Origin of the sequence: Tenacibaculum amylolyticum (assembly GCF_964511145.1) — a bacterium.
Lineage (GTDB): Bacteria > Bacteroidota > Bacteroidia > Flavobacteriales > Flavobacteriaceae > Polaribacter > Polaribacter amylolyticum.
Genome location: NZ_CAZEFZ010000018.1, coordinates 1 through 57,671, shown reverse-complemented (window position 1 = coordinate 57,671; position 57,671 = coordinate 1). Strand labels below are relative to the sequence as shown.

The following is a 57,671-nucleotide window of genomic DNA, read 5'->3' as shown; positions in this document are numbered from 1 at the left end:
ATAGCCAATTTACATGCTTCAGCTAAACTTTCAACATAAGTTGGCATTCTATATTGATCATTAACTATGGTAATTTCTTTTTGATTTTCTAATGATTCTTTCACCCATAACACAATATTGCTTCTACTCATGTCATACACTTGTCCATATACTAAAATGGTTCTTAAAATAGTGTAATTATTATAAGAGGTTGTCAGTAATTCTTCTGCTTTTAGTTTAGATTGCCCATAGTAACTTAATGGGTTAGCAATATCATCTTCTTTATAATATCCTTTCTTTCCATCAAAGATAAAATCTGTAGATAATTGTATAATATGTGTATTAAATTCTTTAGAAGCTATTATTAAATCGTCAACTAAAGTTACATTTATAGCATCGCATTCTTTTTGCGCATCCTCACACATATCTACTTGTGTCATTGCAGCCGTATTTACAATAACATCTGGTTTGTATATTGCTAATTTTTCAAATAAATCTTCTCGATTTGTAATATCAATAGAAACGTACTCAAAATCATTTCGTCCACTTCTATTCTCTCCTCTTGAAAAACCTATTACTTCATAATTTTCTTTTTCTTTAACTAATAAATTTACTAATGTTTGTCCTAGCAATCCATTACTTCCAGTAATTACAATTTTCTTCATTAAAATAATTCTCTCAGTTTATTGATCTGTTCTGGTCTACCTAATACAATTAAGTTTCCTCCAGCTTTGAGTTTTAAATCTGCTTCAGGGTTTATAATATATTCTTGATTTGTTTTCTTATATCCAATAACTGTACATCCAGTTTTTTTTCTCAGATCTAAATCTAAAATTGTTTTATTAATATATTCTTTTGGCAAGTCATTAATAGCAATTTCTTCAAGATTAGCTGTTGTATCTCCTTCAATAGTTAATCTATCTACAAATTCAATTACGTCTGGAGTTACCACTAAAGACGCCATATGAGCCCCACCTAGTTTATCTGGCATTATTACATTATCTGCACCTGCAATTTTTAATTTGCTGTAAGAACTTTCTTGTGATGCTCTACTAATAATTTTACAATCTTTATTCAATTGATTGGCTGTTAATACCACAAATAAATTATCTGCATCTGATGGTAACGCTGTAATAAGAAATTTTGCATTTTTAATTCCAGCTCTTAATAACACTTCATCTGTAGTAGCATCACCTTCTACGTTCAATATTTTGTCTGTATCTAGTAATTGTATTAATTCTTTATCTTTCTCTACAACCACAACATTTCTCTTATAACTAGAGAGTTTTGCCAGTGCTTGCTTTCCATTTCTACCAAAACCACATACAATTGTATGATTTTTAAGTTGTTCTATTTGCTTTTGCACTCTTTTGATTTTTAGTTGTTGAAAAAATTGTCCGCTGATTAAATATTCTGAAAAAGAAGATACAGCATATCCAAAAATAAATAAACTTGAAATAATTAAAAGTGTTGTAAATATTTTTTCTTCAGGTGAAAAAGGGTGCACTTCGCCAAAACCAACAGTCGTTACAGTAATTACTGTCATATAGACTGCATCAATAATAGAGTAATCAAACAGCAATAAATATCCTAAGACCCCAATTAGCAGAATTAGTGATGTAAAAAAAATAGCTTTGTATAATCTTGATCTTAAAACTACATTCATCATAAATCAAAAACTGAGCTACGTTTGGTATATACCTTATCTTTTAAACGAAGTAAAAAAGCCATTGTTAGATACAACCCAAACGATAATCCTACAGTTACAAAAGAAATGTAAATAAAAAATAAACGAATATTTACTGTTCTTATTCCCATTCTATCTGCTAATCTAGAAGAAACATCAAAGCCGTTTCGTTCAAAAAAATGTCGTATTGTATCTATCATTCTTTTCTAAATTTTATGCAAGATACATTTTAATTTATTTGTTATCAATAAGCATAAAAAAATCACTCAGTATTCTTTAAATTTGCTAATTGTCAAAAACTAACAGTTTGAAAGAACAAGAATTCATTGAAGTTTATGGAGCCAGAGCCCATAATTTAAAGAATATTGATGTAAAAATCCCTAGAGAAAAATTAGTTGTTATTACTGGATTAAGTGGTAGTGGAAAGTCTTCGCTAGCGTTTGATACGATTTATGCTGAAGGACAACGACGTTATATTGAAACTTTTTCTGCTTATGCACGACAGTTTTTAGGAGGTTTAGAAAGACCTGATGTTGATAAAATTGACGGACTTTCTCCTGTGATTTCTATAGAACAAAAAACGACAAATAAGAGTCCTCGTTCTACAGTAGGTACTATTACAGAAATTTACGATTTCTTACGTTTATTATTTTCAAGAGCTGCCGATGCTTACTCTTATAATACTGGTGAGAAAATGGTCAGTTATTCTGACGATCAGATAAAAGAATTAATCTTAAAAGATTTTGAAGGTAAACGAATTGCTGTTTTAGCTCCATTAATAAAATCGAGAAAAGGACATTATAGAGAATTATTCGAACAAATTTCTAAACAAGGTTTTGTTCGCGTTCGTGTAGATGGAGAAATTCGTGAGATTGAAAAAGGCATGAAACTCGATCGTTATAAAACACATGATATTGAAGTTGTTATTGATCGGTTGGTAATAAATGAAGATGCAGAAAAGCGTTTGGAAGAAACAATAAAAACTGCTCTTTATACAGGAAATAATATTTTAATGGTAATTGATGTGGACGATGAAAAACCTCGCTATTTTAGTAGAGAGTTAATGTGTCCTACCACTGGAATTGCGTATCCAAATCCAGAACCTAATACATTTTCATTCAATTCTCCTAAAGGTGCCTGCGATCATTGTAATGGATTGGGAATTACCAATGAAGTAAATCTTAAAAAAGTAATTCCAGATGATACTATTTCTATAAAAAATGGTGGAATTGTTCCGTTAGGAGAACAAAAAAGTAGCTGGATTTTTAAACAGCTTCAAACTATAGCTGAACGATACAAATTTAAATTAACAGATCCTATCAACTCCATTCCTAAAGATGCTTTAGAAGTAATTCTTCATGGAGGGAAAGAATCTTTTAAAATACAATCAAAAGCTGCTGGAGTAACTCGTAGTTATGAAATTGATTTCGAAGGAATTGTTTCTTTTATTCAAAATCAATACAAGAACACAGATAGTTCTTCTATAAAACGTTGGGCAAAAGGTTTTATGGATGAAATTCAATGTTCTGTTTGTGAAGGAAAACGTCTTAAAAAAGAAGCGCTTCACTTTAAAGTTCTTGAAAAAAACATTAGCGATTTAGCTCAAATGGACGTTATTGAACTTTCGAATTGGTTTGCTAATATTGATGGAAAGTTATCTGAAAAACAATTAAAAATTGCTTCTGAAATTTTAAAAGAGATTAGAACTAGAATTCAGTTTTTATTAGATGTTGGATTAGATTATTTAACCTTAGATAGAACTTCAAAGTCCTTATCTGGTGGAGAAGCACAACGTATTCGATTGGCTACCCAAATTGGTTCGCAATTAGTTGGTGTTCTTTATATTTTAGATGAACCAAGTATTGGTTTGCATCAAAGAGACAATCAGAAATTGATTGACTCTCTAATAAAACTAAGAGATGTTGGAAATTCTGTTTTGGTTGTAGAACACGATGAAGACATGATTAAACACGCCGACTATGTGTTAGATATTGGTCCTGGTGCTGGTAGACATGGCGGTGAAATAGTTAGTAAAGGTTCTTTTAAAGATTTAAAAGAACATGCAACTCTTACTGCTGATTATATTGCTAGAAGAAAACTTATTGAGGTTCCTAAAAAGAGACGTGAAGGTAATGGAAACACTATAAAATTATCTGGCGCTAGTGGAAACAACTTAAAAAATGTAACCGTTGAGTTTCCTTTAGGAAAAATGATTTGTGTTACTGGAGTTTCTGGTAGTGGTAAATCTACCTTAATTAATGAAACTCTTTACCCTATTCTAAATGCACATATTTATCGAGGTGTAAAAAAACCGATGCCTTATAAAAAAATAGAAGGTTTAGAACATGTAGATAAAGTAATCGACATCGATCAATCGCCAATTGGTAGAACTCCGCGATCAAATCCAGCAACATATACAGGTGTATTTAGTGAAATTAGAAGTTTGTTTGCTAAAACTCCTGAAGCTGCTATTCGTGGTTATAAACCTGGAAGGTTTAGCTTTAATGTAAAAGGTGGGCGTTGTGAAACTTGTCAAGGTGGTGGTGTACGTGTTATTGAAATGAACTTTTTACCAGACGTACATGTAGAATGTGAAACCTGTCAAGGAAAACGTTTTAATAGAGAAACTCTAGAAATTCGATATAAAGGAAAATCTATTTCTGATGTTTTAGAAATGACTATTAATCAAGCTGTTGAATTTTTCGAACATATTCCTAAAATTTATAGAAAACTAAAAACCATACAAGATGTAGGTTTAGGCTATATTACCTTAGGGCAACAATCTACTACTCTATCTGGTGGAGAGGCGCAACGTATTAAATTAGCTTCTGAACTCTCTAAAAGAGATACAGGTAATACTTTTTATATTTTAGATGAGCCAACTACTGGACTCCACTTTGAAGACATTCGTGTATTAATGGAAGTACTTAATAAACTTGTAGACAAAGGAAACACCGTTCTTATTATAGAACATAATTTAGACGTTATAAAACTTGCTGATTATATTATTGATGTTGGTATGGAAGGCGGTAAAGGTGGTGGAAAAATCTTAGTTACTGGTACCCCAGAAAAAGTAGCTACTCATAAAAAAAGTTATACTGCTAAGTTCTTGAAAAAGGAACTTGGTTAAATGTAAAATTACTTATCATTATATATTTCAAAAATCCAATGAGTATTAATTCATTGGATTTTTTATATCAACTAAACCCAAATTGTTTACTCATAATTTCAGTTTGATTACAAAGGTATTAGTACTATAATAAAATTTTATATTTGTGTTGGGTTACATTTTAAACTTTTAAGAACTTAATAGAAATATTATAACCTAAAATTTTAACCGATGAAAAAAAGCACTTCATTATATAAAGCATTAGTTTTATTCCTATTTTTTGTCTTATCTAGTTTTTCTCTACTTACAAAAAACATCTCTAAAGATGTAACCCGTAAGAGTAATACTACTAGAATAATAACTGTTACATATCCCAACGGTTTAAATTGGATAAAGAGAGAAAAAATGAGAAATCATTTAATCGGCAAACTCAATATAAAAACTGTTTTATCAATTGAGTTATGTTTCAATCCTAACAAAGAAATTATTGAATTTATTTCGCCTTCTCACACAACATTTGGCAATGATGATGATGACGAAGATGGCGAAGGAGGAGTAGACGGAGGAATTAATGGAATTAATAACAAGCTTAACGACGAAGCTAAATCTTGCGGAATGTCCAGTGCAGCATTTGGAATTCATTGTAATCCTTCTGGATTCTAATATAGATGAGTCTTTCTATTGTTAATAAAAAAACTATATACATTCTATTAGTTCTTTTTTTTTCGAAAAAAATTAGAGCTCAATATTCGTACGAAGAAATAGTATTTAATTCTGATACCATAAATTTTACTGAACATAAAGTTGATAGTATCTTAAATTCATATAAGACAAACGATACTATACAAGCTACGATAGCTCATAACTTTTCATTTTTCTTCTACAGAAAAAAAAAGAAATATGATTTAGCTATTAAATATGGTAATCGAGAAATTAAAGTTCTTGATTCACTTAAAACATATAACAATACGTATGCGAATGCTCTTTATAACTTAGGTAGATTCTACCATAAAAAACAAGATTATAAAGTAGCCGAAAACTATTACAGAAAAGTTATAGAAACAAATGTATTCCCTTTAAAAATTGGACAATCTTATTGTCAAATAGGTGATTGCTTTTTCAAAAAAGGAGACTACTATAAGTCAATTGATTTTTACTTAAAAGGAATTCCAATTATTGAAAAAGTCGCTCCTAGTTCTACAGTTATTGTAATGATTAATAAATTAGCTAATAATTGTAATAAAATGGATACAAAGTATGCTACTTCACTTGGAATAAGATATCTTAAAAAAGCAGATAGTATCATCAATACTAATCCTAAAAAAATTAAGAATACTCTTAAATTTTCAGCATACAATAATTTAGCTAACCTATACTCATTAAAGCATTATTATAATTTTAGTAAAGCCCAATACTATTATAAAAAGAATTTAGTTAATGCTTTAAAAGAAAATGACTCATTAACTATTGGCTACACTTTCTTAAACTTAGGAGAATTGTACCTCAATAAAGAAAAAGATAGCTCTTTATACTTTCTAAATAAAAGTTTACAATACGCTTCGTATGGAAAAACATATATATACGAGACTTACAAAAATCTTTCTCAGTTTTTTTTTCAGAAGAAAAAAAACAATGAAGCTATAATAAATATTAATAAATCTATAGCATCATGCTTTAAAACTGAAGCTATTCTTAATTTTAATTCAATAACAGAAAGTCAAATAATAAAAGTAAAAGACAAAAGATCTTTACTATTTGCATTAACGTTAAAATGTGAGATTCTCCTTTCTCTTTACCAGAAAACAAAAAATCAACGATATTTAAAAGCAACTATAGAGAATGTAGAATTTACCAATAAAGTATCAAAAGTTATTATAAACTTCAATTCAGAAAGGAAGACTAATTTTTTATGGTTAAATGAAGTTTCTACTATCTTTAACTTTGGTATTTATGCTAGTCAATTAATAAACAATAACTCTAAAATGTTTCAGTTTATGGAGGCTAACAAAGCTTTTCTACTAACTAGAAGTATTACGAGTAATAATGAAAAGCTAGCATTACCCAAACTCATCTACGAAAAAGACATACGTTATAAAAAGCTAATTTTTGAAAATGAAAACAACCTTAAAACTTCTAAAGATTCACTATTTAATCTAAAATTTAGATATCAGAACTTTAAAGACTCTATTAAGGATATTTATCCTAAATATTTTGAAAAAAGAAACAATATTCAACCTATTTCTTTAAATGAGTTAAAATTAAATTTAGACAGCAATACTGTTATTCTCTCTTACAGTTTATTAGAGAATTTCAATCAGAAGAAACTATTAGGCATTGCAATTTCAAAACAACAGACATATTCGTTTAATTCTAATGTATCTGAAAAAGAATTAGGGCTAATTCGAACCTATAAACAACTTATCTCAAAACCACTTAAAACAAAAAATCAACTCGAAAAATTTGAGGAAGTATCCTACCAATTATATGGTTTATTATTTCCTAACAAAGACATTAAAGATTTAATGCTTCGTAAAAATTTAATTATAATCCCTGATAATATTTTACAAAACTTACCTTTTGAAGCTCTTAACTCTTCCAATAACTCTTTACAATACTTGGTATTATCAAACAACATTAGTTACGCTTATTCGATGTCTTTTTTAAACTTTAATAAACAACTAAAAAGAAAACAAAAAACTAATTTCTCAGGATATGCTCCTATAAGTTTCAACAATCGTTTACGAGAATTAAAAGAAAGTAAAAAAGAACTCTCATCAATTAATCATTATATAAATGGAGATAATTATTTCAATAATTCTGCTACTAAAAGCAATTTCTTTAGCACCTCTATAAACTCTAAAATAATCCATTTAGCAACACACGCTAATATGTCTAATATTCCTATTATCTATTTTAAAAACGATTCTCTAAAACTAAATGAATTATACACATACAAAAACAATGCGGATTTAGTTGTTTTAAGTGCATGTGAAACAAATTTAGGAGAATTAAAACAAGGGGAAGGCATTTTAAATTTAGCCAGAGGTTTTTTCTATTCAGGTGCTAATTCAGTAATTTCTTCATTATGGAAAGTTAACGACGCCTCTACCTCTTATTTAATGAGTCATTTTTACAAAAACATTGCTAACAACGAATCTAAAATAAGTGCATTAAACAGTGCTAAAAGAACTTATTTAAAAGAACATTCTCTCTCTGAAACATCGCCATATTACTGGGCTTCTTTCATTCTTATTGGCGATACAACTCCTGTTTTTAAACCTCTAAACTTCCATTCATATCTTCTACTATTAATCCTCTCCTTTATCATTTTTATTTTTTTTAGAAAAAAATGGGTAACAAAAATTTAAACCTGTAACTACCTAGTAAGTAATTTTATATTGAAACATATTTTTTATTAAGACAATTTATAGGAAAGTAACTTGAAATAGCTTTCTATTCGTCTATTAAATAGTAATAATTTTTTTCGCGAAAAATAGACATACACCTTGAATGTCTTAAAATGATCAAGGATTCATCAATTTTTTAATTATAGAATATGAAAAATCAAATTTTAAATCTAGGAAAAGTATTGAGCAAAACAGTACAAAAAGAAATCAATGGAGGATTTGGTTACCAACCATTTATGTGTGATCCTGATCAACCTTTTGTTGCTTGTAAGCTTCGTGAACAGTGTACTTTAGGATCAGATGGAATATGGTTTTGTAGTTAACAACCTTTAATAAAAAAACCTCCTGCTTACTCTCAGGAGGTTTCTATTTTATCAGTTTTAATAGCATTAGTTTTTAAGCATAGATTATCAATTCATTTTATCCAATAACACTATTGCTTCTTTATATTTATAATACTTTTTATCTATTATTAACTGTAATGTTTTCTTTGCTTTTTTAAGCTGCTTTGATTTTATATACAACAAGCTCTTATACCAATACCCTTTTTCTCCATCTATTAAATCACTATTAATTAAGCTATCTAAAACAGTAAGAGCTCTATCATAATCTTTAAGTTCTATATTGGCGACAGCAATATAAATATACACCCCACTTATATCTTTATTTTCTAATAAAAATGCATCAAAAAGCGATACCGCTTCCTTATATTTTTGTTCTTTAAATAATTTCTCTCCTGTAATTAAATCATTGTTTGCCTCATTATTTCCTCTCTCAGGAAAAGATGGTAACCCTTTCATTATTTCACTTTCAGCATACAACTGCAATGAGTTGTTAGTAGAAAACGGTTTAAAAATAAATAATAGTAAAACTACTGCAGCTGCTACACCCGAAATTATACGAATTATTCTCCCTTTCTCATTTCTTCTATTTTCTCTCGTAGCTTCTTCTATCGTTTTTTTTAACACTTGTATTTCTTCACTTCTAAATAAAGCTTCATACTCCTTTACTTCCTTCTCATCTATGTTTTCAATAAAGCTCCAATCATTTTCATCTAATGATTCAAATAATTGTTGTTCTAATAGAAACTGCTTCTTGAATACAGTGTCTGTATCAATTCTTTCAAGAAACTTTACTCTTTCACTCTCAGAAAATTCATTTCTTAAAAATTTCTCAATTAGTATATTGTCTTCTAAATTCATAATTCTCGTAATGAATTATATCGTTGATCTCCTTTTACTAAATCTGTTAATTTCTTTTTACATTTAAAAACACGTTGTCTTACTACTGCTTCCGAAGTATACTCAGTAGTTTCAACAATCTCAGCATAGCTAGTTTTAGCAAAAAACATGGTCAGAATCTTTTTACAATTATCAGATATTTCATTCAACTTCTCTAAAAACAGCTCGTGTCTTTTTTGCTCTACCAGTGCATATGCATTCGCAGTATATTCACTTATTTGTTCAATTCCTTCTGAATTTGTTACCCGTTTCTTGTAACTATTTAATTCACGTCTCCATAAATTTTTACAAACTGTAAATACATATGCATCAAAACTACTTTTAATTATAATCCCTTCTTTTTTATGCCGTACTGCAATTTGTAATAATGCTTTTTGAAAAACATCTTGTGCATCTTCAATATTTCCTTTGTTTTGAAGAACAAATTTTTTAACTCCTAAAAAGTTTTTTTGATAAATCTTAGAAATGGTTTTTGAATCTCCATTTACTAGTGCTTCAAGATAAAATTTTCCGTCCATTTGCAATAATTCTACCACAAAAGTAAAAATTTATGTTTTTCTATAAGATAACATTCTGATTTTTGGTTCGCTTCATATAGAACAAGTAATATCAAATTAACAAATCTTTTTTAGGCTGTCTTTCTATAATTATAACTAAGAAAAGAAAACACTAATTCTTTTTAAACATGAAATTTCTAGCATTTTAAGCCTTTTTATATAGAAAAAAGCACTAAATTAGCCAGTCTGTTTAAATGCTAAAAAAATGACAAACGACGATAGAAAAATACGTGAGAAATTGCAACAGAAGACGTGGAATGAAATAAAGACGAATGATTCTTGGGCTATTTTCAAAATCATGTCTGAATTTGTAGATGGTTATGAAAAACTCAGTAAAATAGGTCCTTGTGTTTCTATTTTTGGTTCTGCACGTACAAAACCAGAACATAAATACTATAAATTAGCAGAAGAAGTTGCTTATCAATTAACTCAAAATGGATTTGGTGTTATTACTGGTGGTGGTCCAGGAATTATGGAAGCTGGTAATAAAGGAGCAAATCGTGGTAAAGGAACTTCGGTTGGTTTAAATATTGAATTGCCTTTTGAACAACACGATAATCCTTGGATTGATCCAGGTAAAAGTTTAGACTTCGATTACTTCTTTGTACGTAAGGTAATGTTTGTAAAATACTCGCAAGGTTTTGTAGTAATGCCTGGTGGTTTTGGTACAATGGATGAACTTTTTGAAGCCATTACTTTAATTCAAACACATAAAATTGGACGATTCCCAATTGTATTAGTAGGTAAGAAATTTTGGAGTGGTTTACTAGATTGGATTCAAAATACTTTATTAGAAGAAGGAAATATTAGCGAAGGTGATTTAAAATTATTTAGAGTAGTTGACACTGCTGAAGAAGCTGTAGAGCACTTTAATAAATTCTATGCGAAGTATCAATTAAAGCCAAACTTCTAAAAAAATTAAAAAATAAAGTCTATATTCAACTCGTTGTTAAAAAGCAACGAGTTTTTTATTTTGAAAAAGTACATCCCTCTACATATTATTATTTTTTTATTGCCTTTCTTAGGGGTATCTCAAGAAAATAAGATTCATATAAAAGTTCATTTAGATACTTTAAAGCATCAGCTTCAAATTCGAGAAAAAATCACGTTTTACAACAATACTTCTAAAGAATTATCTGATATCTTCTTTCACAACTGGGGAAACAGCTTTAAAGGAAATGAAACTCCTCTTGGAAAAAGATTAATAGAGGATTATAAAAAAGACTTTTACTTTACAGAGGAGGAGAACAGAGGCTACTCTAAAATACACACTATAAAAAGTAATAAAATTCCTTTAAAATTTACTGAATTACCACAACAACAAGATATTCTTAAAGTTACTTTAAACTCTCCTTTACAACCTAAAGATTCTGTAGTAATCGACGCTATGTATACTGTTAAGATTCCTAATGTGAGATTTACAGGGTATGGAAAAACATATAATGGTTATCACCTCCGATTTTGGTATTTAACCCCTGCCGTATATACAAACGATTGGCAGTTAATGAGTAACTTAAACATGGATGATCTTTTCGAAAATGTAGCTGATTTTACTGTTGAAATAGATGTTCCTAAAAAATATACCTTAGAAAGTAATTTATATCAATATAAAACTACCAAAGGACCGATAAATAATTATTACTTAATAGGAAAGCAGAAAAAAGATATTATTTTAAATATCAACCCTAATCATAAAAAGTTTAAAACTTTTCAAAATAAAAACACCGTAGTTAAGACTGATATTTTCGACAAACGTCTTGACATGAGTTCTTCCAATAAAATTGTAAATCGACAAATAGAATTTATTGAAAACTTTATAGGGAAACATCCACACACAGAAATATTGGTAGATGCTAATACTGTAAATAAAAATTCCTTAAGAGAATTATATGGAATTCCAGATTGGTTAAAACCCTATCCTGAAAATTTTAAATGGGATATTCGATTTTTTAAAGCTCTTGTAAGTAAATATATAGACGATGTGCTATTGCTTAACAAACGAAAAGATTATTGGCTAAGTGAAGGAATTCAAACCTTCTTAATGATGGAATATATTAACAAGTATTATCCTAACATTACTGTTTTCGGAAGATTTTCAAACTTATGGGGATTCAAAAAATACAATCTAGCTAAGCTTAAACAAAACGATAAGTATTCTTTTTTATATCAATTTAGTGCCCGTAGATTCTACGACCAGGCATTAAACACACCTGCCGATTCTTTATCTAATTTTAATCGAAAAGTAATAAGTCCGTACAAAGCAGGGTTAGGACTTCGTTATTTACAAGACTTCCTTGGTAATGAGACTTTACGTAAATCTTTTCAGGAATTTTATAAAGATTATCGATTAAAAATTACCACTTCTGATTCTTTCAAAGATATTTTGAAAAAAAAGGCAGCTAAAAATGTAGACTGGTTTTTTGATGATTATATAACAACCAGTAAAAAAATAGATTATAAAATAAAAAAGGTAAAGTACCTAAAAGACGAGGACTCTGTAGCAATTACTATAAAAAATAAGCGAAATATTACTGCCCCAGTTTCTATATACGCTGTAAAAGATAAAAACATCAAATCCAAAATTTGGGTTACAGATGTAGATAGTGTCAAAACAGTTAAAATCAAAGCCAATGGCTTTGATAAACTAGCTTTGAATTACGAGCAAATTTATCCTGAATACAATTCGCTTAACAATTTCAAAAACATTAACAACGCTATTATTAGCAAACCTATTCAATTTCGTTTTTTAAAAGACGTAGAAGATCCATATTATAATCAAATCTTCTATACTCCAGATATACGATATAATTTATATGACGGAGTTATTCTTGGAGTTAACTTCAATAATAAACCTGTTATAAAACATAATTTTGAATTTAGTATTACTCCCAATTATGCCTTTAGAAGTAAAAACTTAACTGGCTTTTATTCTTTTAGCTACAACCAATTTTTCGAAGATTCCAAAATTTATAGGATTCGTTATGGAGTAAGTGGAAGTAATTTTCATTATGCGCCAGAGTTATCTTATAACACCTTCTCTCCTTTTGTTAGTTTTCAGTTTAGAAGAAATACCTTAAGAGATGTAGGTACAAAGTTCTTATTATCTCGCGTTGTATATGTGAATAGAGAAATACAGCCTACACAACAAGAAATTGAAAGCGATCGCTATAGTATTCTCAACTTCAGATATGTATACAGCAAACCCAATGTTATTAGAAGACTTCAATATGCTGTGAATACAGAAATTGCCGATAACTTCACGAAGTTATCTACAGATATTCGTTATCTAAAATTCTTTAACGAACAACAAAGTTTTAATTTACGCTTCTTTGGTGGTTTTTTCTTGTATAATAATTCTGAAGGTAATTACTTCAGTTTTGGGTTAAATAGAAGCTCCGATTATTTATTTGAACAAAATTTATTTGGAAGGTCAGAAAGTAGTGGATTATTCAGCCAGCAATTTGTAATTTCAGATGGTGGTTTTAAGTCCTTTTACAACCAACCTTCTTTCGCCAATCAATTTATCGCTTCAGCAAACACTAGTGTAAGTGTATGGAGGTGGGTAGAAGTTTATAACGACTTCGCTATGCTAAAAAGTAAAAATCAAGGTCCTAGGTATTTTTACGAAAATGGAATTCGCCTTAATTTTATTCCTAATATTTTTGAATTGTACTTTCCTGTGTATACAAATGAAAGATTTGAAATTAACCAACCTGCTTATCCTAATAAAATACGTTTTGTAATTACATCTAGTTTAGATAGAATTTATAATTTTATTCGACGAGGTTTATTATAGAAAGTTCAACAAAACTCCAAAAAAGAACTTTTTTTTGCGATTTAATCAAAAAAAACATCGATTTTTAAAATTCATTTAAAAAAACTACCTTTGTAGCTATAGCAAAAAATGTTTATTTATATGAGTCAAAGTGTAGAAATTTCAAATTCCCAACAATTATCATTCGAAGACTTTAAAAAAGAAGTATTAGACGATTACAAGATTGCTAAATTAAGTCGAGAATGTAGCTTACTTGGAAGACGTGAAGTACTTACAGGAAAAGCAAAGTTTGGAATTTTTGGAGATGGAAAAGAAGTGCCTCAATTAGCCATGGCTAAAGCCTTTAAAAATGGAGACTTTAGATCGGGTTATTATAGAGATCAAACATTTATGATGGCTATTGGTGAATTAAACCCGCAACAATTCTTCGCTGGATTGTATGCGCATACAGATATTCAACAAGAACCAATGTCAGCAGGAAGGCAAATGGGTGGTCATTTTGCTACACATTCTTTAGATGAAAATGGAAACTGGAAAAACTTAACAGCTCAAAAGAATTCATCTGCAGATATCTCTCCTACTGCTGGTCAAATGCCTAGATTATTAGGATTAGCGCAAGCATCTAAAATCTATAGAAATGTAAAAGGTTTAGAAAGTTTTTCTAATTTTTCTGATAAAGGAAATGAAGTAGCTTGGGGAACCATTGGAAATGCTAGTACTAGTGAAGGTTTATTTTTTGAAACAATTAATGCTGCTGGTGTATTACAAGTTCCTATGGTAATGAGTGTATGGGATGATGAATATGGAATCTCTGTACATGCAAAACACCAAACAACAAAAGAAAGTATTTCTGAAATCTTAAAAGGATTCCAAAGAGAAAATGACACTAACGGTTATGAAATCTTTGTTGTTAATGGTTGGGATTACGTTCAATTAATAGATGTATATAATAAAGCTGCTGAAGTAGCAAGAACAAAACATATTCCTGTATTAATTCATGTTAAAGAATTAACACAACCTCAAGGACATTCAACTTCTGGTTCTCACGAAAGATATAAATCGAAAGAACGTTTACAATGGGAACAAGAGTTTGATTGTATCGCTAAAATGAGACAATGGATTCTTGAGTTTGAACTTACAGACGAGCAAGGAAATGTATTACGTTTTGTAGATAATGAAGAAGAGTTAACTGCTTTAGATAAGAAATTAAAAAAAGAAGTAAGCGTAGCTAAACGAGAAGCTTGGAATAATTTTATTAATGAAATTAAAGCTGAAGTAACTGAAGCTACAAACTTATTAGAAAAGGTAGCTGCTAAAAGCGCAAATGCATCATTTATTACTAAGTATAAAAATGATTTAACTGCAATTGCAGAACCTATAAGAAAAGACATATTAGTAGCTTGTAGAAAAAGTTTACGATTAATTCGTGAAGAAAATTTTGCAGAGAAAATAGCACTTCAAAATTTTATTAAAGATCGTATAAAAGATGCAGGTGTAAAATATTCTGCTCACTTATTAAGTGAAACAGAAGCTGCTACTACTAATGTAAGTTCAACAGCTCCAACTTACGATTCTGAGAAAAATATAGTAGATGCTCGTATTGTAATGCGAGAAAATTTTGATGCTATATTAAAAAAACATCCTGAAGTTTTAATTTTTGGTGAAGATGCTGGACATATTGGTGATGTAAATCAAGGATTAGAAGGCTTACAAGAGAAATACGGAGAATTACGTGTTTCTGATACAGGTATTAGAGAAGCAACTATTTTAGGTCAAGGAATTGGAATGGCTATGAGAGGTTTACGTCCAATTGCAGAAATCCAATATTTAGACTATCTGTTATATGCTTTACAAATTATGAGTGATGATTTAGCAACATTACGTTACAGAACATTTGGAAAGCAAAAAGCTCCTTTAATTATTCGTACTCGTGGTCATAGATTAGAAGGTATTTGGCACTCAGGTTCACCAATGGGTGGTATTATTAATAACATCAGAGGAATTCATGTACTAGTACCTAGAAACATGACAAAAGCTGCAGGTTTTTACAATACTGTTTTAGAAGGTGATGATCCTGCTTTAATTGTAGAATGTTTAAATGGATATCGTTTAAAAGAGGAATTACCAACAAACTTAGGAGAATTTAAAACACCTATTGGAGTTGTAGAAACTATTAAAGAAGGTAGCGATATTACTATTGTTTCATATGGTTCTACATTACGTATTGTTGAAGAAGCAGCTAAAGAATTAGCACAAGTAGACATTCATGTAGAAATTGTAGATGCACAAAGTTTACTACCTTTTGATGTGAATCACGATACTGTGAAATCTATCGCTAAAACAAATCGCTTATTAGTAGTAGATGAAGATGTACCTGGAGGTGCTTCAGCTTATTTATTACAAGAAATAGTAGAAAATCAAAATGCATATATTCATTTAGACAGTAAGCCACAAACATTAACTGCCAAAGCACACAGACCTGCTTATGGTACAGATGGAGATTATTTCTCTAAGCCTTCTGCTGAAGATATTTTTGAAAAAGTATATGATATTATGCATGAAGCTAACCCTCAAAAATATAAGAGTTTATACTAATTTTTTAGTGTAAACCAAAACATAAAAAAGCCAGTTTTAAAAACTGGCTTTTTTATTGTGTTATAAATTATCTTTTATTTTAAAGCATCTCCTCTATCTTCTGTTACCTGATTCTTAGATTGATAATCTCTAATTTTATCTTTAATCATATCCATAAAACTAGAATCAGCAAAATCTGCATTGTCAACAATTTCCTGTAATGCTTGAATTCTTTCTGTCATTGTTTCTTTGTTCATTGCTAAACCAGCAAATTTTGCAGTAGCAATATCCACAGACTTTTCAGAAATATTAGCAGCTTTTACCCAAACTTCTTCTATATACTTTCCTTCGCCACGCTTACCTTTAACATGTGCCCAATCATCTTGAGTACCAACAACAGCGATAATGTCCATAGGACTATATTTAGTGTCTGTTTTAGTTAAAAGATCTGGTCTTTTATATACATTAGCATCTTTTAACATTACTCCTACTTTACCATCTACAGCTAAAAAAGTAGAACGACTCCACCCTTCTTTACCATCTATTAATTTTACTTTATAATAATCTTTTTTAGAAACAGAATCTGTATGCTTTTCTCCTGTAAAATAAACTTTTTCTCCTAAGCTCATAGAAGTAATCCACTTCCCTTTTGCTGTTGGAGTTTCTCTAACAGATAACTTATCTAATAAACAAATAGCATCTCCGCTAGCATCTTCCTCTGCACTATTTGCAGTTTTTTCATCTGCTACTTCATTTGTAGAAGTTTCTTGATTCGTAGTTTTTGTCGATTTACCACCTTCTGTTTTACAGCTTGTTACCATAAGCGAAAGCGACATAATAGCAATAAGTATTTTTTTCATTTTATTTAATTTTAGTGACAAATATATAATTTAATTTATTATTCAATTTTAAGAGATCCTGAATCAAAAACACATGTTTCTATGATAGAAAACCTTCAATATAATTTAATATTGTGTTGCAAAAGTATTAGGAAATCTTCAACTGTATTTTAACATATTGTAAACTTATGAAAAAGTATTTATTTCTTAGTTTTTAATTAAATGTGCACCAATAGCACAATCTAAACAGCGCTTATCATTACAATATGTGTTTTTTAATTGTAATAATGCTTGTGTATGATATGCATTATCAACAGTGATACCTTTATCTATAAATTTTGAAATAACACTGTTTTTCTCTGGAACAATTTCTTTCATCAAATTAAGGAACAATTCATCTCGAAATACACCTCTATTTTTAAAATACAAGAACTTTAGTGGTATTATTGTATTAATGATAATCAGCTCTATAAAAGATCGAGTTAATCTTTTATGACTACTCTTTGATTCTTTAGCAAATGTGTAATGGTTTTTCCAAAAAGTAGGTAACTTAACTTCAAATAACTTATAAAAATCTTCTGATGATTCTGTAGTTAAAACTTTAGAAAACAAATTCTGATGTTTATGATACAAAGCTCCCAGTTGCGCTATTCTAATTGTTGGAAAATTATGAGGTCGCATTCTAAAAAACTGAAAATTATGATTTGCTAATGGTTGTAAATCATATTTACGTTGTAAAAACTGATATTCTCTTTGTAGTTTTTTATAATATTCATTTTCAATATTTTCTTCAAGAAAACCTCCTTGCCCAAATAATAATGCATGCAATACTTCTTCTTTAAATCGTACTTTTCTGAGAATTGAAAAATTAAATGACTGTGCTAATTTTAAAAATGCTTCATTGTTTACTTTTAAACCAAAGTTTTTTACCAATAATTGAAATAATACAGCCTCATAATCGTAATTCGCTTTCGTTAATAATTCTTGTATTTGTTTAGATTTTTTTTCTAATCGCTCAAAAAATAATCGTTCCAGCCAATTATTCATTATGAATGCATCTACATCCTTTAGTTGTTTTTCACAAGAAATCCATCGTAACTCTTTTGAAAATAATTTTTGATAATTCTGTAATAGTTTTTTATCTATTTTTCCTTTCAATTCTAAAGTAGGCAATGTTTTATTATTACTCATAAATATTTCTACATCGTTCTCATACACAACATGTAATATAACAGCATCATAGTTTACATCTTTTTCATGGTGGTGTGCGTACCAATCTGAAGATTTTAAATGAATTTCAATATTACCATACCATAGTTGATTATTTATCTGAACTGAAGCATTTAGAAAGTCGGGACCTGAGTTTTTATTGTAAGTACCAGAATTAAAAACAATTACGTTTTCTCCGGTAGTAGTAATTAAATTTTCTAAATCTAACAACTTATACTGCCACAAGTAGTGGATAAATTTTTCTTTCATAGCCTGTAATTTTTCTGCAATTTGTCGACTATTAAGGTATGAAAAATTTATTGAAATCAACTTTTATTAGTCTGTTTCTCACATTTGCTGCGTTTGTATTTATAAAAAGTTTAATCAACTTTAAAGCAGACACAGCTACATTTGGGTTACTTATTCCATCTTTTTCAATTCTTACATTTTTTGTATTATTATACATAAGACCAGTAGCGAGAACAGACCGCTATTTAGTTTTATATACTGTACTTATCATTTCTGGTTTATTAGTTAGTTTAATTATACCTATAGAAATGAATATTGTTTGTAGTGCAATCTTAGTATTAGGTTGGGCAATGTATTTATTTTGGTATTCTGTTTTTGAACATAGAAATTATACAACACTGCAAGTAGGAAAGAAAATTCCTTCGTTACAATTTGAAAATATAAATAAAGAAACTGTAAGCCTAAGTGATTTTAATGGAAGCTTTAAAGTATTACTTTTTTATAGAGGTAATTGGTGTCCTTTATGTATGGCACAAATTCAAGAAGTTGTAAACGCATATAAAGAATTAGCAGAAAGACATACAGATGTACTTTTAATTAGCCCACAGCCACATACTTTTACTGAAAAGCTTGCTAAAAAATACGATGTTCCATTTCATTTTCTAGTAGATCAGAACAACAAAGCTGCAAAGAGTTTAAAAATTGCTCATAAGAACGGTTTACCAATGGGATTACAAGTTTTAGGCTATACAAATGACGTAGTTGAACCTACTGTAATTATTATAGATAAAGATGATAAAATTATTTTTGCTGATTTAACTGATAATTACAGAGTACGCCCAGAACCAGCTACTTTTCTGGAAATCATAGATCAACACCAAGTGTAAAAGAATTTATAAATGTAGGTATAAGTTTTTTCAATTATGTATCTTAAAGACATCTAAGATAACCTAGTAATTTTACCAAAAATTAATTTGAATGACTACTATAGAAAGCTTGCAATGGCGTTATGCCGTTAAGAAATTCGACGAAAATAAATCTTTATCTGAAGCACAGATAGAAACCTTAAAAGAGGCTTTTAATTTAACAGCTACTTCTTACGGATTACAACCTGTTTCTTTAGCTATTATTAAAAATAAAGATATTCAACAGCAACTAGTTGCACATTCTTGGAATCAACAACAAGTTGTTCAAGCTTCTCATGTATTAGTTATTTGCATACCTAAAGAGCATACCGAAAAAGATGTAGAAAAGTATTTTAATCTAGTAAAAGAAATTCGCAATACTCCTGATGAAATTTTAAATCCATTCAAAGAATTTTTAATGGGAAGTTTCAAACAAAAAACTCAGGAAGATTTATATCAATGGAATAAAAACCAAGCATACATTGCGCTTGGAAATTTATTAACCGTTTGTGCAATAGAAAAAATTGATTCTTGTCCTATGGAAGGTTTTGACCCTGTAAAATATGATGAGATTTTAGGTCTAGCAGAAAAGAACTTACAATCTATATTAGTACTTCCAGTAGGATATAGAGCTGAAGATGATTTTATGAAAGATTTGAAAAAAGTTCGTAAACAAACACATGAAGCTGTATTACATATAGAATAACAATATTAATTAGGGATTTTTATATGCAAAAGTGTTGGTAATTTTAATCGATTATCAGCACTTTTCTTTTTATGTTTATATTAGTACCTTCTTAAACAAATATACATGCAACCTTCAGACATATTACTACTTATTGTTGCCTATTTTGGTGTGTTAATTTTTATATCTTATCTAACTGGAAAATCTGCAAATAATCAAACATTTTTTAAAGCTAATAATTCCTCTCCTTGGTATTTAGTCGCTTTTGGTATGATTGGTGCTTCGCTTTCTGGAGTGACATTTATTTCCGTTCCTGGTTGGGTAGAAGGACAACAAATGAGTTATATGCAAATGGTGTTAGGTTATGTGCTTGGATACGCTGTAATTGGTTTAATACTTCTTCCACTCTACTATAAATTAAACCTAACTTCTATCTATACTTATTTAGAAGATCGTTTTGGAAAACATTCATATAAAACAGGAGCTTCATTCTTTCTTCTTTCTAGGACTATTGGGGCAGCTTTTCGTTTATTTTTAGTAGCAAATGTATTACAACTTATTTTATTTGATGCTTATGGAATTCCGTTTTGGGTTACCGTAACCATTACTATTTTATTAATATGGCTATATACTTTTAAAGGTGGAATTAAAACCATTGTATGGACAGATACTTTGCAAACTTTATTTATGTTAATTGCTGTTGGTGTTTGTATTATAATGATAAAAGATGCATTACAAATAGAGCATCTCTTTGGTTATATAGCAGATAATAAACTTTCTAAAATTTTCTTTTTTGAAGATGTAAATGCTGGAAATTATTTCTGGAAACAATTTTTCTCAGGTGCCTTTATTGCTATTGTTATGACTGGTTTAGATCAGGACATGATGCAAAAGAATTTAACTTGTAGAAATTTAAAAGACGCACAAAAAAACATGTTTTGGTTTACCATTGTATTAGTAATTGTAAACTTTTTCTTTTTAGCCTTAGGTATTTTACTAACCGACTACGCAACAATTCATGAAATTGATGCTCATAAAGATAATTTATTCCCTGTTATAGCAACTAGTGGACAGCTTGGTAAAGCTACTGCCTTATTCTTTGTATTAGGTTTAATTGCTGCTGCATACTCTAGTGCAGATAGCGCTTTAACTTCCTTAACTACTTCTTTTAGTATTGATATTTTAGAAATCGATAAAAAGGAAGATGAACAGCAAAAAATTAACATTAGGAAGAAAATACACGTATTGTTTTCTTTCATTCTAGTAGCTACAATTTTAATTTTCAAATATTTTATTGCAGATGCTAGTGTGATTGCTAAAATATTTCAATTTGCAGGATATACATATGGTCCTTTATTAGGACTTTATGCGTTTGGTTTATTTACAAAACTCAATATCAAAGACAAATTAGTTCCTTACGTTTGTTTAATTGCTCCAATACTTACTTACTTAATAAGTATATATAGTAAAAACTCTTTAGGGTTCGATTTTGGTTTCTTTGTATTAGTATTAAATGGAGCTTTAACCTTCTTAGGACTATTATTAATAAAACACACTAAAAATGTCTAAAAAAGGAAAAGCAAAGAATACCGTAAATAAAGCGAAGCATTCGCGCTTAATGAAACAAAAAGAAAACAAGCTTCGATTAGAAAAACAACGAACTAAAGAACGTTTAAAAGCAATTATAAAAAAAGCAAACCAAGTAAAAGCACAAGAAGAAAATGACAGCACAGGAAATAATTAATAAGTTTGACTTGATCAAACATCCAGAAGGAGGTTACTTTAAAGAAACCTATAGAAGTTCAGGTACTATTGCAAATGAAAACTTAGATACTCTTTTTATTGGGGATCGTAATTTTAGTACAGGTATATACTTTTTATTGACTTCTGATAGTTTTTCCGCTTTTCATAAAATTAATCAAGATGAAATGTGGCATTTCTATATAGGAACTACACTAAAATTACACATGATTGCTCCAAATGGAGACTATTCTTATGTACTTATAGGTAATAATATATTAAATGATGAACTTCCACAATTTGTAGTTCCAGCTCAATATTGGTTTGCTGTAGAAGTTGTTCAAGAAAACTCTTTTGCTTTTACAGGCTGTACCGTAGCTCCTGGATTTGATTTTAACGATTTTGTACTACCTAAAAGAGTTGATTTAATAAAAATATTTCCACAGCATTCAGAAATTATCACGAGACTTACACATCATTAAATTTATTTTTGAAGTAAATAACAATGATATAAATTAAAAACCCTAAGTTTAAAACTTAGGGTTTTTAATTTATATATGTTTTATTCTTCTCTATTTACTTTACTACAAAAACAACATTAATCAGAGAATTCAGATCTGTTGGTTGCCCAATAATTGTATAGGTAAGTACACCATTCGCATCAATAGACATTGTTCCCGTATTAAACACCGCAGGATCTGCAAACGTTACATAATAATATAAATCTGTTGCTGCATAGATTGGAATTGCTCCTGGTGCTCCTGTACTACTTACAGTAGGAGTAGCAAACTGTGCTGTATATTGAGTGTATAAATTTATTGTAAATGTTCCATTCGTACTAGCATCAATAGCTATTGAAGGTGGATAAAAAACTCTTGCTGCTCTGGAGGTAATAGGCGCAATTGCTTGTACAACTTCCTCGACTGTAGTTTCATTTACTGCCCCAGGATCACCTGCTATATTATTTACATCTGTAGCAGTATTCAAACTTACCTCTGTAGCATTTTGATCATCTGGTGCAGTTACCCAACTTGTACCATTGTATCGATATACTTGTTGGTCTGTTGTATTAAATAATAATGCACCTGCACTCATTCCTGTTATTCCTAACATTTCTGCATTTGTAGCAGTAGGCAATGACAATAATGAATTTGCATCAATTTGACTATACGCAAACACACTCATCAATAAAGCCCCTAATAAAAACTTTACTTTCATACTCTTAATTTACACTTTACGATTGCTAATTAACTGATTATTTATAACATAAAAAAATTGTAGACCGTTATAAATTGTTCCCTAAATCAATTAATTAACATCTAAAAATACATTAAAATTTTAATCTATAAAAAAATGGTAGTACATTTATTACATTATAAACAAAAATTCAATGAATAGGGAGATAATTATTTTTTCAATTCTCTTATTAATGTTCCCCATATTTTTATTATCTCAAACCGGTCCTGGTGGAGTTGGTGCTAGAGATGGTAGTTCTAATTTGATTATCTGGTTAAGAGCAGACGACTTAAATGCAGATGGAGATAATACAAACAACCCTGCCAATGGTTCTTTAGTAACTACTTGGTCTGATTTTAGTGGAAATACAAACAATTTTACTCAAGCGGGTGCAAATAGACCTACATACAATACTACAGGAGCATTTAATGCAGTAAATTTTAATGCAGCTCCAGCTACACCACAATTTATGAATGGTAGTATCACTGGAATGTTCCCTAATGGTAGTGTTTTCTTTGCTTTAACCCCTGTGAACAGTGGTCAATCGAATACTCTTTTTGATAACCCTACAGCTTCTTTAAGAGTTGAACAATGGTCTAATACGAATAGAGTTGGGTATACAAGATATGGTGTGGCTGATTACACAACAACTATTGCTCCTCCATTTGGTACGAACTCTATATTTTCTTATCATAAAAATACTGGAAGCACTAATTTACAGGTAAATGTAAATGCGAATGTTCAGAATATAAATATTGGTACAACAACAGTTGGAATACCTTATGATAGAATAGGTAGAAACTCCAATGGTTCAGATGAAGCAAGTGGTAATTTTTATGAAATAATTCTCTTTAACAGTATGGTTAATGATGCTCAAAAAATTATTATCGATAATTACTTATCAGCTAAATACGGAAATATTACTATTGCAAATAATATCTATAATGAAGACAATGCTGGTGCTGGAAATTATGATCATGAAGTAGCTGGTATAGGTAGAATAGACGCTTCTAATTTGCATACAGACGCTCAAGGAACTGGAATTGTTAGAATATTAAATCCTTCTAATTTAGGGAATAACGAATTTCTTATATGGGGCCACGATAACGCTGCTTTACAATTAAATACAGGCTTAAATGCTCCTGAAATTATTTATACTAGACTTAGTAGAACATGGAGAGTTAGTGAGGTGAGTACTGCTGGTTCTGCTATTAATGTTGGGAATATAGATATGCGTTTTGATCTTACAGGAATTGCAGGCGTAACGGTAGGAAATTTACGATTACTTATTGATACAGATAATGATGGAAGCTTTGATGATGAAACTCCAATTTCTGGAGCTATAGATTTAGGTAGTAATATATATAGCTTTAATGCTGTTAGCGATATTAGAAACAATAGACGTTTTACAATTGGATTAGCAACAACTACTATTATTACTAATAGAAAAATTACGACAAGAGTTAACAATTAAGCATAAAAAAAACCGAGCTAAACTCAGTTTTCTTTATTTATCTATAGATCCTAAAACTCGCTGCATAAAATTATTAAGCGCTTCTTTTTTAGGAGTCCCTTCTTTTATCATTTTATCAACCTCAATAGCTCCATACATATTCGAAATCAATTCCCCTATTACATCTAATTCTTCATCTTTTAATGAAGGAACTTCAGTTAATGCTTCAAGAGTTTCAATAGTTTCAATTACATAATCTTGGTCGTTTTCTTCTATAAAAGAAGTTAAATGTTTGATTACTGGTAACTTCATATTTTATTATTCTGTTATTGCAAAGCAAACTAACTTTGCTATGGCAATCTGTTTATTAAAAAGATTAATAACGTTTTAAAGTACTTCGCTAACTAATTCTTTTAAAACATCAAACTTGTTTGTTTGTACTTGATTTACAAACTTTCCATCTACAAAAGTTGCAAAAGTTGGTAAATTGTCAACTGTAGCTAATTGTCTGCTCTCTGGAAATTTCTCTGCATCTGCAATTACAAATGAAACAGCTTCATTTTCAGAAGACAATTTTTTAAACTTTGGTTTCATTATTCTACAGTTCCCACACCAAGTAGCAGAATACTGTACAATTACCGTTTTGTTTTCAGCAACGATGTTTGCTAAATTATCTTGATTTAATTCTTGTACCATTTTAATAATGAATTTAGAATTACGAATTATGGACTATGAAAACCCATAATTCGTAATCATATAAATATTAGTTTACTGCTAAATACTCTGCAGTAGCTTTTGCATTTGGCTGCATAGCTTGCTTACCTTCTTCCCAGTTAGCTGGACAAACTTCACCTTTTTCTTGTACGTGAGTATACGCATCAATTAAACGTAAATATTCGTTTACATTACGACCAATTGGCATGTGGTTTACACCTTCGTGTACTACAGTACCTTCTTCATCTATGATATAAGTAGCACGATAAGTTACATTATCTCCTTCAACTTGTACAGTTCCTGTAGCCTCATCATAAGTTTCATTAGAAATATCTAAAATTCCTAAAATTGAAGATAAATTACGGTTACTATCTGCTAATAATGGGTATGTAACACCTTCAATACCTCCGTTATCTTTAGTTTGGTTTAACCAAGCGAAGTGTACTTCAGGAGTATCACATGATGCTCCGATTACAATTGTATTTCTTTTCTCAAATTCTGGTAATGCAGCTTGAAAAGCGTGTAATTCTGTAGGACATACGAAAGTAAAGTCTTTTGGGTACCAAAATAATACTACTTTCTTCTTGTTATTTACCGCTTCTTCTAAAACGTTTAATTTAAACGTATCTCCCATTTCGTTCATTGCGTCTACGTTTAAATCTGGAAATTTCTTACCAACTAATGTTGCCATTTTTTAATTTTTAAATTGAGTTAATATTTACATTGTTTTTCAAAAACAGATGCAAAAATATTGCCTTCTCCCTTAAGAACAAGGAAAATTCTACAACAAAATCTTATTCTTCCATAAGATTTTTCAATGCAATGCAAAACCCTTTTTTTGTAACTTTATAAAGAACTACAAACAAATAACTTAAACCAACATGATAATTAAAATTTATTTCAAAATAAAAATTATAGATTTCCATTATTACAAGCTTTCTCATAATTTTGGAATGTCTCAAACCTAAAAACAAACAAAATGAAACACGAAGATTCAAATGGGATTGGAAAATGTCCCTTCCATAGTGCTCAAAATACTGCAGCAGGTAATGGAACTAGTAATAGAGATTGGTGGCCAAACGAATTAAAATTAAATATTCTTCGCCAAAATGCTTCTAAATCGAATCCAATGGGAACAGATTTCAATTATAAAGAAGCCTTTAACAGTTTAGACTTTGCAGCGTTAAAACAGGATGTAATTGATTTAATGACAGATTCTCAAGATTGGTGGCCTGCAGATTATGGACATTACGGTGGACTTATGATTCGTATGGCTTGGCATAGTGCCGGAACATATCGCGTTGGAGATGGTAGAGGTGGTGCGAATTCAGGTTCACAACGTTTTGCTCCTTTAAATAGCTGGCCAGATAATGGAAACTTAGATAAAGCTCGTTTACTTTTATGGCCAATCAAGAAAAAATACGGAAATAAAATTTCTTGGGCTGATTTAATGATTCTTGCCGGAAACTGTGCACTTGAATCTATGGGATTCAAAACATTTGGATTTGCAGGTGGTAGAGAAGATGTATGGGAACCAGAGCAAGATGTGTATTGGGGAAGTGAACATCAATGGTTAGGAAATGATGAACGTTATGATACAAGTGATGGAGAGTTAGAAGGACATTTAGGAGCTGTACATATGGGATTAATCTATGTAAATCCAGAAGGTCCTAATGGTGTTCCAGATCCTTTAAAATCTGCACATGATATAAAAATTACTTTTGGTCGTATGGCCATGAACGATGAAGAAACAGTAGCTTTAATTGCTGGTGGTCATACTTTTGGTAAAGCACATGGTGCTGCAGATGCAGACAAATATGTTGGTGTTGAGCCACACGGTGCTCCTATAGAACAAATGAGTACAGGTTGGAAAAACAGTTTTGGTTCTGGTGTTTTAGATGATGCTATTACTAGTGGTATTGAAGGAGCATGGACACCAAATCCAATACAATGGGATCATGATTTCTTTGATGTATTACTAAATTATGAATGGGAGTTAACGAAAAGCCCTGCTGGTGCACACCAATGGACACCAACAGCAGCTTCTAATGCTAGAATGGCTCCTAAAGCTGGTGATCCAAATGGAAAACAAGCCTTAATGATGACAACAGCGGACATGGCATTAAAGTTAGATCCTACTTATAGAAAGATTTCTGAAAAATTCCATAAAGACCATGCTGCTTTTGAAGATGCATTTGCGCGTGCTTGGTTCAAAATGACACATCGTGACATGGGGCCAATTGATCGTTATTTAGGTCCTGATGTTCCTAGTGAAGAATTAATCTGGCAAGATCGTATTCCAAAAGTAAATTATACTTTAAGTGATGCAGATATTGATACTTTAAAAAAATTAATTTTAGCTACTGGATTATCTATTTCTGAATTAGTAAAAACTGCTTGGGCCTCTGCTTCTACTTTTAGAGGATCTGATAAACGTGGTGGAGCTAATGGTGCAAGAATTCGTTTAGAACCACAAAGAAGTTGGGCGGTAAACAACCCTACTGAACTACATAAAGTATTAACTACTTTAGAAGCTGTGCAAAATGAATTTAAGGGTACTGTATCAATGGCAGACTTAATTGTTTTAGCAGGAAATGTAGGTATTGAAGAAGCAGCTAAAAATGCTGGACACTCTGTTGATGTTCCATTTTCACAAGGAAGAGGAGATGCGACTCAAGAACAAACAGATATTGAATCGTTTAGTCATTTAGAACCTGTAGCTGATGGCTTTAGAAATTATTTTAATCCTTTAGTAAATGCTGCTGCAGAAGATTTATTAGTAGATCGTGCTAATTTACTAACACTGTCTATTCCTGAGATGACTGCTTTAGTTGGTGGATTACGTGTATTGGGAACTAACTTTGACGGTTCTAAAAATGGCGTATTCACAAATAGTGTAGGAAGTTTAACGAATGATTTCTTTATAAATATTCTTGACTTTTCTTTAACTTGGAAAGCGACTAATTCAGAAGATAAAGAATTTATTGGAAGAGATAGAGCTACTGGAGCAATGAAATTTTCTGGTACTAGGGCTGATTTAATCTTTGGGTCGAATACTGAATTAAGAGCGGTATGTGAAGTATATGGTGCGAACGACGGACAAGAAAGATTTGTAAATGATTTTGTAAAAGCTTGGACTAAAGTGATGAATTTAGATCGTTTTGATTTAGACTAAAGAACCATATTATAACTTATAGAATAAAAAAGGCAGTTAATAAACTGTCTTTTTCTATATCATACATATTAAAATAAAATGCGTCAATTTGTTTTATAAGTAATTCTTCTATTGGTAATCACTGTGCGATATCTGACATCTAAAATTGCCTCTGCTGATGTAATTGTAGGACAAGTAGCAATAGCGTTATTTAATAAGACTCTATATCTATAATTTCCTTTATCAGTATTAGCATTAAGCACCGTTAAAGTGGCTGTTATTGTTCCTGTATATTCTGCTCCATCGCTAATAGGATTAAAAGTTGTTCCTCCATCGGTACTTACTTCCCATTGAAAAGCGGTTGTATTCGTAGCAACTACAGAAAAAACAGCATTATCATTTACAAAAACTGTTTGATTAGTCGGTTGGGTGGTTATGGCAGGAGCTGGCTCTACTGTAATGGTAAAATTTTCTATTTCTCCAAAACCAACATTTGCACAGGGATCAGTTGTTGCTCCATTAAAATCCAAATGGACTCGCCCGTTATAAGTTGTAGTAGCCGTAACTGCAGGAACTGTTACTGAAAGATTTATATTACACCCTCCTGCGGCTCTAGAATATGTACATGAATTAGTTACAAGGCTTTCATACACTCCATCACAATTAAAATCAAAAAACAATGTAACATGCTCTACATCTCCATCAAATGCTTCTAATGTTGTTCCTGGGATTACGTTTAAAGTAACATTTCTAGTTTCACCAGAACAAAAAACAGCTCCTGCTATATTACTAGCATCTACTTGCTCATATCTATTATCAAAAGTTCCTATTCCACAATGACCTGTACCTGGACATTGAGCATATGTAGTTATTGTAGAAAATAATAATAGAACGAATAAACTTTTATAAAAACTGTTTTTTGTAAGGGGTTTAAGTATCTGCAACATTTCAATAAATCATAAAATCATTCTTCTCAAATATAACAATTACAAACAAAAACTACTAAAAGCCAAACCATTAAAGTTATCACGCATTTATTAACACTTCAAAAAAAGCTATAAAAAAAGCGTTGATTTTTAACACCAACGCCCTTGTCATATTTAAGTTTATATTTTTTACTTCTTATTTACTCGCAAAAAGTTTTACGTCATTATCTGATACCGTTTTCTCTCCTAAAATAATTAAACGTTCTATAACATTTCGTAATTCTCTAATATTTCCTGTCCAATCGTACTCTTGCAACAATTTAATAGCTCCTTCAGAAAACGTTTTCTTTGGTGTTCCTTGTTCTTGTGCTATTTTATTGGCAAAAAAGTCTATTAGTAATGGAATATCTTCTCTTCTATCATTTAATGCAGGAACTTTGATTAAAATTACAGCTAAACGATGGTATAAATCTTCACGAAAACGCCCTTCCTCAATTTCTTTCTTTAAATCTTTATTTGTTGCAGCTAAAACACGAACGTTTACTTTGATATCTTTATCAGAACCCACACGAGAAACTCTATTTTCTTGCAGAGCTCTTAGCACTTTAGCTTGGGCAGACAAACTCATATCTCCTATTTCATCTAAGAAGATTGTTCCTCCATTTGCTGCTTCAAACTTTCCTGCTCTATCTTTATTAGCACCAGTAAAACTACCTTTTACATGACCAAATAATTCGCTTTCTATAAGTTCAGAAGGAATTGCCGCACAGTTTACTTCAATCATAGGAGCTTTGGCTCTATCTGACTTTTCATGTAACCAATGCGCTACCAATTCTTTACCTGTTCCATTAGGACCTGTAATTAATACACGAGCATCTGTGGCAGCTACTTTTTCTATAATATCTTTAATATGAGTAATTGCTTCACTATCTCCAATCATCTCATAGTTCTTACTCACTTTCTTTTTAAGACGTTTATTCTCTACAACTAGTTCTTTTCTATCTAAAGCATTGCGTACAGTATTTAATAAGCGATTTAAATCTGGTGGTTTTGAAATATAATCAAATGCACCAAGTCGCATAGTATTTACAGCTGTATCTAAATCTCCATGACCAGAAATCATAACCATTGGAATTTCTGGCTTTATTTTTTTTGCCTTTTCTAACACCTCTACTCCATCCATCTTAGGCATTTTTATATCACAAAGTACTAGATCGTAATCATTATTTTTAATTAATTCGATTCCTGCTAAACCATCCTCTGCTTCTTCAACTTGGTAGCTGTCGTTTTCTTCAGAAATTATTTTTTTTAAGACTCTACGAATTGCCGCTTCATCTTCTATGATCAATATTTTACTCATCTATTTCAGATTGTTTGATTATTTGTGTAATTAAAACTTACATTTATGCTATATCATACTTTGTGCCATAAAAAGTAAATAGTGCAAGAAAATTCACTTTCTTTTTCTTTCGTCAATTTATGATATGTACATCTCTTTGTGGGTATGGAATTTTAATATCGTTTTGTTTAAACAATTCATTAATTCGGAATCGTAAGTCACTCTCTATAATTGCTAATTGAAAACTATTATGAATAGTAAACATTAACTCAAACTCTAAAGAGCTATCACCAAAATCTTTAAATAACACCATTGGTTCTGGTAATGTTAAAATACTTTTATGCTCTTTAGCCGCTTGTAACAATAAACTTTTAACTAACTGTACATCGGTTCCATAAGCAACTCCTACTCTAACAGCATTCTTGGTTTTACTTCCATTTTGTGTCCAATTATATAAACTATTCTTTAAATATAAATGGTTCGGTATTACCAAAACTTTATTTTCAATAGTAACTGCTCTTGTTGTTCTAAGTTTAATTTCTACTACTCTTCCTACTTTTCCATCAATTTCAATATAATCTCCTACGTGCACACTTTGATCCATAATGATGAAGATTCCAGAGATAATATCCTGAAAGAACGTTTGTAATGCCAAACCAACACCAATTAAAAGAGCTGTAGAAGCTGCAAAAATAGCTGTGACTTGAACTCCTGAACTTTGGAGAGTTATAGAAAAGATAATAATGTACAACAACCACTTTCCAAAAGAGAATACAGTATCGAACTTATTCTTATCATTGGAATGTAATTTCCTTTTTATATACTTTTCAAATAACCTTAATAAGAAAGAAGTTAAAACAATGATTACAATAAGTATTAGTATTGATTTTACACTAATACTTATTTGTTTATTATACTCGAATGTATAATTAAGTATGTTTTGAATTTGCTTCATACTTCTTTCTTATTTATATACTATATATTATTTTTTATTAAGAGCTATAACGAATCCATTTCCATAAATCTTTATAGGTAGTTTTTTTACCGTACATTAAAATACCTACTCTATAAATTTTTGCAGCTACCATTACCACGCCTAAGAAAGTTATTATTAATAATGCCATAGAAATCAAAATTTCCCACCAAGCAACTCCAAAAGGCACACGCATTAACATTACGATAGGAGATGTTAAAGGAATATACGAAAACACTATAGACACAGGTCCGTGTGGATCGTCAATTACCGTAAAAGCCCCAACATATACCGCTAACATTAAAGGCAACATGATAGGCATCATAAACTGCTGTGTATCTGTTTCGCTATCTACTGCAGCACCAACAGCTGCAAAAAGCGAGCTATACAACATATATCCTCCTAAGAAATAGAAAATGAACAAGAAAAATAGTTTTATAATAGGCAATTTATAAATCTCTCCTACAATTAGTTCTAGTTGACCTCCTCCTACTGATTTCATGGCTTCTAATTGCTCCGAATTTAAATTAGCTTGCTGCATACCTCCCATATCTAAACCAAAAATAGAAGACGCTACAAAACTAAAAATCATTAATAAAATTCCCCAAATGAAAAATTGTAGAATTCCAGCTGAAGCATTTCCTATAATTTTACCTAACATTAATTGAAAAGGCTTTACAGAAGACACTATTACTTCAATAATTCTACTTGTTTTCTCTTCAATAACGCTACGCATTACAGCAGCTCCATAAATAATTACAAACATCATTAATAAATAACCTGCAATGGTTCCAGCTCCAATTTTAATTCCATTAGCTAATTTCGAACTTTTTTCTCCCGAAAAATTAAATAGTTTAATATCTGACTTAATTCTTGATTCTTTAATTTTTTGCTCATTAATACCAAGCTCCGTCATTTTTAAGCTACGTAATTTCCCATTCACTTTGCTTTCTAAACTACTAATAACACTTAATCCTGGTGTATCTTTAGAATAGAACTCAATTTCATCTGCTAGCTTATCTAAATTAGTAATTTCTGGTATGTATAAAACTCCATAATGGTTTCCTTCTTCTACTTTTTTCTTAGTTTCAGACAAACCTAATTTTGTATAATCTACATACTTTACAGTCTTAGAATCTTTAAAATCTGCTTGCGAAAACAATCCTGATGCGTCTACATAGGCTATTTCTTTTATTTTCTCATCATTCTTTTTGGTAAGAAACACTACTAAAGCAATCATACCAATTGTAATTAACGGACTCAAGAACGTCATAATAATGAACGACCTGTTTTTTACCTTCGCAATAAATTCACGTGTAATAATTAGTTTTAACTTGTTCATTTTAATTCGTTTTATTTACTGTTTGAATAAAAATATCGTTCGCACTAGGCACTAGTTCTACAAAATGATTTACCTCTCCTTGAGAGGTTAAAAACGAAAGCAAATCGTTTGCAGAATTTCCTTTGGTAAGCTTTACATTTAACTTCAGTCCTCCATTAAGTGATTTAAAATTTGCTGGACTTACTTCAAAACTTTCTCTTAATCGTTGTTGTACTTCTGTACTATTATTTGTTTTTAGTCCTACTTCAAATATATTCGTTCTATATTCTCTTTTAATATCATCTAATTTTCCATCTAATATTTTGTTTGATTTATGTATCAAAGCAATATAGTCACACATCTCTTCTACACTTTCCATTCTGTGCGTAGAAAAAATAATTGTGGCACCTTCGTCTCTTAATTGTAAAATTTCCTTCGCAATTAACTGTGCATTAATAGGATCGAACCCAGAAAAAGGCTCATCAAAAATTAATAACTTAGGCTGATGCAATACAGTTACAACAAACTGTACTTTTTGAGCCATTCCTTTAGATAGTTCTTCAATTTTTTTATTCCACCAAGCTCCTATATCAAATTTCTCAAACCAATACTTTAGTTTTTTCTTAGCCTCAGACTTACTCATTCCTTTTAATTGAGCTAAATACAAAGCTTGCTCTCCTACTTTCATAGATTTATACAATCCTCTTTCTTCTGGTAAATAGCCAATTGTTTCTATATGGTGTGGCGCTAACTTTTCACCATCTAAAATTACCTCACCACTATCTGGCATTGTAATCTGATTAATAATTCTAATAAGTGATGTTTTTCCCGCCCCGTTTGGTCCAAGCAACCCAAATACACTTCCTTTAGGTATATGCATAGACACATTGTTCAATGCAGTGTAATCGCCATAACGCTTCACTACATTGTTGATTTCTAATAAATTATCCATTGATTTTTGGTGATTTTCAATTAAGGTAATTCCCTTATATATACAAACTTACATTTTTCCTTTTAATTAGATAATGAAAAAAATCAATTGTTACACCGCTGCTATTTTTTTTAATCATTTTTTTCAACAAACATATTAAAGCACTATTGAAAAAACGATCCTTCATTCATATTAACTTACTGTTAAAATTTATTATGCATGCATAATTTTTTTCTAATTTACTATGCATGCATAATAAATTTTTATATCTTTGGATTTAGATTATGGATAAAAGCAAATCAATAGACCATCAATTAAGAGCCACATGGCAAGCTGTAGCTAAGATGTACAACGAACAAGCATCTAAACACGACAGTACTATGGCCATGGCATTTGTGCTTCTTAATATAGATTTTGAAGATGGAACTCCATCTACTGCATTAGGACCATTAATGGGAATGGAGCCAACAAGTCTTTCAAGAATTTTAAAATCTATGGAAGATAAAGGACTTATCGTAAGAGAAAAAAACCCAGAAGATGGTAGAAGTGTCATTATTAAACTAACAAAATTCGGTAAAGAAAAGAGAGAAATCTCTAAAGGTCACGTATATCAATTTAATAATAAAGTACGTGAAAGTCTTACGAATAAAGAAATAGAAACTTTTTTTAAAGTAACTGGAATTATAAACAAACTTATAGCAGATAAGCAGATATATGGAGATATGTCTTCTGAAGCTGTGTAACAATCAAACCTATTCAAGTAATGAGCAAAAGAAGAATTAAAAAAGTAGCAATTATCGGTTCTGGTATCATGGGATCTGGTATTGCTTGTCACTTTGCTAATATCGGTGTTGACGTATTGTTATTGGACATTGTTCCAAGAGAATTAACCGACAAAGAAAAAGCAAAAGGATTAACCTTAGAAGATAAAGTTGTTCGTAATCGTTTGGTAAACGATGCATTAACAGCTTCTTTAAAATCTAAACCGTCCCCTATCTATAACAAAAAGTTTGCTAATAGAATTACTACGGGTAATATAGACGATGATTTACATAAAATTAAAGATGTAGATTGGGTAATGGAGGTTGTTGTTGAGCGTCTAGACATTAAACAAAGTGTATTTGAAAAAGTAGAACAATATCGTACACCAGGTACAATTATTTCTTCAAACACTTCTGGTATTCCAATTAAATTCATGAACGAAGGTCGTAGTGAAGATTTTAGAAAACACTTTGCTGTAACACACTTCTTCAATCCACCTCGTTACTTAAAATTATTTGAAGTTGTTCCAGGACCAGATTGTAAGCAAGAAGTAACTGACTTCTTAATGGAATATGGAGAAAAGTTCTTAGGAAAAACTTCTGTATTAGCTAAAGATACTCCTGCATTTATTGGGAACCGTATTGGAATTTTTGGTATCCAATCATTATTCCACCAAGTAAAAGAATTAGGTTTAACTGTAGAAGAAGTAGATAAATTAACAGGACCAGTAATTGGTCGTCCAAAATCTGCAACATTCCGTACTGTAGATGTTGTAGGGTTAGATACTTTAGTACACGTTGCTAACGGAATTTACGACAACTGCCCTAACGATGAAGCACACGATTTATTTAAGCTTCCAGATTTCATTAATACAATGATGGAAAATAAATGGTTAGGTAGTAAAACTAAACAAGGTTTTTATAAAAAATCTGTAAATGCTGAAGGAAAGAAAGAAATCTTAACATTAGACTTAGATACGATGGAATATCGTTCTAAGAAACGTGCTAAGTTTGCTACTTTAGAATTAACGAAAACGATAGACAAACCAATTGATCGCTTTAAAGTATTAGTTGGTGGTAAGGATAAAGCGGGGGAATTCTACCGTAAGAACTTTGCAGCAATGTTTGCTTATGTTCAAAATAGAATCCCAGAAATTTCTGATGAATTATATAGAATAGACGATGCCATGAAAGCTGGTTTTGGATGGGAAAATGGACCATTCGAAATTTGGGACGCTGTTGGAGTTGAAAAAGGTATCGAATTAATGAAAGCAGAAGGTAAAGAACCAGCTACTTGGGTTTCTGAAATGGTTGCTAAAGGAGAAACTTCTTTCTACACTGTAAAAGATGGGGCTACTTATTATTACGATGTAAATGAAAAAGCACAAACTAAGAAACCTGGACAAGATGCATTCATCATTTTAGATAACATTAGAAAATCCAAAGAAGTATTTAAGAACTCTGGAGTTGTTATTGAAGACTTAGGAGATGGAATCTTAAACTGTGAATTCCAGTCTAAAATGAATACGATTGGTGGAGACGTTTTAGCAGGTTTAAACAAAGCTGTTGATTTAGCTGAAAAAGATTTCGAAGGATTAGTTGTTGGTAATCAAGGAGCAAACTTCTCTGTTGGAGCAAACATTGGAATGATTTTCATGATGGCTGTTGAGCAAGAGTATGATGAGCTTAACATGGCTATCAAATACTTCCAAGATACAATGATGCGTATGCGTTATTCTTCTATTCCTGTAATTTCTGCTCCTCACGGAATGACGTTAGGTGGTGGTTGTGAATTATCATTACATGCCGATAAAGTTGTTGCTGCAGCAGAAACGTACATGGGATTAGTAGAATTTGGTGTAGGTGTTATTCCAGGTGGTGGTGGATCTAAAGAAATGGCTTTAAGAGCTTCAGATCTATTCCATACAGGAGACGTACAATTAAATGTATTACAAGAATACTTCTTAACTATTGGTATGGCAAAAGTATCTACTTCTGCTTATGAAGCATTCGATTTAGGTTTATTACAAAAAGGAAAAGATGTAGTTGTAGTAAATAAAGATCGTCAGATTGCGGAAGCTAAAAAGCATGCTTTATTATTAGCTGAAGCTGGCTATACGCAACAGCCAAAAAGAGAAGATGTATTGGTATTAGGAAAACAAGCTTTAGGTATGTTCTTAGTAGGTACAGACTCTATGAATGCGAGTAAGTATATTTCTGAGCACGACCAAAAGATTGCAAATAAACTAGCTTATGTAATGGCTGGTGGAGATTTATCAGAACCAACAAAAGTTTCTGAACAGTATTTATTAGACATTGAGCGCGAAGCTTTCTTAAGTCTAACTACAGAGCGTAAAACATTAGAGCGTATTCAGCACATGTTAAAAACTGGAAAGCCTTTAAGAAATTAGTAATGAGATATGAGTATTGAGAGCTTAGTTGTTTTGTAAACTCAATACTAAATTCTCAATACTCAATACCAAAATAGAGATGCATAAAGTAGAAAATTTAAAAATATGGGAAAAGTCAATAGAATTGACCAAAGCTGTATATCTACTAGTTTCTGAATTATCATCTGATGAAAAATTTGGACTCACATCTCAAATAAAAAGATGTGCTATTTCTATTCCCTCAAATATAGCTGAAGGAGCGGGTAGAAATTCACGAAAAGAGTTTAAACACTTTTTAAGTATTGCTAATGGTTCTAGTTATGAACTACAAACGCAATTGATATTAATTATTGAATTAGATTTAATTAATAAAAGTAAAGTACAACCTATTATTGAGTTGTGTATTGAAATTCAAAAAATGAATTATGCTTTTCAGCAAAAGTTATAAACCTCAATACTAAAAACTCAATACTCAATACTAAAATAAAATGAAAACAGCATATATAGTAAAAGGATATAGAACTGCCGTAGGGAAATCTAAAAAAGGTGGTTTTAGATTTAAAAGAGCAGATGAATTAGCTGCTGAAACCATTCAATACATGATGGGAAAACTTCCTGAGTTTGACGTAAAGCGTATTGATGATGTAATTGTAGGAAATGCAATGCCAGAAGGATCTCAAGGATTAAATATGGCACGTATCATTTCTTTAATCGGGTTAAACTCTGTAGACGTTCCTGGTGTTACTGTAAACCGTTTCTGTTCTTCTGGATTAGAAACAATTGGTATGGCAGTAGCTAAAATACAATCTGGAATGGCAGATTGTATTATTGCTGGTGGAGCGGAAAGTATGAGTTCTGTACCTATGACAGGTTTTAAACCTGAATTAAACTACGACATTGTAAATGCAGGTCACGAAGATTATTATTGGGGAATGGGAAATACAGCTGAAGCTGTAGCTCAGGAGTTCAATGTTTCTCGTGCAGATCAAGATGAGTTTGCTTATAACTCACATATGAAAGCTTTAAAAGCTTTAGACGAAGATCGTTTCCAAGATCAAATCGCTCCAATTGAAGTTGATGAAACATACATTGATGGAAATGGTAAAAAAGCAACTCGTAAATATACCGTAACAAAAGACGAAGGTCCTCGTAGAGGAACTAGTGTTGAAGCATTAGGAAGATTACGTCCTGTATTTGCTGCTGACGGTTCTGTTACTGCTGGTAACTCTTCACAAACAAGTGATGGTGCTGCTTTTGTAATGGTAATGAGCGAAGAAATGGTAAAAGAATTAAACTTAGAACCAATTGCTCGAATGGTAAGTTATGCTGCTGCAGGTGTACCTCCAAGAATTATGGGAATTGGTCCTGTTGCTGCAATTCCAAAAGCTTTAAAACAAGCAGGATTACAACAAAACGATATCAATCTAATTGAATTGAATGAAGCATTTGCTTCTCAATCATTAGCAGTTATAAGAGAATTAGGATTAAATCCTGACATTATTAATGTAAATGGTGGTGCTATTGCATTGGGACACCCATTAGGATGTACAGGAGCGAAGTTATCTGTTCAGTTATTTGATGAAATGCGTAAGCGCGACATGCAAAATAAATACGGAATGGTAACTATGTGTGTAGGTACTGGACAAGGAGCTGCTGGTATTTTTGAATTCTTAAACTAACATTACAAACAAAAAATTAATAAAACAAAATGGCTGATACATTAAATAAAGATATTTTAAGAGGTGGTCAATTCTTAGTAAAAGAAACACACTGTGAAGACATATTTACTCCAGAAGACTTCTCTGAAGAGCAAACAATGATGAAAAGCGCGGTTATGGAATTTAATGACCGTGAAATTATTCCTAACAGACCTCGTTTTGAGAAGAAAGATTATGCGTTAACTGAAGAGTCAATGCGTAAAGCTGGAGAATTAGGTTTCTTAGGCGTAGCTGTACCAGAAGCTTACGGAGGTTTAGGTATGGGATTTGTTTCTACCATGTTAACTTGTGATTATATCTCTAGTGGTACAGGTTCTTTTAGTACTGCTTTTGGAGCACACACTGGAATTGGTACAATGCCAATTACATTATACGGTACAGAAGAGCAAAAACAAAAATATGTTCCTGCTTTAGCAATGGGTGAGCGTTTTGGTGCTTACTGTTTAACTGAGCCAGGAGCTGGGTCTGATGCAAATTCAGGAAAGACTACTGCTGAATTAACTGAAGACGGAAAGCATTATAAAATTAACGGACAAAAAATGTGGATTTCGAATGCAGGTTTTGCTGAAATCTTTATCGTTTTTGCTCGTATAGAAGATGATAAAAATATTACTGGATTTATCTTAGAATATGATAAAGATAATCCAAATGGAGTAACTTTAGGTGAAGAAGAGCACAAATTAGGTATCCGTGCATCTTCTACTCGTCAAGTATTCTTCAACGACACATTAGTTCCAGTTGAAAATATGTTATCTGAGCGTGGTGGTGGATTTAAAATTGCGATGAACGCATTAAACGTTGGTCGTATTAAATTAGCAGCTGCTTGTTTAGATTCTCAAAGAAGAATTATTAGCGATGCTGTAAACTATGCTAACGAGCGTAAGCAATTTAAAACTTCTATCTCTGAGTTTGGAGCTATTAAAATGAAGTTAGCAGAAATGGCTACAAATGCATATGTAGGTGAATCTGCTGCTTATAGAGCTGCTAAAAATATTGAAGATAGAATTGCCATTCGTGAAGCTGAAGGAAATACACATCAAGAAGCAGAATTAAAAGGTGTTGAAGAATATGCTATTGAATGTTCTATCTTAAAAGTAGCTGTTTCTGAAGATGTACAAAATTGTGCAGACGAAGGAATTCAAGTATATGGAGGTATGGGATTCTCTGAAGAAACACCAATGGAAGCTGGATGGAGAGATGCTCGTATTGCTCGTATTTACGAAGGAACTAACGAAATTAACCGTTTACTTTCTGTAGGAATGTTAGTTAAGAAAGCAATGAAAGGACATGTAGATTTATTAAATCCTGCCATGAAAGTTGCTGATGAATTAATGGGGATTCCTTCTTTTGATACGCCTGATTACTCTGAGTTATTCGCTGAAGAAAAAGAGATTATAGGAAAATTAAAGAAAGTATTCTTAATGGTTGCGGGGTCTGCACTTCAAAAATTCGGTCCAGAGTTAGAAAAGCACCAACAGTTATTAACTGCAGCTTCTAATATTTTAATTGAAATATATATGGCTGAATCTGGTATTTTAAGAACTGAAAAGAATGCGAAGCGTTTTGGTGAAGATGCTCAAAAAGAGCAAATCGCTATGGCAAAATTATACTTATACAATGCTGTCGAAATCATTACTAAGAATGCAAGAGAAGGAATTGTATCTTTTGCTGAAGGTGATGAGCAACGTATGATGTTAATGGGACTTAAGCGTTTTACTAAGTACGCTAACTACCCTAATGTAGTAGAGTTACGTAATATTATTGCAGATAAATTAAAAGCAGAAAACAAGTACTGCTTCTAACAATATTAGAGCCGCTTTGTGTTTTTTTGAACCTTTGTTTTTAAATACACGGGTGGCTTTTAAAAATTTCTTCAACTTTTATAGGTTTTAGAATTTAGTTGTTTGTTTAGAGATCGCTAACAAAAGTTGGCGATCTTTTTTATTTTGTATTTTAATTATTAAGTTTGAATGTATTGCTCTATTTTATATGAACACTATACAAATCCTTAATAACGCTAATTCTTTAATCAAAAAATGACCTATAAAATAAAAGGCGGATTTAATTCTGGCTTACATATTTATAAAGAAGAAGAAAAAATAATGTATTCTTTAGTTAAAAAAGAATTCTTCAAAAATGAAATTGAAATATATAACAATAATCATAAATCTCTTTTAACCGTTAAAAAAAGTATTTCTGGTTTCAATATTGAAAATATAGATTTAAAAAAGCTTGATAAATTAGTTAACATAGAGAATAACTCAATAATATTTAATTTAGGAGAAATAATTCATTTTAAGAAAAAATGGTATGACATCTCTTTATATCCTTGTTCAATTATATATTTTAATAATAAAAAAATAGGGCAAATCAAACCTAAAAGACGAATCTTCTCCTTTAACATTAATCTTAATTTATATATTTATGACGATTTTAAAGATTTAACAGATTATATATTAATTTTTATTCTATGCAAGTATTCTAACCAGGATCATGGTTAAAAAGCATATTACTAAACTTAAAGATCACTCTTCAAGCTATGAAAAAACAGCTATTTTATATTTTTTTAATTGTTTTTAATTCGAGTATATTTAGTCAAACTCAAAGGGCTGATTTAATTTTTATTGACGGTGATACCATACAAGGATTAGCTTTGATTACAAGAAATCATAAAATTAAGTTTAAACTTTCTCATGATGACAAAGCTGAAAAATGGGATTTTAGGATAGTAAAAGGTGTAACTTTCTATGGTTTTGAAGAAGTTAGGGAGTTTGAATATATTAAAGTAGACAACAAACGAAAACCTCTTTTACTTGAAGTAAAACACAGAGGAAAAGTAAGTATTTATGAAGATCGTTTTCTTGTTTATAATTCCTTACTCGGCACTAATAATTTAAGAGGATCTTTACCATACGAAAATAAAGTTACTTATCTAAAAAGAGCCGATGAAGTATCTGCTAAAAACTTATTTGGGTTTAATTTCAGAAAAAATGCAAAAGCTTTTTTTAGAGATTGTCCAGAAATCATTGAGATTTTTAATAGCAATGAGTATAGAAAGTATACACTTCAAGAAATCGCTTTAGAATATAATGTTTTTTGCTCTGAATAAAATGAGAAAAATTGCAGATGTTAAAATAAAAAACAGTGGTGCTGTTAGATTAATGATATGCGATAAGCATAAAAATGGAGTTTTTGTATTCGGATATTCTACTAAAAATGATTCTTTTTATTCTTGACATGCTCATTGTACTGATATTGAAGATGCCTATGAAATAGGTAGAGATTATAGCATTAAAAAATCTGATTGGATTGAAATTGAAAATACGGAAAAATTTTGTCAAGATGACTGGATTAAACCTGTAAGAGTTATAGGTAGGAATATTGGAAAGCCTAAATGGGGTCGGTTTGAAAAGTTCGAAAATGGAAAATGGATAGAAATAAAAATTGATACTAAAAAATAACGTCAAAATTGTGAAAGCACCTGAATTAAGAAGTGATTTTCTAGAAGAATGTAAACAGTATGAATAAAATAACATTTGAAAGTTTAATAAAAAAATACGCTAAAAGAGAACCCGCATTTCCGAAGAATTGGCCTAAACCTAACGAATTTGATTTAAATTTTCTAATCCAAAAATACAATTGTAAATTCTCAAAATCGTTTATTGATTTTCAATTAAAATATTGTCACCTAGTTCCTATGGGTGATTTCTCTTTCGAAGGTTTTGGATGGGCCAATAACTCACTTGATTCATATCTTAGTTTAGAAGAAATTCTAAAAGATTATAAACAATTAGAATTTCCTGATTTCTTAACTCCTTTTAGATATGAAAATGGCGATTATTGGTGTTTTGATAATCGTAATTCTGATCCTGAATTTCCAGTTGTAATTTTTGATCATAATTCCTTTGACATTGAAAAGAATCCAGAATATAACTGGATAAATTTTATCGATTGGATCGATAAAACTATGGATAGATAAATTAAAACCTTATCTAATTAAAGTCTTTAATTAATTTCTAATATTTAATTAACTTTACTTTAAAAAGAAAGCAATTCCCATAAAACAACACTTAAAAGTGAAAACCATAACAGTTAAAAAAGGAGAAGTTTTACAGCATAAAGGAGACTTAAACGGTAAAGTTTATGAAGTTTTATCTGGATTGTTACGGAGTTATACGATAGATGAAAAAGGAAAAGAGCATATTTATGTTTTTGCTCCTGAAGGTTGGGTTATCGCTGATGCTGTAGATGCGGACGAACCTTGTGAGTTCTTCATTGAAGCGCTTGAGGACTCTGAAATTAAAGTACGAAAAAAAGACTTTAGTCAAATTTCTCCAAATGCCCATGCAATAGCTAAACATATGCTAGTCCTTCAAAGACGAATAATTATGCTAATGAGCTATTCTGGATTGCAACGTTATGAACATTTCATTGAAACTTATCCTAATTTAGTGCAAAGAGTTCCACAAAGAATGATTGCTTCATATTTAGGAATTACCCCAGAAGCATTAAGTAAAGCAAAAGGAGATAAATTAAGAACATCTCGCTAATTTCATTTCTTAATATTTATTAATGCATAAGGATTATTCCCAAAATACTTTTGTATACGTATTAATTATAAAAAACAAATATTATGAAAGCGTATATGTTAGCATTTGTAAGAGTAAACGATTTAGAAACTTTTAATAAAGAGTATATTGAGAAAGCTGTTCCAATTGTAGAACGACATGGAGGGATAACTGTAGCAGTTGATGAAAACCCTTTAACGATTGAAGGTACTTTACCAAAAGGGCGTGTCGTTATTGTTGAGTTTCCAACAAAAAAGAACGCAGAAGATTTTTACAACGATCCTGCCTATCAAGATATCAAAACTTGGAGGCAAAAGGTTAGTCAAAGTGATTCTATCATTCTTGAAAAAGGTTTTTAAAACAGTAACATATTTTTCTAAAAAATAAGGCGATTGGATATAAACCCAATCGCTTATCTTTTATAAGATAAAATCATAACTTTTAATTAAATTTACAATCAAAAGCAACAATTAATATAGAGCTATGAAAAACGTAAAAATTACTACTAATATTGGAGATCGATTTGTAGCTGGATTAGTAGATTATTTCATAATTTATGGAGTAACTTTCTTACTTATTTTCACACTAGGTGAACCGAACGATCAAAATGGCTATTCTTTAAATGGACTTTCTGCCTTTATCCCTGTTTTATTTTGGGGGTTAATGACTGTTGGGTTTGAGCAGTTTTTTGGAGCTACTCTCGGAAATTTATTAGTTGGATTAAAACCTGTTCCTATTAAAAAATCAACTGATAATTCTACTCTTGTCGAAACAGAGGAAAAAATAACTTTCTCTCAATCTCTAAAGAGACATTTGTTTGACCCAATAGACATGCTTTTCTTTGGACTTGTTGGAATTATTACTATTAAAAATTCAGAATTAAATCAAAGAGTTGGTGATATTTGGGCACATACTGTAGTTGTAAGAAATTCTGAATTAAAGAATTAAAACCATTTTTTTACCTACATAGTTAATTCTAGAATAAAGATTTAAATCCAATCTTTGTTTAAATCAAAATAGAATGAACATAGAAGTAACCTCCACCCCAAAAAAAGAAGACTTACAAACGATTAGTAAAGGTATTCAAACTTATAATCAACAACATATTCCAGATGATGTAGTTTTTGAAAAAGACACTAAATTTGCTGTCTTTGCAAAAGATGATAACAGAAAAGTTGTAGGTGGCATAAGAGCTTGTGCTTTCTGGAATTATTATATCATTGAGTTGCTTTGGCTTTCAGAAAACACCAGAGGTTTAGGAGTTGGTAAACAACTTATAGAAGCCACGGAAAAATTCGCCTTAAAAAAAGACTTCAACTATATGCGTACAGAAACTTTAAGTTTTCAAACACGTCCTTTTTATGAAAAATGGGATATACAGTTTTTGGAGAATTACCAGATTATCCAAAAGGACATACCACGTATTGTTTATTCAAGAAACTTAAAGAACATTACAAACACGTTATAGACATTTCACCGATTAAAAATTTAAAAACCAATAATTTGAACATTAGAAAAGCAACAGAAACTGATTTTGACAAAGTTTGGGAAATATTCTCAAAAGTAATTGAGACTGGCGATACATATGTTTTTAACCCTAATACTCCTAAACAAGACTTACAAAAACATTGGTTTGCTAGTTATATGGAAACCTATGTAATTGAAGAGAATGGAATTATACTTGGCACATATATTATTAAACCAAATCAAATTGATTTAGGAAGTCATATTGCAAACTGTAGTTATATGGTAAATCCAAACGCTCAGGGTAAAGGAATTGGAAAAAAACTCTGTGAACATTCTCTCGTAGTTGCAAAAGAAAGAGGCTATATTGGAATTCAGTTTAATATTGTAGTTAGTACAAATGAAGGAGCTGTAAGATTATGGAAAAAATATGGATTTGAAATTATAGGAACTACTCCAAATGGTTTTAAACACGCTAAACTTGGATTCGTTGACACCTATATAATGTATAAAAACATCTCTTAAACACTAAGCTTTTATATTATAAAATAATAAGTTGTTTCTTAAAATTTCTCATTCAAAAGAAATTTTAAGTACTTTTATCTCTAGTGTAGATATTTTTATAATGCTAAAAAAGTATAAAAGAAGTTTTTTAGTTATCATGCTAGTCTTCTTATTACCCATTACTGGGTTTTCACAGACTGGACCTGGTGGAGTTGGAAATGCAGCAACAAATGTATTATGGTTAGATGCCAATAGAGGTATAACGTTAGCAGGAACTAGTGTTACTAATTGGGCAGATCAATCTGGAAATACTTTCAACGCAATTCCACCAAGTACTGCAGCAAGACCTACTATTATTAATTCTTCTGTAAATGGATACCCTTCTATTAATTTTGACGGAACAAATGATCAACTTCGTATAACAGATGCCGCTGCTTTTGATCTTACACAATGGGATATTTTTATTGTTCCAATTGTAAATGTTGCCAAAAACTTTAATGCTTGGATGGTTAAAGGTTTAGATGGTGCCGAGAACTATGAAGTTCTTAGTTATGCTGATAATCGTATTCATACACCTGTAATATTTACAACAGGTGCGCGTACTTTTCCTAGTTCTCCTGCTGGACAACTAAGCACAACAAACTTTACTATTATTGAATATTCTTACGCGACTACTGTAGGAAGAGATATCTATAGAAACAATGCCTCTATTTATTCAGATAATGAAAATAGAACTCCTCGTGCTAATAATTTTGATTTAGCCATTGGTAACGAACAAGGAACTTCAGGAAGATTTATCAATGGAGGTTTAGCAGAAGTTTTGATGTACAATACTCGCCTTAATAGTGCTCAAAGAATTATCGTAAATAATTATTTGGCTGCTAAATACAATAGACCTTTAACTACAGCCGATGTTTATAACGAAGATGATGCTGCAAACGGTAATTTTGATCATGAAGTAGCTGGAATAGGAAGAGTAGATGCCGCAAATACACATACTGATGCTCAAGGAACAGGAATTGTACGCGTATCTGACCCAGCAAATCTTGATAATGATGAATTTTTATTATGGGGACACGACGATGGAAATTTAACACTTTCAAATACAACTGATATTCCTACTACGCAAACACTTTCTCGATTTGGAAGAATATGGAGAGTAAGTGAAGTAAATGTTAGCGGAACTCCTGTAGATGTTGGTACTGTAGACATTAGAGTTGATATGACTGGAATTACTGGTTTTAGCGAAGCTTATCCTCCTCAGTTATTAGTAGACACCGATAATGATGGGTTGTTTAATGATGAGACTCCAATTACAACAGCAACTTCATTAGGAAGTAATCAATATAGATTTAATGGAGTAGCAGCACTTATTAATAATGCTCGATTTACCTTTGCATTGGGGCGTAAAATAATCGTTACCAATAAAAGAATTACTTATAGAGTAGATAAGAATTAAAATACAAACCTCTTCCTCTACACTTCTCATATTTTTATATTTGTGATTCAAAAAATGCTACATCTTTGAACGATCTTATCACTTTTTTAATATACTCTGGAGTAACGCTAACTGTACTATTAATACTATTACTTTTCAATAATAGAAAACAATTTTCTATTACAGTTCTAATAGGCATACTACTTTCTTTATTACTATTATTTTTAACCTATGGAGCTTCTTATCTAGAAAACACAATAGTATCTTTTCTAATTGTTCCATTAGGCTCAGTAGCTCCATATGCGTTAGGCCCTCTCCTATTCAACTATGTAAAATCTGTATATAATCAAAAAGTTACTTTAAAAGAACTCGTTCAAAATCTAGTCCCTTTTTTTATTTCATTACTCCTATTTAGTATTCCTCAATATTTTACTCAAGCCTTTTCTAACAATACATTACACAACAACTTACATTTAGTTAGCTTTATAATTCCTTTTATAGGTTTTGGTTATTTCATTTATTACGTAATACGAAGTACTAAACTTTTAAAGAGATACAGAATTTCCTTAAAAGAACAGTATTCCTATTTAAAAAACATCGATTTGAAATGGTTTTCTATTTGGGTGTATGGATGCGTTACTTTTGTAATTATTGATGTTATTTCTGGAGGTATTTTATTCATATTCCCATCGTTAAAATTTGTATTGGCTTTAAATTTAATATACCTAACAGCTTTAATTTGGTACATGGGATATTATGGTTTACAGCAAACACCTATTTTTCTTTTTCAAGAAAACATTGCTGTAGAAGCAACTACTTCAGAAAAAACTATACAAGAAAAAGTCACTCCTAAAATTGAAGATACTTCAGACCTCAAAGATAAATTAGAAGCCTTATTTCAAACATCACAACTATATCAACAACAAAACTTATCCTTAAGAGAAGTCGCGGAATTATTAAACATTACCGATAAGAAACTTTCTACGTATATAAATACACATCTTAATCTTAGTTTTTACGAATATGTAAATTCATATCGAATCAAACATTTTAAAAAGAGTATTCGTAATGGAGCAGCAAAAGAACTTACATTATTAGCCTTAGCTTTTGATGCTGGATTTAATTCCAAAGCAACATTTAATCGTGTATTTAAAAAACAAGAAGGTAGTACGCCTTTACAATTCAAAAAAGAAGTAGAAAAAGGTCTCATGTCTTCCAATGAGTCGATTTAGAAGTTGTTTATCAATTGTTTTGCTCAAAATTTAAATGAGTACACAATTTTATGAACACAACAATTCAACCGCACACACAGCGCAATGTCAATTTTAAAAAAGCCAGAAATTATACATTTTGGATTTTAGGAACTTCTTGGACAATCGGTTTTGTTTTATATAACACCCTAGATATTTCTAATATTATTTATAAAGCTGTAATCGAATTAACATTGGCTTTTATGCCTGCTATTATTGCTTTTATTATGAATAAAAAAGAAGGAGGAAATTGGAAATCACTTCAATTTATAAAACCCTCTTTAAAAGGAATTTTATTAGCTATTGGTATTCCTTTTCTTTATGTTGTTTGTGACTTTTATATCCAAATACATTTAGGATTTCGTACAACTCCAGACTGGGCATTATTAGGATCAACTGTACAATTACTACTCACTATAGTTTTAGGATATCTTGCTATGGTTATTTTGGTTATGGGAGAAGAAATTGGTTGGAGAGGATATTTACAAGGCAAATTATTCGGTGCCTTTGGTGAAATGAAAGGAGTTTTTATTCTTGGTTTAATTTGGGGATTATGGCATTTACCAGTAGCCTTAAAAGGATATCTTTTCCCTAGCTATCCTTATATCGAAGCTTTTGTTACGTATCCTTTAGCTTGTATCGCTTTCTCTTTAATTATAGCTTATATAGGATTTCATAAATATTCAATTTTTATCGCGGCTTGTTTACATGCTGCAAATAATTATTTTAAAGCTACTTTAATTGGAATTACAGAGGTTACTGATGAATTTGGTTTTCTTTTGATCAGTAATTTTGTTTGCATAGACTTAATTCTAATTTTTACATTTCTGTATTGGAGAAAGCTAAAAAATAAGAGAAGTCTAGTGGGAAAATAGCGTGATATAAAAGAAAATATTAAAAGATATAAGAATGAAGTTCTGATATATTTCAGAATCTCATTCTTATATTTTGAGAAAATATTTCATTAGATTGCACATAATATTTCAATAGTAATTTGTGAACATACAGCTTTCTCTTTTTGATTTATTAATACTTATTGGTATTACTACTGGTATTATTTGTAGTATCGTATTATTTAAAAAATCTAAAGTAAAACCTTCTAATAAGTTTTTAGCACTTGGTATTTTAGCCTTTGTTTGGTTAAATACAAAAACATTATTGCATTCTTTCAATTTATGGGAAATGCATGGTTTTGGTTTTTTTCCAAATAGTGTTGAATTAGCATTACCTCCACTATTCTATTTTTATGTCATTTCGTTGTTTCAACCTAATTTTAAATTTCGTTCTAAAAATTGGGTTCATTTTTTCCCTTTTTTTCTTTCTCAAACATATTCTATTATAGTATACCTTGCTGTAATGCAAACTAGAATATATAGTAAAAAGACATTAATTTCTCAAAGTTTCTTCTTTGATCAAGCTAAGAACATTGATGAATACATTCTGATTTTTATCTCAGTTTTTTATTTCTACTACGGATTTCAATATGTAAAGAAGCGTACTGAAAACTTCACCAACATATCCAAATCATTAACTTCTGAGTTTAGATTTCTTAAAACTTTATTTCTATTACTAATCACCATATCCTTGCTTCATATTTTGAATCTAATAATTCTTAATAATACGTTAGATCCTTCATATAATTGGCGTTGGGAATTACATCATGTATTAATTGCAACGCTAGTATATTATATGGCTATTATTGGATTTAAAAACTCAGATACTATTCATTTAAAAAATAATCGAAGGAAAAAAGTGGCTGAAGTTTTAGATGATACTATTATTCATAAGTTAGAACAAGCTATGAAGGTTGATAAACTCTATTTAAATCCTAAGCTCACTTTAAAAGAGTTAGCTAAAAGTTTAAAAGTAAATGAGTCTATACTTTCCAATGCTATTAATGTTTACTATGAAAAAAACTTTAGAAAGTTAATTAATGAAGCTAGAGTAGCAGAAGTAAAAAGTCGACTATTGAATGGCGAATTAAATAATTTATCACTTTTAGGAATTGCAAAAGAATCTGGTTTTAATTCTGAAGCTAGTTTTTATAGAATTTTTAAATCTGAAACTCAACTCACCCCAAAACAATTTATTTCCAACAACTTAACTTTAAAAACACCTTAAAGTTTTTTTATCATTACTTTTTCTTTTACTCTCAATTCTTGTTTTGAGAGTTCTTACTAGCGTTTCTTACGTAACAATGTAACGCTATTTTTTGTCCTTGGTATGAATTAATTTTTTAAAAATCATATCATGAAAAAAATAGTATTTATTGTACTCTCATTAATTGTAATGACAACTTTTACATTTTGCTCTAGTCCTCAAGACTGGTTTTACAAACGTTCTTCATTTCAAGGAACTCCTTTGAAAAAAAATCTAAGTTTACAAAATACCGATTACACAAAAGCACGACTCGATTCCTTTGAAAACTATTTAAAGAAGCTACATACTACCAGTTTAATGGTAGTACAAAACGGTGAAGTAATTTATAAATATGGAAATACTTCTAAAATAAATTATTTGGCTTCTTGTAGAAAAAGTGTTTTAAGTATGCTGTATGGAAAATATGTAGAAAACGGTACCATTAATCTAAAAGAAACTATTGGAGAAATTGGTATTGATGAGGATGATGGATTATTGCCTATTGAAAAAAAAGCAACTGTAAACGATATTATTACAGCTCGTTCTGGAGTTTTTCATATTCCTGCTAACGGTGGTTACGATACTCAAAATGTTAAGAAAAGAGGAAGCGTAGAACCTGGAACATACTTTTTATATAACAATTGGGATTTTAATGTTGCCGGGCATATTTTAGAACTAAAATCTGGAAATACGATTTATGAAGAATTAGAACAGCAATTAGCCATTCCTTTAGGTTTTGAAGATTGGAATATTAAAAATCAGAAAAAGTATTACAAAAAAAAGAAATCTAGATATCCTGCTTATCATATGTATTTATCTACAAGAGACATGGCCAAAGTAGGACAATTAATGTTGAATGAAGGAAAATGGAATGGTAAACAATTAATTTCTAAAAATTGGATCAATAAAATTACAACTACTGTTACGCCAACAGCTGTAGTTACCCAAGAACGTTTTGGTTGGCCTAAAGATTATTTAGTACAACTTTCCTATGGGTATATGTGGTGGTTATTTGATCGTTTTTATGATAATCCTGATTTTGAAGGTGCTTATTACGCAACTGGCTGGGGAGGACAGTTTATTATGGTCATTCCAAAATTGAATATGGTAATTGCTCATAAAACCAGAGTAGATTTAGTAACCTTAACTGGATTGGCAAAACATAATGTATCGGATCCACAGTTTTTTATGCTAGTGAATAGATTTACTTCTAAAAAGTAACATTAGTTATAAATTGTCAAATCGAACACAGTTACATGATTTTATTAAATCTCTACTGCGCTCGATTTGACATATCTTGCCCTCATTAAGAATAGCTATTATTTTTAACTATATCTTAAATAGAGAACTCATATTATTTATTTTGAACGGATAATAACATCTCCATTATAATTCTTGAACAAAATTTCTGGACCTCCTCCATTAATTGTTCCTGTAATCCATTTTTCAACTTTTACATTATAGGCATTTCCTCTATTATTCTCTCCTTTAGTAACCTTAGCTTCAGAAGACTTCGTTTTCAAATCAAAATCGGTATAAATTTCTCCTCTTTCCGACTTTACCTTAACATCTGCTTTTATGTTTTTGGGAAACGTAATATCAATATCTCCATTTAAACTACTAAAAGCCATTGGTATGTTTGGAGTTACCTTAATAAAAGAAACGGTTATATTTTTATTTAATGCATCTGCACTTACTGAGCCGCTGATATCTTTTAAAGTGATACTTCCATTGGTATTGCTTACATCTATATTTCCATTCACGTTTTCTACATAAATATTCCCTCTATTTGTTGTGGAAATTTTCATCGAAAAATTCTTAGGTATTTTAATTTCAAAATCTGTAATACCATTAGAAGAACTTTTTACACGTACTTTATTATCAAACTCCTCAGCACTAAACTCTAAAAACCTTGCTGTAATTCTTTTTAAACCTTCCCTTTCTTTTCTATTTCTTCTACGACTGTGGCCATCTCTTTTCGTACCTGTAATAACAACTTCTTTTCCGTCGTATCCTTTTATAGAAATTGATCCGTTTAAAATCCCCATTTTTAAATACCCTTCTTTATTAGGGTTTGTTAAGGGCACTTTTATCGTTTCTTGTGCTACTACATTCAATCCTAGAAATACTAGTAGACTACAAATTGCTAGTTTTATATTGTATATACTTTTCATTGTTTTATTTTTTTACGATTGCATCTCCATTTAACTGATCGAAGTGAAGATGTACATCTCCTTTTCCTATTTTAAAATGACTGTTTGAATCTATTTTATATTTTGTTCCTCTCGTTTTTCGTTCTTTTAACTTTTGTATTTTCGGAGTAGTTTTTACAACATCAAAATTTGTATAAAACTTTCCATTCATTGTTTTGTAACTAATTGTTGCGTCTAAATTATTCTTAAACTTTATATTGATATCTCCATTTAAAGAACGATACCAGCTTTCCTCTGTCGGATTTTTACTATAGGTTATATTGATATCTTTATTTAAGGCATTTACATCTGTTTTTCCTGAAACATCTTTCAAATCAATAGCACCATTTATGTTATTTACAATTAATAACTTTCCATGTACATTTTCTATAAAAATATCTCCTTTGTTAATTGCTTTTACATCAATACTCGTTTGCTTTGGCACTTTAATCGTGTAAGCCAGTATATACTTGTATTTACGTTTGCTCCTGTGCTTATAGTTTCTTCTATAATTATAACTAAACTCTCTATGCTCAAAGCCTCCCGTTTCTAGATCGAATTTAGAATAAGGTGAATCTAAATACACATAAATTGCCGATTCTTTACGTACTGTTTTAATACCTATTTCTTGTTTTCCTTTCTCTAAATCTTCTTGCGTATCTGCATAAATTGTTTTTTCTACTTCAATCTGTATTTTAGAACCTTCGTATCCTTCAACTGTAATTGGTCCGTATACATTATCTACTACCAGAATATTATCTGGCGAATTAGAAGAAAACGCTAACTCTTCTTTTAAGATTTCTTTGTTTTTTAATTTTTTATGATAGACCTCCTGTGCATAGGTAGTAAATCCGCTATAAAAAATACTTGCTGTAATAATTAATTTTAAAAATTTCATGATGTAACTTTTTTGATGAATGACTTGATTTTCGTTTCTGTAAAAAGCGACCTAGGACTTGCCATTTACATCAAAATCTTATGATCTTTTTATTTGTGTTTTTGTTTCATGTCGAGTGATCTTCGAACCGAAAGAATTCAAAATCGTATCGAAACATGATATTTAATTGTTCTCGAGACATTTCTCTAACATCGGCACTCGAACTGACAATTAATTTGTTAAATAATTCGTTCAATACTTTCCTCCATTTTCTGCTTAGCACTTTCATTAGTATCTTCTTCTTCTATGAGTTGTTCAAATGGTTCTATAGCTTTTTTCTCTTGTAACAACACCATAACATCTGCTAATGCTATTTGTACTAATGGAGATTCTTGTTTTAAAATAGAAGCAATTAAACCTTCTCTTACTTGCGGAATGTTTGTGTAATTCCCTAAGGCTTCTATGGCTGAAAGTCTTACATTAACACTTTCATCATTGTTTAATGTTTTAAATAAAGCATTTATAATAGTCTCTGTAACTTCATTCATTTTGCTAACTTCATTCACAGCTTTTAATCGCTTATTAGCCGAAGGCTGCTCTAATAATGTTAATACTAATTGAGAACGTAGTTTTTCTGTTTCTTTTTTTGCTGCTGCTAAATCTATTGTTTCTTCTGATGTTATTTCTTCCTCAGCAACTCCTCTACCTAAAAAGAAACCAACAGTTAAAATAGCTAGTGTATATGCTACTCTTTTAAACAATACTTGGTTCACCAACAATCCAATACGATCTATAATTGTTTTTTGAGTAGTTTTTTCTTTTTCTGCCTGTAACATTGTATAGAAGTTCATGTCCATAGCCATCGTTGGTTCTGGTACGTTTTCTTCTGTATGATTCCACAATAATAAAAACTCTTCAAACTCTTCTGTATAGGCTGGGTTTTCTCTTAAAAATTGATCAAACTCTTTTTGTTTTTCTTCTGACAAATTTCCTGATACATAATCTATCATTATCTCTTTAAACTCATTGTACTTCATCTCCTACTATCTTTTTTCTAAGGTTAAATAAATCTGCTTTAAATCATATAATGCTCTATGTACTTTCGTTCGCGCATTGCCTTCTGTACAGCCTATAATTTCTCCTAACTCTTTATATTTTAATTCTTTTATTTTACTCAGGATAATCAACTCCTTTTTCGCTGGAGGTAACTCATTTATCGCTTTTTGTAATATTCTTATTTTTTCAGATTTCTCAATATCTCTTTCTACATTTTCTGTTGCTTCTATATGATTTACTTCTGTTAGAGTAGATGCTCTTTTTTTATCTTGTGCTTTAAAGTGATCGTAATATACGTTTCGAGCTATTTTAAAAATCCAAGAAAGAAAATTACTGTCTTCTGTATATGTATGTTTGTATTTTAATACACGTATAAATACATTTTGCACTAAATCTTCACATAAACTTGCATCTTTATTCATTTGAAAGAAAAACCCAAACAGTCTTTTTTTATAACGCTCGTACAACAAACCCAATGTGTGGCTTTCTCCCGATTTTACTTTTAGCATTAAAGCACTATCTGATAGTGTATTCAAATTATTTTAGTGTTAATTAGTTGTTTATTCAGGTTAACTGCAGTTATTCAAAAACGTTACAGATTATTTCTTCTTTTTTGCTTGAATTCGCACTAACATCTCTTTTGCATTTCCATTCGTTCCTCCTAATGCTATTGCTTTTTGATAGTTTTTTTCTGCTAATTTCAATTCATTTTGAATTAAATACGCTTCCCCTAAACTATCGTATACATTTGCTGAATTAGGATATTGCTGTGTATTGAACGTAAATAATTGAATAGCTTTTTGAAGCTCTTGATTTCTTAAGAATGTATACCCTAAACTATTAACCATTTCTTCTAAATTGAGTTCATTATAATTGGGAAGCTCGTTTAATGTTTTGTAAGACTTTTTAAAATCAGCTAGTCCTTTGTCTTCTAAAATTTGATACAACTTATAAAAAGTTTGTTCTTGTACATTATAAATATCTTTATCTATGATATTTGCAATTTTATCTACTACTGTATCTATATCGTAAATCTTTCCCAAACCATTCGATAGTAAAAAGATGCTCAATTTATCTTTAGGGAAAATTCTATATGCGGTGATCAGAGAACCTGTAAAACCATAAGAATCATGTCTGTTACGTGTTATTTTATTCCAAGAATACCCAAATACTTTATCGGAAGCTGTGTATGAAAAAGTCTCCCACATTTTCATTTTAGTTTCTGGTTTTAACAGCTTATTTTCTTTTAGTCTTTTGTCCCATTTCACTAATTCATCTAACGTAATATTGAGCCCATTCGCTGCAAACATATAATCACCTTCTATCGTAGGTAAATCTATAATCATGGTACCTGTAGCAAATGGAAAATAAGAAGTAACTCTATTTTTTACAATTTGTTTAGAGTCTGAAGAAAAGAAAACATTGGTACGTTCTCCTTCAAATTGATTTTTTGCAATAAAATCTGCTAATTTCTCTCCTGTAATTTTTTCTATAATTCTATGTAATAACCAAAAATTTGTCTGATTATAATCATATCTTTCTCCTTTAGAGAATCGCATAGATTCTTTAAAAGCTTTTTCTTTAGCACTTTGCTCTGTTAACTCCGCACCACTTCCAAAAACACGCATATCTGGCAATCCTGAAGAATGTGTTAGCAAGTGTTTTACCTGAATATCTTTCCAAGAATCTGGTAACCCTTTGATATATTTAGAAATAGCATCTTCTAATGATAATTTACCTTGTTCAATTAATTGGAAAACAGTAACTGCAATAATAGGTTTTGTTAAAGAATAGACTCTAAAAATAGATGTTTTCTTTATAGGTACGCTGTGTTCAATATTAGCAAAGCCAAAGTTCTTCTTATAAAAAACCTCATCGCCTTTTATAACACATAAGGAAATACCAGGAACTTCATACTGTTGTTGTACCTCTAAAATATAATCTTCTATCTGCTTTTGAACAGCTATATTTTGACCTGATACATTAAACACAATGCTTAACAGGAAATACAATAAAAATTGGTATTGTTTCTTCATAATAAGTTTCTCATTTACCAGCATAACTTCCTTTTTTCAATTCCGTTACAAAAAAAAGAGATTACGAAATGTAATCTCTTTTAAATATAAAAAACTTATTCTGAATCTTTTATTCTAATGCTCCGATATAACGTTCTGCATCTAAAGCTGCCATACATCCTGTTCCTGCAGCAGTTACAGCTTGACGATACTCTTTATCTTGTACATCTCCAGCAGCGAATACTCCTGGTACATTTGTTTTGGTAGATTTCCCTTTTGTGATTAAATAACCTGTATCATCCATATCTAACACACCTTTAAATAATGCTGTGTTTGGTGTATGACCAATAGCAATAAATACTCCTGTTACTGGAATATCTACTTTATCTCCTGTTTGATTATTTACAGCACGTACACCTTCTACAACATTTTCTCCTATAACCTCATCTATTTCAGTATTAAATAATACCTCAATATTTTCAGTTTTATTTACACGGTGTTGCATTGCTTTAGAAGCACGCATATAATCTTTACGAACTAACATAGTAACTTTATTACAAATGTTTGCTAAGTAAGTTGCTTCTTCAGCAGCAGTATCTCCAGCTCCAACCACAACAACATCTTGTCCTTTATAAAAGAAACCATCACAAGTAGCACAAGCCGAAACTCCACCACCTATTAAACGTTGCTCACTTTCTAATCCTAAATATTTTGCTGTAGCTCCTGTAGAAATAATTACTGTTTCTGCTTCTAATTCAGTAGTTTCATCTACCACTACTTTGTGAATTCCACCTTCTTCTTCAGAAAATTCAACTTTAGTAACCATTCCAAAACGAACATCTGTTCCAAAACGCTCTGCTTGACTTTTTAAGTCTTCCATCATTGCAGTTCCGTCTGTTCCATTTGGGTAACCAGGGAAATTATCTACTTCTGTAGTAGTTGTTAATTGACCTCCCATTTGCATTCCAGTATACATTACTGGTTTCATATCAGCTCTTGCAGCATATATTGCAGCTGTGTAACCAGCAGGTCCAGAACCTATTATTAAACATTTAATTCTTTCTACAGTATTTGACATTGGGTATTATTTTTAAGGTTTACAAATGTACTTTTTTTTTAAAAAACAGTAATAGCTTTGTATATATCTTTTGTCAATCCTTACATAGGTAAAAATAATTTTATTTTTTTATTTTTTATTTATAAAAAACTCGTATATTTGCAGTCCGAATTTCGGGGTGTAGCGTAGCCCGGTCATCGCGCCTGCTTTGGGAGCAGGAGGTCGCAGGTTCGAATCCT

At 30.6% G+C, this 57,671-nt stretch carries 55 protein-coding genes (1 of these 55 running past the window's edge); 33 read left to right on the top strand and 22 right to left on the bottom strand.

The window, feature by feature from the left end:
* The 3 genes in view from ACKTTC_RS07515 to ACKTTC_RS07505 are tightly spaced (each overlapping or abutting the next) and all read right to left on the bottom strand, a layout consistent with a single transcriptional unit that may run on beyond the window.
* Nucleotides 1-644 carry the 5' portion of an SDR family oxidoreductase gene (locus tag ACKTTC_RS07515; protein ID WP_408039193.1) on the bottom strand. Its footprint begins 256 nt before the window's first position, so the window shows 644 of its 900 coding nt (coding positions 1-644); it begins with the start codon at nt 642-644; its stop codon lies beyond the left edge, outside the window.
* Complete coding sequence (locus tag ACKTTC_RS07510; RefSeq protein ID WP_408039192.1) at nt 644-1,648, bottom strand: potassium channel family protein; 1,005 nt, start codon at nt 1,646-1,648, stop codon at nt 644-646. Before ACKTTC_RS07510 ends, ACKTTC_RS07515 begins: the two co-directional genes overlap by 1 nt.
* The gene (locus tag ACKTTC_RS07505) at nt 1,645-1,866 is read right to left on the bottom strand and encodes a PspC domain-containing protein (protein WP_408039191.1); all 222 of its coding nucleotides are present in this window, start codon (nt 1,864-1,866) and stop codon (nt 1,645-1,647) included. Before ACKTTC_RS07505 ends, ACKTTC_RS07510 begins: the two co-directional genes overlap by 4 nt.
* A 107-nt stretch (nt 1,867-1,973) precedes the next feature.
* Between ACKTTC_RS07505 and uvrA the strand changes: the two genes are divergently transcribed.
* From uvrA to ACKTTC_RS07485, 4 genes are all read left to right on the top strand, one after another.
* Nucleotides 1,974-4,796, top strand: a complete 2,823-nt coding sequence (uvrA, locus tag ACKTTC_RS07500; protein WP_408039190.1) for an excinuclease ABC subunit UvrA — start codon at nt 1,974-1,976, stop codon at nt 4,794-4,796.
* A gap of 210 nt (nt 4,797-5,006) precedes the next feature.
* Nucleotides 5,007-5,438 (top strand): hypothetical protein, encoded by a 432-nt coding sequence (locus ACKTTC_RS07495; RefSeq protein WP_408039189.1) that lies wholly within the window; start codon nt 5,007-5,009, stop codon nt 5,436-5,438.
* Between the two features lie 5 nt (nt 5,439-5,443).
* Nucleotides 5,444-8,143 carry a CHAT domain-containing protein gene (locus ACKTTC_RS07490; protein WP_408039188.1) on the top strand — a complete coding sequence of 900 codons (2,700 nt, stop codon included), beginning with the start codon at nt 5,444-5,446 and terminating at the stop codon, nt 8,141-8,143.
* A gap of 221 nt (nt 8,144-8,364) precedes the next feature.
* The gene (locus ACKTTC_RS07485; protein WP_408039187.1) at nt 8,365-8,505 is read left to right on the top strand and encodes a hypothetical protein; all 141 of its coding nucleotides are present in this window, start codon (nt 8,365-8,367) and stop codon (nt 8,503-8,505) included.
* A gap of 87 nt (nt 8,506-8,592) precedes the next feature.
* Here the strand turns inward: ACKTTC_RS07485 and ACKTTC_RS07480 are convergent, their stop codons facing one another.
* Nucleotides 8,593-9,384, bottom strand: a complete 792-nt coding sequence (locus ACKTTC_RS07480) for a tetratricopeptide repeat protein (protein ID WP_408039186.1) — start codon at nt 9,382-9,384, stop codon at nt 8,593-8,595.
* The gene (locus ACKTTC_RS07475) at nt 9,381-9,941 is read right to left on the bottom strand and encodes an RNA polymerase sigma factor (RefSeq protein ID WP_408039185.1); all 561 of its coding nucleotides are present in this window, start codon (nt 9,939-9,941) and stop codon (nt 9,381-9,383) included. Before ACKTTC_RS07475 ends, ACKTTC_RS07480 begins: the two co-directional genes overlap by 4 nt.
* 244 nt (nt 9,942-10,185) lie before the next feature.
* Between ACKTTC_RS07475 and ACKTTC_RS07470 the strand changes: the two genes are divergently transcribed.
* From ACKTTC_RS07470 to ACKTTC_RS07460, 3 genes are all read left to right on the top strand, one after another.
* A complete protein-coding gene (locus ACKTTC_RS07470) occupies nt 10,186-10,893 on the top strand; it encodes an LOG family protein (RefSeq protein WP_408039184.1) in 708 nt (235 codons plus the stop codon).
* A 60-nt stretch (nt 10,894-10,953) separates the two neighbouring features.
* Nucleotides 10,954-13,776, top strand: a complete 2,823-nt coding sequence (locus ACKTTC_RS07465; protein ID WP_408039183.1) for a M1 family aminopeptidase — start codon at nt 10,954-10,956, stop codon at nt 13,774-13,776.
* 120 nt (nt 13,777-13,896) lie between these two features.
* Nucleotides 13,897-16,350, top strand: coding sequence for an alpha-ketoacid dehydrogenase subunit alpha/beta (locus tag ACKTTC_RS07460; protein ID WP_408039182.1), 2,454 nt, complete (start codon nt 13,897-13,899; stop codon nt 16,348-16,350).
* A 74-nt stretch (nt 16,351-16,424) separates the two neighbouring features.
* Here ACKTTC_RS07460 and ACKTTC_RS07455 read toward each other — a convergent pair whose 3' ends face one another.
* Complete coding sequence (locus tag ACKTTC_RS07455; RefSeq protein WP_408039181.1) at nt 16,425-17,189, bottom strand: SH3 domain-containing protein; 765 nt, start codon at nt 17,187-17,189, stop codon at nt 16,425-16,427.
* Nucleotides 17,190-17,375: 186 nt separating this feature from the next.
* Nucleotides 17,376-18,647, bottom strand: a complete 1,272-nt coding sequence (locus ACKTTC_RS07450) for a DUF2851 family protein (protein ID WP_408039180.1) — start codon at nt 18,645-18,647, stop codon at nt 17,376-17,378.
* Between the two features lie 38 nt (nt 18,648-18,685).
* Between ACKTTC_RS07450 and ACKTTC_RS07445 the strand changes: the two genes are divergently transcribed.
* From ACKTTC_RS07445 to ACKTTC_RS07425, 5 genes are all read left to right on the top strand, one after another.
* Nucleotides 18,686-19,513, top strand: coding sequence for a redoxin domain-containing protein (locus ACKTTC_RS07445; RefSeq protein WP_408039179.1), 828 nt, complete (start codon nt 18,686-18,688; stop codon nt 19,511-19,513).
* Between the two features lie 91 nt (nt 19,514-19,604).
* On the top strand, nt 19,605-20,237 hold the full coding sequence (locus ACKTTC_RS07440) for an NAD(P)H-dependent oxidoreductase (protein ID WP_408039178.1): 633 nt from the start codon (nt 19,605-19,607) through the stop codon (nt 20,235-20,237).
* A 105-nt stretch (nt 20,238-20,342) separates the two neighbouring features.
* Nucleotides 20,343-21,785 carry a sodium:solute symporter gene (locus ACKTTC_RS07435; RefSeq protein ID WP_408039177.1) on the top strand — a complete coding sequence of 481 codons (1,443 nt, stop codon included), beginning with the start codon at nt 20,343-20,345 and terminating at the stop codon, nt 21,783-21,785.
* Nucleotides 21,778-21,960, top strand: coding sequence for a hypothetical protein (locus ACKTTC_RS07430; protein WP_408039176.1), 183 nt, complete (start codon nt 21,778-21,780; stop codon nt 21,958-21,960). The genes ACKTTC_RS07435 and ACKTTC_RS07430 overlap by 8 nt, the downstream gene beginning before the upstream one ends.
* A complete protein-coding gene (locus ACKTTC_RS07425) occupies nt 21,938-22,438 on the top strand; it encodes a cupin domain-containing protein (protein WP_408039175.1) in 501 nt (166 codons plus the stop codon). The genes ACKTTC_RS07430 and ACKTTC_RS07425 overlap by 23 nt, the downstream gene beginning before the upstream one ends.
* Before the next feature lie 94 nt (nt 22,439-22,532).
* Here the strand turns inward: ACKTTC_RS07425 and ACKTTC_RS07420 are convergent, their stop codons facing one another.
* Nucleotides 22,533-23,174: a hypothetical protein gene (locus tag ACKTTC_RS07420; RefSeq protein ID WP_408039174.1), complete on the bottom strand. Its 642-nt coding sequence runs from the start codon at nt 23,172-23,174 to the stop codon at nt 22,533-22,535.
* Nucleotides 23,175-23,385: 211 nt separating this feature from the next.
* Between ACKTTC_RS07420 and ACKTTC_RS07415 the strand changes: the two genes are divergently transcribed.
* Nucleotides 23,386-24,666: a hypothetical protein gene (locus ACKTTC_RS07415; protein ID WP_408039173.1), complete on the top strand. Its 1,281-nt coding sequence runs from the start codon at nt 23,386-23,388 to the stop codon at nt 24,664-24,666.
* Between the two features lie 33 nt (nt 24,667-24,699).
* On the opposite strand, the gene ACKTTC_RS07410 is transcribed toward ACKTTC_RS07415, so the two are convergent.
* From ACKTTC_RS07410 to ACKTTC_RS07400, 3 genes are all read right to left on the bottom strand, one after another.
* On the bottom strand, nt 24,700-24,957 hold the full coding sequence (locus tag ACKTTC_RS07410; protein ID WP_299625892.1) for a DUF6952 family protein: 258 nt from the start codon (nt 24,955-24,957) through the stop codon (nt 24,700-24,702).
* A 75-nt stretch (nt 24,958-25,032) separates the two neighbouring features.
* The gene (locus tag ACKTTC_RS07405; protein ID WP_408039172.1) at nt 25,033-25,341 is read right to left on the bottom strand and encodes a thioredoxin family protein; all 309 of its coding nucleotides are present in this window, start codon (nt 25,339-25,341) and stop codon (nt 25,033-25,035) included.
* A gap of 67 nt (nt 25,342-25,408) precedes the next feature.
* Complete coding sequence (locus ACKTTC_RS07400) at nt 25,409-26,050, bottom strand: peroxiredoxin (protein ID WP_408039171.1); 642 nt, start codon at nt 26,048-26,050, stop codon at nt 25,409-25,411.
* A gap of 288 nt (nt 26,051-26,338) precedes the next feature.
* Here ACKTTC_RS07400 and katG point away from each other — a divergent pair, with 288 nt between their 5' ends.
* Nucleotides 26,339-28,534 carry a catalase/peroxidase HPI gene (katG, locus tag ACKTTC_RS07395; RefSeq protein WP_408039170.1) on the top strand — a complete coding sequence of 732 codons (2,196 nt, stop codon included), beginning with the start codon at nt 26,339-26,341 and terminating at the stop codon, nt 28,532-28,534.
* Between the two features lie 83 nt (nt 28,535-28,617).
* On the opposite strand, the gene ACKTTC_RS07390 is transcribed toward katG, so the two are convergent.
* From ACKTTC_RS07390 to ACKTTC_RS07370, 5 genes are all read right to left on the bottom strand, one after another.
* Nucleotides 28,618-29,460 carry a GEVED domain-containing protein gene (locus ACKTTC_RS07390; protein ID WP_408039169.1) on the bottom strand — a complete coding sequence of 281 codons (843 nt, stop codon included), beginning with the start codon at nt 29,458-29,460 and terminating at the stop codon, nt 28,618-28,620.
* A 175-nt stretch (nt 29,461-29,635) separates the two neighbouring features.
* A complete protein-coding gene (locus tag ACKTTC_RS07385) occupies nt 29,636-30,799 on the bottom strand; it encodes a sigma-54-dependent transcriptional regulator (protein ID WP_408039168.1) in 1,164 nt (387 codons plus the stop codon).
* Nucleotides 30,800-30,911: 112 nt separating this feature from the next.
* Complete coding sequence (locus ACKTTC_RS07380) at nt 30,912-31,733, bottom strand: mechanosensitive ion channel family protein (protein WP_408039167.1); 822 nt, start codon at nt 31,731-31,733, stop codon at nt 30,912-30,914.
* Between the two features lie 37 nt (nt 31,734-31,770).
* Nucleotides 31,771-33,093, bottom strand: coding sequence for an ABC transporter permease (locus ACKTTC_RS07375; RefSeq protein ID WP_408039166.1), 1,323 nt, complete (start codon nt 33,091-33,093; stop codon nt 31,771-31,773).
* Between the two features lies 1 nt (nt 33,094).
* A complete protein-coding gene (locus ACKTTC_RS07370; RefSeq protein ID WP_408039165.1) occupies nt 33,095-34,024 on the bottom strand; it encodes an ABC transporter ATP-binding protein in 930 nt (309 codons plus the stop codon).
* A 263-nt stretch (nt 34,025-34,287) separates the two neighbouring features.
* Between ACKTTC_RS07370 and ACKTTC_RS07365 the strand changes: the two genes are divergently transcribed.
* From ACKTTC_RS07365 to ACKTTC_RS07275, 19 genes are all read left to right on the top strand, one after another.
* A complete protein-coding gene (locus ACKTTC_RS07365) occupies nt 34,288-34,746 on the top strand; it encodes a MarR family winged helix-turn-helix transcriptional regulator (protein WP_408039164.1) in 459 nt (152 codons plus the stop codon).
* A 20-nt stretch (nt 34,747-34,766) separates the two neighbouring features.
* Complete coding sequence (locus ACKTTC_RS07360; protein ID WP_408039163.1) at nt 34,767-37,175, top strand: 3-hydroxyacyl-CoA dehydrogenase/enoyl-CoA hydratase family protein; 2,409 nt, start codon at nt 34,767-34,769, stop codon at nt 37,173-37,175.
* 79 nt (nt 37,176-37,254) lie between these two features.
* A complete protein-coding gene (locus ACKTTC_RS07355; protein WP_408039162.1) occupies nt 37,255-37,602 on the top strand; it encodes a four helix bundle protein in 348 nt (115 codons plus the stop codon).
* 40 nt (nt 37,603-37,642) lie between these two features.
* Nucleotides 37,643-38,833: an acetyl-CoA C-acyltransferase gene (locus ACKTTC_RS07350; RefSeq protein ID WP_408039161.1), complete on the top strand. Its 1,191-nt coding sequence runs from the start codon at nt 37,643-37,645 to the stop codon at nt 38,831-38,833.
* Between the two features lie 29 nt (nt 38,834-38,862).
* The gene (locus ACKTTC_RS07345; RefSeq protein WP_408039160.1) at nt 38,863-40,674 is read left to right on the top strand and encodes an acyl-CoA dehydrogenase family protein; all 1,812 of its coding nucleotides are present in this window, start codon (nt 38,863-38,865) and stop codon (nt 40,672-40,674) included.
* 234 nt (nt 40,675-40,908) lie between these two features.
* The gene (locus ACKTTC_RS07340) at nt 40,909-41,373 is read left to right on the top strand and encodes a hypothetical protein (protein WP_408039159.1); all 465 of its coding nucleotides are present in this window, start codon (nt 40,909-40,911) and stop codon (nt 41,371-41,373) included.
* Between the two features lie 38 nt (nt 41,374-41,411).
* Complete coding sequence (locus tag ACKTTC_RS07335; protein ID WP_408039158.1) at nt 41,412-41,981, top strand: hypothetical protein; 570 nt, start codon at nt 41,412-41,414, stop codon at nt 41,979-41,981.
* A gap of 1 nt (nt 41,982) precedes the next feature.
* Nucleotides 41,983-42,108 (top strand): hypothetical protein, encoded by a 126-nt coding sequence (locus ACKTTC_RS07330; RefSeq protein ID WP_408039157.1) that lies wholly within the window; start codon nt 41,983-41,985, stop codon nt 42,106-42,108.
* 284 nt (nt 42,109-42,392) lie between these two features.
* Entirely contained in the window at nt 42,393-42,851 is a 459-nt protein-coding gene (locus ACKTTC_RS07325) for an SMI1/KNR4 family protein (protein ID WP_408039156.1), read from the top strand.
* 97 nt (nt 42,852-42,948) lie between these two features.
* Entirely contained in the window at nt 42,949-43,422 is a 474-nt protein-coding gene (locus ACKTTC_RS07320) for a Crp/Fnr family transcriptional regulator (RefSeq protein ID WP_408039155.1), read from the top strand.
* An 83-nt stretch (nt 43,423-43,505) separates the two neighbouring features.
* On the top strand, nt 43,506-43,799 hold the full coding sequence (locus tag ACKTTC_RS07315) for a DUF1330 domain-containing protein (RefSeq protein WP_408039154.1): 294 nt from the start codon (nt 43,506-43,508) through the stop codon (nt 43,797-43,799).
* Between the two features lie 124 nt (nt 43,800-43,923).
* The gene (locus tag ACKTTC_RS07310; RefSeq protein WP_408039153.1) at nt 43,924-44,388 is read left to right on the top strand and encodes an RDD family protein; all 465 of its coding nucleotides are present in this window, start codon (nt 43,924-43,926) and stop codon (nt 44,386-44,388) included.
* A gap of 73 nt (nt 44,389-44,461) precedes the next feature.
* Nucleotides 44,462-44,908 (top strand): GNAT family N-acetyltransferase, encoded by a 447-nt coding sequence (locus tag ACKTTC_RS07305; protein ID WP_408039152.1) that lies wholly within the window; start codon nt 44,462-44,464, stop codon nt 44,906-44,908.
* Nucleotides 44,809-45,429, top strand: coding sequence for a GNAT family N-acetyltransferase (locus ACKTTC_RS07300; RefSeq protein WP_408039151.1), 621 nt, complete (start codon nt 44,809-44,811; stop codon nt 45,427-45,429). Before ACKTTC_RS07305 ends, ACKTTC_RS07300 begins: the two co-directional genes overlap by 100 nt.
* A gap of 100 nt (nt 45,430-45,529) precedes the next feature.
* Nucleotides 45,530-46,867 carry a hypothetical protein gene (locus ACKTTC_RS07295; protein WP_408039150.1) on the top strand — a complete coding sequence of 446 codons (1,338 nt, stop codon included), beginning with the start codon at nt 45,530-45,532 and terminating at the stop codon, nt 46,865-46,867.
* A gap of 65 nt (nt 46,868-46,932) precedes the next feature.
* Nucleotides 46,933-48,078, top strand: a complete 1,146-nt coding sequence (locus ACKTTC_RS07290; protein ID WP_408039149.1) for a helix-turn-helix domain-containing protein — start codon at nt 46,933-46,935, stop codon at nt 48,076-48,078.
* A gap of 50 nt (nt 48,079-48,128) precedes the next feature.
* Nucleotides 48,129-48,971 (top strand): CPBP family intramembrane glutamic endopeptidase, encoded by an 843-nt coding sequence (locus ACKTTC_RS07285; protein WP_408039148.1) that lies wholly within the window; start codon nt 48,129-48,131, stop codon nt 48,969-48,971.
* A gap of 121 nt (nt 48,972-49,092) precedes the next feature.
* Nucleotides 49,093-50,217 (top strand): helix-turn-helix domain-containing protein, encoded by a 1,125-nt coding sequence (locus tag ACKTTC_RS07280; RefSeq protein WP_408039147.1) that lies wholly within the window; start codon nt 49,093-49,095, stop codon nt 50,215-50,217.
* A 129-nt stretch (nt 50,218-50,346) separates the two neighbouring features.
* Nucleotides 50,347-51,456: a serine hydrolase domain-containing protein gene (locus ACKTTC_RS07275; RefSeq protein WP_408039146.1), complete on the top strand. Its 1,110-nt coding sequence runs from the start codon at nt 50,347-50,349 to the stop codon at nt 51,454-51,456.
* Between the two features lie 137 nt (nt 51,457-51,593).
* Here the strand turns inward: ACKTTC_RS07275 and ACKTTC_RS07270 are convergent, their stop codons facing one another.
* The 6 genes from ACKTTC_RS07270 to trxB form a co-directional block, all read right to left on the bottom strand.
* Complete coding sequence (locus ACKTTC_RS07270) at nt 51,594-52,409, bottom strand: DUF4097 family beta strand repeat-containing protein (protein WP_408039145.1); 816 nt, start codon at nt 52,407-52,409, stop codon at nt 51,594-51,596.
* A gap of 4 nt (nt 52,410-52,413) precedes the next feature.
* Nucleotides 52,414-53,325 carry a DUF4097 family beta strand repeat-containing protein gene (locus ACKTTC_RS07265; RefSeq protein ID WP_408039144.1) on the bottom strand — a complete coding sequence of 304 codons (912 nt, stop codon included), beginning with the start codon at nt 53,323-53,325 and terminating at the stop codon, nt 52,414-52,416.
* Between the two features lie 218 nt (nt 53,326-53,543).
* On the bottom strand, nt 53,544-54,341 hold the full coding sequence (locus tag ACKTTC_RS07260) for a HEAT repeat domain-containing protein (protein ID WP_408039143.1): 798 nt from the start codon (nt 54,339-54,341) through the stop codon (nt 53,544-53,546).
* Between the two features lie 6 nt (nt 54,342-54,347).
* Complete coding sequence (locus ACKTTC_RS07255) at nt 54,348-54,896, bottom strand: RNA polymerase sigma factor (protein WP_408039142.1); 549 nt, start codon at nt 54,894-54,896, stop codon at nt 54,348-54,350.
* Nucleotides 54,897-54,959: 63 nt separating this feature from the next.
* Nucleotides 54,960-56,396, bottom strand: coding sequence for a serine hydrolase (locus ACKTTC_RS07250; protein WP_408039141.1), 1,437 nt, complete (start codon nt 56,394-56,396; stop codon nt 54,960-54,962).
* Nucleotides 56,397-56,505: 109 nt separating this feature from the next.
* Complete coding sequence (gene trxB, locus ACKTTC_RS07245) at nt 56,506-57,453, bottom strand: thioredoxin-disulfide reductase (RefSeq protein ID WP_408039140.1); 948 nt, start codon at nt 57,451-57,453, stop codon at nt 56,506-56,508.
* Nucleotides 57,454-57,671: the final 218 nt, after the last annotated feature.

Bases quoted from the DNA above. Each gene is read 5' to 3' on its own strand.
- ACKTTC_RS07510 (WP_408039192.1), bottom strand. From the start codon at position 1,648: ATGATGAATGTAGTTTTAAGATCAAGATTATACAAAGCTATTTTTTTT.
- ACKTTC_RS07505 (WP_408039191.1), bottom strand. From the start codon at position 1,866: ATGATAGATACAATACGACATTTTTTTGAACGAAACGGCTTTGATGTT.
- ACKTTC_RS07495 (WP_408039189.1), top strand. From the start codon at position 5,007: ATGAAAAAAAGCACTTCATTATATAAAGCATTAGTTTTATTCCTATTT.
- ACKTTC_RS07490 (WP_408039188.1), top strand. From the start codon at position 5,444: ATGAGTCTTTCTATTGTTAATAAAAAAACTATATACATTCTATTAGTT.
- ACKTTC_RS07480 (WP_408039186.1), bottom strand. From the start codon at position 9,384: ATGAATTTAGAAGACAATATACTAATTGAGAAATTTTTAAGAAATGAA.
- ACKTTC_RS07475 (WP_408039185.1), bottom strand. From the start codon at position 9,941: ATGGACGGAAAATTTTATCTTGAAGCACTAGTAAATGGAGATTCAAAA.
- ACKTTC_RS07470 (WP_408039184.1), top strand. From the start codon at position 10,186: ATGACAAACGACGATAGAAAAATACGTGAGAAATTGCAACAGAAGACG.
- ACKTTC_RS07460 (WP_408039182.1), top strand. From the start codon at position 13,897: ATGAGTCAAAGTGTAGAAATTTCAAATTCCCAACAATTATCATTCGAA.
- ACKTTC_RS07455 (WP_408039181.1), bottom strand. From the start codon at position 17,189: ATGAAAAAAATACTTATTGCTATTATGTCGCTTTCGCTTATGGTAACA.
- ACKTTC_RS07450 (WP_408039180.1), bottom strand. From the start codon at position 18,647: ATGAAAGAAAAATTTATCCACTACTTGTGGCAGTATAAGTTGTTAGAT.
- ACKTTC_RS07445 (WP_408039179.1), top strand. From the start codon at position 18,686: ATGAAAAATTTATTGAAATCAACTTTTATTAGTCTGTTTCTCACATTT.
- ACKTTC_RS07440 (WP_408039178.1), top strand. From the start codon at position 19,605: ATGACTACTATAGAAAGCTTGCAATGGCGTTATGCCGTTAAGAAATTC.
- ACKTTC_RS07435 (WP_408039177.1), top strand. From the start codon at position 20,343: ATGCAACCTTCAGACATATTACTACTTATTGTTGCCTATTTTGGTGTG.
- ACKTTC_RS07430 (WP_408039176.1), top strand. From the start codon at position 21,778: ATGTCTAAAAAAGGAAAAGCAAAGAATACCGTAAATAAAGCGAAGCAT.
- ACKTTC_RS07425 (WP_408039175.1), top strand. From the start codon at position 21,938: ATGACAGCACAGGAAATAATTAATAAGTTTGACTTGATCAAACATCCA.
- ACKTTC_RS07420 (WP_408039174.1), bottom strand. From the start codon at position 23,174: ATGAAAGTAAAGTTTTTATTAGGGGCTTTATTGATGAGTGTGTTTGCG.
- ACKTTC_RS07415 (WP_408039173.1), top strand. From the start codon at position 23,386: ATGTTCCCCATATTTTTATTATCTCAAACCGGTCCTGGTGGAGTTGGT.
- ACKTTC_RS07410 (WP_299625892.1), bottom strand. From the start codon at position 24,957: ATGAAGTTACCAGTAATCAAACATTTAACTTCTTTTATAGAAGAAAAC.
- ACKTTC_RS07405 (WP_408039172.1), bottom strand. From the start codon at position 25,341: ATGGTACAAGAATTAAATCAAGATAATTTAGCAAACATCGTTGCTGAA.
- ACKTTC_RS07400 (WP_408039171.1), bottom strand. From the start codon at position 26,050: ATGGCAACATTAGTTGGTAAGAAATTTCCAGATTTAAACGTAGACGCA.
- katG (WP_408039170.1), top strand. From the start codon at position 26,339: ATGAAACACGAAGATTCAAATGGGATTGGAAAATGTCCCTTCCATAGT.
- ACKTTC_RS07390 (WP_408039169.1), bottom strand. From the start codon at position 29,460: ATGTTGCAGATACTTAAACCCCTTACAAAAAACAGTTTTTATAAAAGT.
- ACKTTC_RS07385 (WP_408039168.1), bottom strand. From the start codon at position 30,799: ATGAGTAAAATATTGATCATAGAAGATGAAGCGGCAATTCGTAGAGTC.
- ACKTTC_RS07380 (WP_408039167.1), bottom strand. From the start codon at position 31,733: ATGAAGCAAATTCAAAACATACTTAATTATACATTCGAGTATAATAAA.
- ACKTTC_RS07375 (WP_408039166.1), bottom strand. From the start codon at position 33,093: ATGAACAAGTTAAAACTAATTATTACACGTGAATTTATTGCGAAGGTA.
- ACKTTC_RS07370 (WP_408039165.1), bottom strand. From the start codon at position 34,024: ATGGATAATTTATTAGAAATCAACAATGTAGTGAAGCGTTATGGCGAT.
- ACKTTC_RS07365 (WP_408039164.1), top strand. From the start codon at position 34,288: ATGGATAAAAGCAAATCAATAGACCATCAATTAAGAGCCACATGGCAA.
- ACKTTC_RS07360 (WP_408039163.1), top strand. From the start codon at position 34,767: ATGAGCAAAAGAAGAATTAAAAAAGTAGCAATTATCGGTTCTGGTATC.
- ACKTTC_RS07355 (WP_408039162.1), top strand. From the start codon at position 37,255: ATGCATAAAGTAGAAAATTTAAAAATATGGGAAAAGTCAATAGAATTG.
- ACKTTC_RS07350 (WP_408039161.1), top strand. From the start codon at position 37,643: ATGAAAACAGCATATATAGTAAAAGGATATAGAACTGCCGTAGGGAAA.
- ACKTTC_RS07345 (WP_408039160.1), top strand. From the start codon at position 38,863: ATGGCTGATACATTAAATAAAGATATTTTAAGAGGTGGTCAATTCTTA.
- ACKTTC_RS07340 (WP_408039159.1), top strand. From the start codon at position 40,909: ATGACCTATAAAATAAAAGGCGGATTTAATTCTGGCTTACATATTTAT.
- ACKTTC_RS07335 (WP_408039158.1), top strand. From the start codon at position 41,412: ATGAAAAAACAGCTATTTTATATTTTTTTAATTGTTTTTAATTCGAGT.
- ACKTTC_RS07330 (WP_408039157.1), top strand. From the start codon at position 41,983: ATGAGAAAAATTGCAGATGTTAAAATAAAAAACAGTGGTGCTGTTAGA.
- ACKTTC_RS07325 (WP_408039156.1), top strand. From the start codon at position 42,393: ATGAATAAAATAACATTTGAAAGTTTAATAAAAAAATACGCTAAAAGA.
- ACKTTC_RS07315 (WP_408039154.1), top strand. From the start codon at position 43,506: ATGAAAGCGTATATGTTAGCATTTGTAAGAGTAAACGATTTAGAAACT.
- ACKTTC_RS07310 (WP_408039153.1), top strand. From the start codon at position 43,924: ATGAAAAACGTAAAAATTACTACTAATATTGGAGATCGATTTGTAGCT.
- ACKTTC_RS07305 (WP_408039152.1), top strand. From the start codon at position 44,462: ATGAACATAGAAGTAACCTCCACCCCAAAAAAAGAAGACTTACAAACG.
- ACKTTC_RS07300 (WP_408039151.1), top strand. From the start codon at position 44,809: ATGGGATATACAGTTTTTGGAGAATTACCAGATTATCCAAAAGGACAT.
- ACKTTC_RS07295 (WP_408039150.1), top strand. From the start codon at position 45,530: ATGCTAAAAAAGTATAAAAGAAGTTTTTTAGTTATCATGCTAGTCTTC.
- ACKTTC_RS07285 (WP_408039148.1), top strand. From the start codon at position 48,129: ATGAACACAACAATTCAACCGCACACACAGCGCAATGTCAATTTTAAA.
- ACKTTC_RS07275 (WP_408039146.1), top strand. From the start codon at position 50,347: ATGAAAAAAATAGTATTTATTGTACTCTCATTAATTGTAATGACAACT.
- ACKTTC_RS07270 (WP_408039145.1), bottom strand. From the start codon at position 52,409: ATGAAAAGTATATACAATATAAAACTAGCAATTTGTAGTCTACTAGTA.
- ACKTTC_RS07265 (WP_408039144.1), bottom strand. From the start codon at position 53,325: ATGAAATTTTTAAAATTAATTATTACAGCAAGTATTTTTTATAGCGGA.
- ACKTTC_RS07260 (WP_408039143.1), bottom strand. From the start codon at position 54,341: ATGAAGTACAATGAGTTTAAAGAGATAATGATAGATTATGTATCAGGA.
- ACKTTC_RS07250 (WP_408039141.1), bottom strand. From the start codon at position 56,396: ATGAAGAAACAATACCAATTTTTATTGTATTTCCTGTTAAGCATTGTG.
- trxB (WP_408039140.1), bottom strand. From the start codon at position 57,453: ATGTCAAATACTGTAGAAAGAATTAAATGTTTAATAATAGGTTCTGGA.